Source organism: Parapedomonas caeni (assembly GCF_041060555.1).
Lineage (GTDB): Bacteria > Pseudomonadota > Alphaproteobacteria > Sphingomonadales > Sphingomonadaceae > CAUJIW01.
Genome location: NZ_JBEUDS010000002.1, coordinates 111,783 through 166,910 on the forward strand (window position 1 = coordinate 111,783; position 55,128 = coordinate 166,910).

Below are 55,128 nucleotides of genomic sequence, written 5' to 3' on the forward strand. Positions count from 1 at the left end.
CTTACCGCCGGCTATGACGCGACGTCCAGCTTCGGCTTCGTGGAGGGCTACTACAACGATCCACGCCGCTTCTCGCTGACGCTCAGCTTCAAGCACTGAGCGCGATCGCGGACAACAGGGGCGGGCGCGCCGGGGCCATCCCTGGGCGCCCGTTGCCGTGTCGTGGCCCGTCAGTTCAGCGTGTGCGGCGCGTAGGGGCTGTCGAGCGAGAAGGCGGGGATATCGATGTCGAAGCTGCGACCGGCATCATCGACCATGCCATAGCTGCCGCGCATGATGCCGGAGGGCGTCGAGAGCGGGCAGCCGGAGGTATATTCATAGGCCTCCGACGGTTCGAGGATCGGCTGCTCGCCGACCACGCCGTCGCCCTTCACTTCCTGGATGCGGCCATGGGCGTCGGCGATGATCCAGTGCCGCGTCATCAGCTGCACACTGGTCCGGCCGTGGTTCTCCACCCGCACGTGATAGGCCCACACATAATGGTTGTCGTCAGGGTTCGACTTGTCGTCGATGAACGCCGGCAGCACCCGCACGGTAATGTCACGGGTGGTGGCCGCGTAGGGGAATTCGATGTCCTGACGCGGCACGGTTCAGAGCCCCGCCGCCTTCAGCGCCTGGTCGAGGTCGGCGATCAGATCGGCGGGGTCTTCCAGTCCCACCGACAGCCGGATCATCCCCGGCGTGATGCCGAGCTCCGCCTGCACCGCCGGCGCCAGCGCCTTGTGGGTGGTGGAGGCCGGGTGGGTGGCCAGCGAGCGGGAGTCGCCAATGTTGTTGGAGATGTCGATCAGCTCCAGCGCGTTGAGCAGCGCGAAGGCCTGGGCCTCGCCGCCGTCGAGCAGGAAGCTCATGATGGTGCCGCCGGCGCTCATCTGCGCCATCGCCAGGGCGTGCTGGGCAAAGTCGGGCCGGCCGGGGTAGAGCAGCGTTGGCACCCGTTCAGCGAGGAAGTCGGCGATCCGTGCGGCGTTGTCGCTCATCCGGCGCACCCGCAGTTCCAGCGTCTCCAGGCCCTTCAGCAGCACCCAGGCGTTGAACGGCGCCATCACGCAGCCGGTGTGCCGGAAGAACGGGAACAGGTACTCGGTGTCGAACTCGCGGGTACAGCAGATGGCGCCACCCAGCACCCGGCCCTGGCCGTCGATGTGCTTGGTCGCGGAATAGGCGATGACATCCGCGCCCAGCTCCAGCGGTCTCTGCAGGATCGGGGTGGCGAACACGTTGTCGACCACCAGCCGTGCCCCGGCGTCATGGGCGAGATCGGCCACCGCCTTGAGGTCGCAGATGTCGAGCGTCGGGTTGGCCGGGGTTTCCAGGAAGAATACCCGGGTATTGGGCCGGCGCGCCCGTGCCCAGGCGTCGTTGTCACGGCCGTCGACCACGGTGGTCTCGATGCCGTAGCGCGGCAGCAGGCTGTCCACCAGCCAGCGGCAGGAGCCGAACATGGCGCGGGCCGCCACCACATGGTCGCCGGCCTTGAGCTGGCAGAGCAGGGCCGCGGTCATGGCAGCCATGCCGGTGCCGGTCGCCCGCGCCATTTCGGCGCCTTCCAGCAGCGCCAGGCGTTCCTCGAACATGGCGACGGTGGGGTTGCCCTGGCGGCTGTAGGTGAAGCCGTCGGCCTCGCCACGGAAGCGGGCGGCCACTTCCTCGGCGCTGTCGTAGCAGAAGCCCGACGTCAGAAAGAGCGCCTCCGACGTTTCGCCGAAGTCCGAGCGCATGGTGCCGCCGCGGATCGCCTGGGTGGCGGGGCGCCACTGACGGGTGCGCGTGCGGTCAAGGCCGGTCCTGGACTTCATCGATCGACTTCCTGGCTGTTGTATTGAGCGCCGGTCATCCGGCGCGTGCCCCGTCCGTTACCGGCTGGTGCGGCGGGCGTCAATTGCGCGGACCGCTGGCGCCCGCTGGCGGTCTCGTCTAGAAAGCAGGGCGATGACGACCGCATTCTCTTCTATCTGGATCGTTGGTGCCTCAACCGGCATCGGCCGCGCCACGGCGCTGGCGTTTGCCCGCGCCGGTGTCACCGTGTTCGCTACCGCGCGCGGTGCCGACAAGCTGGAGGCCCTGGCGGCCGACGCGCCGGCCGGCCGCGTCGTGGTGCTGCCCTGCGACTGCTCGGACCGGGCGGCGATGCTGGAGACCTACCGGCGGATTACCGGGCAGATGGGTGGCCCGCCGGGGGCGGCACTGTTCGCGGCCGCCACGTGGGCGCCGGAAGATGGCGGGCAGGCACGCGTCGATGTCGTGGGACCGGTGTTCGACGTCAACGTCCATGGCTGCCTGAACATGCTGGAGGAGCTGTGGCCGGCGATGCTGGCGGCCGGCCGGGGGCGGGTGGCGATTATCTCGTCGGTGGCGGGCTTCCGGGGGTTGCCGCGCGCGCTCGCCTACGGCGCCTCGAAGGCGGCGCTCACTCATATCGCCGAGGCTCTGAAGTTCGACGGTGACCGCGCGGGTGTCGCCGTTCAGGTCATTCACCCCGGCTTCGTCAAGACACCGTTGACCGACAAGAACGATTTCGACATGCCGTTCCTGATGACGGCCGAGGCCGCTGCGGACCGCATCGTCGCCGGCATGGCGACCAGCGCCTTCGAGATCACGTTCCCGCGTCGCTTCACCTTCATGCTCAAGCTCGCCCGCATCCTGCCGTACCGACTGTACTTCCCGTTCATCCGGCGGATCACCGGGATGTGAGCGTCCTCAGCCGCGTTCCCCCATTGCCTTGTAGGCCGCCAATGCCCGGTCGCGGGCGCGGGCATGGTCGACCATCGGTGCCGGGTAGGTCTCGCCCAGTCGCACGCCGGCGGCCGCCAGCAGGGCCGGCGGCGCCTCCCACGGCGCATGGATGAGGTCGTCCGGCAGGCCGGCCAGTTCTGGCACCCACTGGCGGACATAGGCGCCGGCGGGGTCGAACCGGCGCCCCTGCGACACCGGGTTGAAGATGCGGAAGTAGGGCGAGGCATCGGCGCCGGAGCCCGCCGTCCACTGCCAGCCGGCGGCGTTGTTGGCGAGGTCGGCGTCCACCAGCGTGTCCCAGAACCACGTCTCGCCCGCCCGCCAGTCGATCATCAGATCCTTGATCAGGAACGAGGCGGCGATCATGCGCACCCGGTTGTGCATCCAGCCGGTCCGCCACAGCTGGCGCAGGCCGGCGTCGACGATGGGGTAGCCGGTCTGGCCATGCTGCCAGCGGGTCAGCGCAGCGTCGTCGCGTACCCAGGGGAAGGCGTCGAAGGTCCGCCGCCAGTTGACGTCGGCAAGGTCCGGCGCGTTGAGCAGCAGGTTGAGCGAGAAGTCCCGCCAGCCCAGCTGGCGCAGCCAGGCCTGGCCGGCCGGTCCGGCGGCCTCGGCAATGGCGTGCCAGGCGGTCGCCGGGCTCAGCTCGCCGAAGTGCAGGTGGGCGGACAGGCGCGAGGTTGCCTCCTCGGCGCAGCGGTCACGGGCCTCGCCATAGCCGGCGGCCAGATCGGCGAAGTCGGCCAGACGCTGGCGGGCGCCGGCCTCGCCGGGCTGCCAGACGGGGGCAAAGCCGTGCGCCCAGTCGGGCGCGGTGGGGCACAGGCCCCAGTCGCCCAGCGTGTCGCCGGCGGGGGCGCCCTCGGCCAGGGGGATGCGGTCCGGCGCCGGGCGGGGCGGCAGCGGTGGCATCATCTGCTGCAGCGCCTGCCAGAATGGCGTGAACACCTTGAAGGCGCCGCCGGTCTTGGTGGTCATCCGCGCCGGTGGCGCCAGCGTCAGGCCGTGGTGCAGGGTCAGCGCCAGCCGCCGGGCCAACTCACTCTCCTGACGGCGCGCCCATGGTTCGTAATGATACATCGCATGAACCGATCTGGCGCTCGTGGCGGCGGCGAGGTCGGCGATCAGCGTCACCGCGTCGCCGCGCAGCAGGATCAGCCGACTGCCGCGGGCGCGCAGGTCGGCGTCCAGGCTCGCCAGACTGTGGTGCAGCCACCAGCGGCTGGCGCCGCCCATCGCCCAGCGGCCAGGCGCGGCATCGTCCAGCACGAACACCGGCAGCACCGGGCCGTCGTCCAGCGCGGCGGCCAGCGCCGGCTGATCGGCGAGGCGGAGATCCTGGCGGAACCAGACGATTGCAGGAGCGGGGGCCATGACTCAACTCCATGACTGGCGTTGACGCCGAGCGGCGACTGGGGAACAGATGGCGCATCCATGGCGGACAGGGAAGAGGGTGATGGCGCGTTGCGTTGATGTTTATGGCCAGTTCCAGCCGGGGCTGACCGCGCGGGTGTCGGTGGAGGACCGCGGCTTCCTGTTCGCCGATGGCGTCTATGAGGTATTCGCCATCTTCAACGGCCAGATTTTCGATCTCGCGCCCCATCTGCGGCGGCTTGATCGCAGCCTGGGCGCGCTGGGCATCGACCGGCCGATGAGCGAGGGCGCGCTGAAGGCGCGCCTTGCCGAGGTGGTGCGGCGTAACCGGGTGCGTGAGGGCACGCTGTATCTGCAGATCACCCGAGGGGTGGCGCCGCGCGACCATGCCTTCCCCGCCGCCGCGCGGCCCAGCGTCGTTGCCTGGGCCAAGCGGTTTGATTTCACCCAGCGGCTGGCGCAGGCGCGCACAGGTGTCACGGTGGTGAGCACGCCGGACCTGCGCTGGGGCCGGCCGGACATCAAGTCGGTGGCGCTGCTGCCCAACGTACTGGCCAAGCAGCAGGCGCGCGAGGCCGGTGCCTTCGAGGCCTGGCTGGTGCGCGCCGACGGCGTGGTGAGCGAGGGGTCGTCGACCAATGCCTGGATCGTCGACGCCGGCGGCGCCATCGTCACCCACCCGGAGGGGCGGGAGATTCTTTCGGGGGTCATGCGTGGCACGCTGCTGCGGCTGGCGCGCGCGCATCAGATGCGGGTGGAAGAGCGGCCGTTCACGCTGGCGGAGGCGCGGAGCGCACGCGAGGCGTTCACGACATCGACCACCGCACCCTGCATCCCGGTGGTGTCAATCGATGGCGCGCCGGTGGGGGACGGACGGCCTGGTCCGGTTACCGGCCAGCTGGTTGCTCTCCTGTGGGAGGAGATTGCCCGCCAGACCGGCTACCTGCCGGGTTGACGGGCGGCCGGCATATCACTCCGCATAGGGCGGCGGCGTCGGCATATCGCGGAACTCCTTGCGGACCATGCGCTTGCGCATGTCCGGCCGGATCTCCCGCAAGCCCTTGGCGAATATCTGTCGGTCCGCCGGGCTCAGCTTCTTGAAGGTGTCCAGCATGGCCTGCTGACGGCGGGTCTGCATGGCGGTGGACAGCTGGCGTTCGCGCATGAACGCGGCGTCGAGCGCCTTGGCGTCCAGCCTGGGTGCGCTGATGAGGTCGAGAATCTGCTCGCGCACCGTATCCAGCGCCCGGCGTTCCTTCTCGTCCGGCATGCCCTTGCGGAAGGAATCGGCGAGGATCTTGCGTCCCGCCGGGCTCAGCCGGCTGATGATCATCCGGTCCATCGCCGGGTCCGGCCCGCCAAGGCCACCCGGGCCGCCGGGTCCGCCCGGGCCGCGATCGCCCATCGGCGGCGGGCCATCCTGGGTTTCGGCCCCCGCCGGACCGGCGACCACCGAGGCCAGGGTGAGGGCCAGAACGCTCGTGCGAGCAAAGGTCTGCAGTAACGTCTTCACATCCATCCTTCCGACCATCCTTCGGACTGTTCGGTCGAGAACACCATCGACAGGGCCGCCTCATCGGTCAGCGTCACCGGCGTCGCCTGGCGCGGCGGCGCGATCAGCAGCACGGCGGCAATGCTGGCGGCCACGGCGAGCATGGCGCCGCCGGTCAGCCAGTAACGCTGGCGGAACGTCGTCGCCCACGAGGTCGACGAGGCTGCCGGGGCGTTGACGGGTACCGCCGGCAGCGCCTCGACCCGGGCCAGCAATGCCTCGATCCGGGTCGGGTCGGCCTTCATCACCGGCCAGTCGGACAGGGCGGCGTCCAGCCAGGCCTCGTCGGCGCGGCGGACCGCCAGGGCGGTATCGTCTCCCAGTGCGCGGGCCGCCGCGGCCTCCTCGGCGGGCCAACGGGTGAGGTCGGCGCCGAAGGTCGCCAGGCATTCGTCGATGCGTGTCCGATCCGTCATACTGACATCTCTCCCCGTAACGGCTCCAGTGCCTGCCGAAGGCCGGCCCGTCCGCGCGACAGCAGTGATTCTACCGCCTTCACATTCAATTCCAACATCTCCGCCACTTCCAGCATGCTGTGCCCTTCGCCGTAAAACAGCGCAAGCACGGCCCGCTGCCGCGGCGGCAACTGGTCCATGGCCGCCGCCACGGTGGCACCGCGACTGGCGGCCATGGCGGCATCCTCGGGGGTTGGGCCGTCGTCGGCCATTTCCCCCACCACGTCGAGCGCCTCCACCGGCTTCAGCGCCCGGCGCCGGTCCAGGCAGTGATTGACCACCACGCGCCCGATCCAGGCCTTGAAGGTGCCGCGACTGGCGTCGTAGCGGTCGGAGGCCCGCCACAGCTTGAGGAAGGTCTCCTGCACGGCGTCTTCCGCTTCCTCGCGCGTACCCAGCACGCGGCCGGCAATCCGCAGCGCCATGGGGTAATGGCGCTCGACCAGCAGCCGATAGGCCGCCTGATCGCCGGCCTTCACCTGCTCGACTAGCGTCGCGTCGCTCAACCAGCTCTCATCCATGCCCGGCATAGGCTCCTATCATGCCTTACGCGGCCGGGAACGCCAGTCCTTCGCCGGCCGACCACGGATGAGATGAACGCCCTGCCGATGTGACGCCGGTGACATGATCGAGAGCCGGCACAACGCAAGAGGGGAGAGGCGAGCGGCCTCTCCCCTCCGGGATGCGGGTGGTCGGAAGACCCGGTGCCTCAGGCGACCGTCCAGGTCTGGCCCTGGCGCAGCAGCGCGTCGAAGTCCGGCTTGGCCGGTTTCTTGGCCAGCACGGCGACGGTCTGGGCCTCCACCGCGTCGTCGTAGGTCGGCGCGGGGTCGCAGTAGATGACGCCCAGCGCCACCGGGAAGCCGGGGAAGGGCATTTCGATCAGCATGTAGGCGACCGACTTGTTGGTCTCGTCGTGGACCAGGATGTCGCCCTCGGTGATGCCGTTCTCGCCGATGGTCACCACCTCCAGCCGCTGGGTGTCGCGGTTGAGGATCAGGCCCTTGTTCTTCTCCTTGCCCCAGATCATCGGCTTGCCGTGTTCCAGCAGCAGCTGGGCATCCGCCGCGTTGGCCTTGGCGGTGAACGGCTCGTAGACGGCGTCGTTGTAGACGATGCAGTTCTGGTAGATTTCGACGAACGAGGCGCCCTTGTGCTCATAGGCGCGGCGGAACACCACCGGCATGTGCGCCTGCGCGGTGTCGATGGTGCGGGCCACGAACCGCCCGCCGGACCCCAGCGCGAACGAGCCCGGCTTCACCGGCCGGTCGACCGAGCCGAACGGCGTCGACGGCGACCGGGTGCCGACCCGGCTGGTGGGCGAGTACTGGCCCTTGGTGAGGCCGTAGATCTCGTTGTTGAACAGCAGGATGTTGAGATCCACGTTGCGACGGATGGCGTGCATGGTGTGGTTGCCGCCGATCGACAGCGCGTCGCCGTCGCCGGTGATCACCCACACGTCGAGCGCCGGATTGGCGAGCTTGAGGCCCGTGGCGAACGCTGGCGCGCGGCCGTGGATCGTGTGGAAGCCGTAGGTCGCCATATAGTAGGGGAAGCGGCTGGAGCAGCCGATGCCGGAGACGAACACGGTGTTGGCCGGGTCGGCGCCCAGCTCGGGCAGCGTGCGCTGCATGCACTTCAGGATCGCGTAGTCGCCGCAGCCCGGGCACCAGCGCACCTCCTGGTCGGAGGCGAAGTCGGCCGGGGTGAGCTTCTTCAGTTCAGTGACGTCGTTCATTGTCTCTCTCCCGCTCAGGCGTTCAGCAGGGCGTCGATCGCCGCTTCGATCTCGCTGATCTTGAACGGCTGGCCGGTGACCTTGTTGAGCGGCCGGGCGTCGACCAGATACTGATCGCGCAGCACGGTCTTGAGCTGGCCGGTGTTCATCTCCGGCACCAGGATTTTCTTGTAGCCCTTCAGCAGCTCGCCAAGGTTCTTCGGGAACGGCCAGATGTAGCGCAGGTGGATGTGGCTGACCTTGAGGCCGCGAGCGCGGGCGCGCCGCACGGCCTGGATGATCGGGCCATAGGTCGAGCCCCAGCCGACCACCGCCAGATCGCCGGTCTCCTCGCCCAGGGTGACATCCTGGTCGGGGATGTGGTTGGCGATCCCCAGTACCTTGTTGGCGCGGGTGTCGGTCATCTTCTGGTGGTTGGCGGACTCGTAGGAGATGTCGCCGGTATCATAGCCCTTCTCGATGCCGCCGATGCGGTGCATCAGCCCGGATGTGCCGGGTTTGATCCAGATGCGCTTGAGCGTCTCGGGGTCACGGGCGTAGGGATTGAGCTTCTCGCCTTCCGCCGGCGGGGTCTCGCGGAAGCTGACCGGGAACGGTGCGTAGTCCTTGATCGACGGTACCTTCCACGGCTCGGCGGCGTTGGCGATGTAGCCGTCGGTGAGCAGCATGACCGGTGTCATGAACTGCACAGCCAGCCGGCACGCTTCAATGGCGACCTCGAAGCAGTCGGACGCCGAACGGGAGGCGATAACCGGCATTGGCGCGTCGCCGTTACGGCCATAGACTGCCTGGTAGAGGTCGGATTGCTCCGTCTTCGTCGGCAGGCCAGTGGAGGGGCCACCGCGCTGCGAGTTGACGACGACAAGCGGCAGCTCGGTCATGATGGCCAGACCCAGCGCCTCGCCCTTGAGTGCGATGCCGGGGCCGGACGACGAGGTAACGCCCAGATGGCCGCCGTAGGAAGCGCCGATGGCCGAGCAGATGGCGGCGATTTCGTCTTCCGCCTGGAAGGTGGTGACGTTGAACTCGCGGTACTTGGCCAGCGAGTGCAGCAGCGGCGAGGCCGGCGTGATCGGGTAGGAGCCGAAGAACATCGGCAGGTTGGCCAGTTGCGCGCCGGCGACCAGGCCGAGCGCCAGCGACTCGGCGCCGGTGACGGTGCGGTAGAGGCCGGGTGCCGACTTCACCGGATCGACGTGGAACCTGTGCAGGCTGTGGCCGATTTCGGCGGTCTCGCCGAAGGCATGACCAGCATCGAGCGCCGCGATGTTGGCGTCCGCCAGCACCGGGTTCTTGGTGAACTTGGCCTTCAACCAGTCAACCAGCGGGGTGCGGTCGCGGTCGAACATCCACAGCGCCAGACCCAGCGTCCACATGTTCTTGCAGCGGATCGCCTCCTTGTTGCCAAGCCCGAACGGCTTGACCGCGTCGACGGTGAGCTGGGTGATGTTGAACGACAGCAGCTGGTAGCTCGCCAGGCTGCTGTCTTCCAGCGGGTTGGCAGCGTAGCCGGCCTTGGCGAGGTTGCGGGCGTTGAACTCGCCGCTGTCGGCGATGATCATGCCGCCCTTGCGCAGCGCGCCGAGGTTAACCTTGAGCGCCGCCGGGTTCATCGCCACCAGCACGTCGATCTCGTCGCCCGAGGTCTCGATGTCGCCCGAGCCGAAGTTGATCTGGAAGGACGACACACCGAACAGGGTGCCGGTGGGCGCCCGGATTTCGGCCGGGAAGTCCGGGAAGGTCGCGAGATCGTTGCCGGTCAGCGCGGTGGACAGGGTGAACTGCCCGCCGGTCAGCTGCATGCCGTCGCCGGAGTCGCCTGCGAAACGAACGACGATCGAGTCCGGGTGCTCAACCGTGTCGCGGTCGGTGATGTCTTTCAGTGCCGTTGCCATGCGCGCCTCTTCATACACCCTGTTCGGGTTTGTGCGTCATTTCGTACGATCTCTCCAGTACGCCTTCCCTATGGTCTGACGGGCCGTCCCGCAAACAAGAATTGCTGTGCCCCCCGACAAGGCCAAATTGTCGAAAGGGCCGGGGCGCCGCCGGCGTTACTCTCCTGCCTGCCGGGTTCGCCAGCAGTCCGCAATGGCTCTAATCGTCGCGGCATGGCGGGCCGCCACCGCGCCGACATCGTCGCTGTAGCCGCCGCCCATCACCGTACATAGCGGCACCTCTGCGGCCAGCACCGTCTCGGCCACCAGCCGGTCGCGCGCCGCGATGCCCGCATCGCTCAGGGCCAGCCGACCCAGGCGGTCCGCCGCGTGAACATCGACTCCGGCGTTGTAGAACACCAGATCCGGCCGATGACGTGACAGCAGCGTCGGAAGGGCCTCGGCAAGGCGATCGAGATAGGCCTGATCGCCGGTGCCGGGTGGCAGGCCGATGTCGAGGTCGCTGACCGCCTTGCGCACCGGGAAGTTGGCCTCGCAATGCATGGAGAAAGTGAAGACACGCGGCTCGGCGGCAAACATTGCGGCGGTGCCGTCGCCCTGGTGGACGTCGAGGTCCACCACCAGCACGCGGGCGACCGCGCCGTCGTCCAGCAGTGTTCGGGCGGCGATGCCGACATCGTTGAACACGCAGAAGCCGGCGCCGAAACCGGGGTGGGCGTGGTGGCTGCCGCCGGCGGTGTTGGAGGCCACACCCAGGGCGAGTGCCAGCCGCGCGGCCGCCAGCGTGCCGCCCGAGGCATGGCGGGCACGGGTCAGCACCCGCTGGGTGACGGGAAAGCCGATGCGCCGCTCCATGTCAGCGGGCACGGCGAGCCTGAACACCTGATCGACATAGGCGGCTTCGTGGGCGCGCGCCACCGTGTCGCGGTCCAGCGCGGGAGCGTCGTGCCAGACGAACAGGCCAGCAGTGTCGTCGGCGCTCAACGCCGCCACCACCGCCTCGTATTTCGACATCGGGAAGCGATGGCCGGCGGGCAGCGGCGCCACATAGTCGGGATGATGGACGACGGGGTAGGCGGTCATGCCTACCATATCGGGCGCGACCAGGCCTGCGTCCAGTGGCCGGTTCGGGTGATGTGACAGTGGCGATCGGGACTTCCTCGAAATCACCGCTTGCCGCCCTTGTCGTGGCTCCGCATGATGCCTGGAACAGGCCAGGGTGCCTGGCATGACGGGGGAGGACAGAATGATCGTTTTGCCGGATACGCGCATGCTGCTCGATCAGCTCAAGGCGATGGCGGGGCCGAAGATCCGCGACCTGCCGGCTGATATGGCGCGCCAGATGTACCGCGCCATGGGCCAGCTCACCGAGCGGCCGGCGCCGACGCTGGCGTCGATCAGCGATGTCAAGGTGCCCACCGAGGCCGGCCCGGTGCCGGCCCGTCTCTACGTGCCGCTGGGTGCCGACAGGCCATCGCCGCTGCTGATCTTTTTCCATGGCGGCGGCTGGGTGATCGGTGACCTGGAGAGCCACCACAGCCTGTGCGCCGAGATCGCCCAGCAGATGGGGTTGCGGCTGCTGTCGGTCGACTATCGCCTGGCGCCGGAGCACAGCTTTCCGGCCGCCCACGACGACTGCCTGGCGGTGGCCCGCTGGGTCGCCACCAGCCCCAAGGTGCTGGGGGCGGCCGTCGAGGGCCTGGTGCTGGCCGGTGACAGCGCCGGCGGCAACCTGGCCGCGGCGGTCTCGCTGCTGTTGCGTGGCGACGCCAGCGCGCGGGTACGGGCCCAGTTCCTGATCTACCCGGCGGTGGACATGGTGGAGGAGTGGGGCTCGATGGCCGCCTTCGCCGAGGGCTTCCTGCTGGAGAAGGGCGACATGGACTATTTCGCCGCCTCCTACCTGCCCAAGGGCGAGGCGCGCGCCGATGTGCGGGTGTCGCCGCTGCGGGCGGACGATTTCGCCGGTCTGCCGCCCACCGTGCTGTTCGTCGCCGGGCTCGATCCGCTGCGCGACCAGGGCCGGGCCTATGGCGAGAAGCTCAAGGCCGCCGGCGTGCCGCTGCGCTACCACGAGGCGGACGGGCAGATTCACGGCTGCTTCAACATGCGCCTGGCCATTGCCTCGGCACAGACCCAGTTGACAGCCTGCCTGGGGGACCTCAAAGCCCTGCTGCATGGCTGATTTCGCGCATCTTCCCTACCGGCCCTGCGTCGGCGTCATGTTGCTGGACGCCGACGACCGGGTGTTCGTCGCCCAGCGGATCGATACCCAGGTCGAGGCCTGGCAGATGCCCCAGGGCGGCATCGACGACGGCGAGGACCCGCTGGCGACGGCGTTTCGCGAGCTGGAGGAGGAGATCGGCACCGCCCACGCCGAACTGATCGCCGAGTCGCGCGACTGGCTGACCTACGACTTGCCGCCCGAGCTGGTGGGCAAGGTGTGGAAGGGCCGGTATCGCGGCCAGAAGCAGAAGTGGTTCGCCATGCGCTTCCTCGGCACGGACGCCGACATCAACCTCGACACCGCCCATCCCGAGTTCAACGCCTGGCGGTGGGAACGGCTGGAGCGGCTGCCGGAGATCATCGTGCCGTTCAAGCGCCGGCTCTATGAAGAGATCGTCGCCGAGTTCGCGCCGGTGCTGGCGGCGCGGGGCTGACGGACGCGCCGGTTTAGAGCGGCCGGATGTCGCTGTCGGCGTTGATCTCGATGAGCTCGAACACGTTGCCGAAGAAATCCCGCCCGTAGGTCGCGATGAAGCCGGTCTTGCGGCCCTCGGCGTCGACGTCGCCGCCCTGGGGCGGGGTGTGGAAGCGGATGCCGGCCTCGACCAGCCGGGCGTATACCGCCTGGATGTCGGCGACCTGCAGGCAGATGTGGGTATAGCCGTAGAGGTTGACCGGCCGGTCCGGCGCCTGGGCCGGCGAGCGCGGCGTGAGATACTCGAACACCTCGATGTAGGTATTGCCCAGCCGGGCGAGGAACACCCGTGCCGCGCTGTCCGGCAGGCCGACGATGGCGTTGATCATCGCGTTGCCTTCGCCCCAGTCCAGCGTCGACACCTCGGTGGCTCCCAGCAGGTCGATGTAGAAGCGGCGGGCGATGGCGAGATCGGGCACCGACACCGCGACGTGATGCATCCCCTGAAACAGTGCCGCCGATTGCGCCATGGCCGTGCTCTCCCCCCCTCATGATGCGGCCTTGAGGCCGACTGCTTGACGGCCACTCTAGGTCGTGGGGGCAGGGGTGGCAGCCTCAAAAGTGACAGGCTGCGGCACGCACGGTGGCGGCGACGATTCGGCTGGGTGAGGGATGAGTGGGGGATGGTGCTGCTGAGTGGGATTGAACCACCGACCTCTCCCTTACCAAGGGAGTGCTCTACCACTGAGCTACAGCAGCCCGCATCGGGGCGCGGCGTCTGAACGCCGCGAGGTGCGCGGTCTATTGCCGGGCGCGCCGTCTCTTGTCAAGAAAGGCCGTCAGGAAAACGGACACGATCAGCATGAACAAGCCCCAGACCCCCGACGATCCGCGCCGCAGCCGGTTGGCCGAGGCCCTGCGCGCCAACCTGCGCCGCCGCAAGGAGCAGGGGCGTGGCCGAGATGCCGGCGCCCCTGCTGATGAGGCGGGCGATCAGGACGCCGGCGCCGCCAGTGCCCGCTCGATCGCCGAGGTGACCTCCGGCGATTCGGGGGTCACCCGCGAGTTGAAGTAGCCGAGCAGCCGGCCGTCGCGGCCGATCAGATATTTGTGGAAGTTCCAGCCCGGCTCCGAGCCCTTGCCGAGCGTGGTGAAGGCCCATTTGAACAGCGGGGTGGCGTTCTTGCCCTTCACATGGGCTTTCTCGGCCAGCGGGAAGCTGATGCCGAAGCGGGTTTCGCAGAACTCCGCCACTTCCTTGTTGGAGCCGAACTCCTGGCCCATGAAGTCGCCCGAAGGCACGCCGAGCACGGTAAAGCCTTTCGCCGCATAGGTGTCCTGCAGCTTTTCCAGCCCTTCATACTGCGGCGTCAGCCCGCACTTGGAGGCGGTGTTGACCAGCAGGATCACCTTGCCCTTGAACTGCGACAGCGGCATTGGCGCGCCGTCGATGGCGGTCAGGGTGAAGTCGTAGGCGGTCTTGCCGTCGGCGGCGTCGATCGGCGCTGCATGGACCTGATGGTTGAGGGCGAAGCCGCCGGTCAGGGCGGCGGTCGCCAGGGTCGCGATCTTCTTCAGCATGTGGTTCCCTTCCCCTTGTGATCGTCAGTGCGCACTGTCAAATGGCCAGGTCGTCAAATAGAACGGGTCGCCTCGGCCAGCCAGGCTCGGGTGTCCTCGGGTACCAGTGGCGCCAGGGCCTCGGCGACCCGGGCATGGTAGGCGTTGAGCCAGGCGCGCTCGCCCGTATCCAGCAAGGTGGGCTCGACCAGGTCCAAGTCAATGGGCGCCAGTGTCAGGGTCTCGAAGCCCAGCATGTCGCGCTCGTCGCCGTCCTGCCGGTCCTCGCGCACCAGCACCAGGTTCTCGATGCGGATGCCGTAGGCGCCGGTCTTGTAGTAGCCGGGCTCGTTGGAGCAGATCATCCCGGGCTCCAGCGCCACGTCGCTGCTGGCCTTGGCGATGCGCTGCGGCCCTTCATGCACCGACAGGTAGCTGCCGACGCCGTGGCCGGTGCCATGGTCGTAGTCCAGCCCGGCCGACCACAGCGGCAGGCGGGCCAGCGCGTCGAGCTGGTGACCGCTGGTGCCGCGCGGGAAGCGGGCCCGCGCCAGCGCGATGTGGCCCTTGAGCACGCGGGTGAAACGGTCGCGTTCCTCCGGCCCCGCCGCGCCGACGGCGACGGTGCGGGTGACGTCGGTGGTGCCGTCGACATACTGGCCGCCGGAGTCGATCAGGAACAGCTCGCCGGTCTTGAGCGGCCGGTTGGTCGCCGGCGTCGAGCGGTAGTGGACGATGGCGCCATTGGCCCCGGCGCCGGTGATTGCCGGAAAGCTGACGTCGCGGAACAGATTGGCCTGGCGGCGCAGGTCGAGCAGGCGGGCATCGGCGCCCAGCTCGTCGATGCCGCCCTTGGGCGCCTCGACGTCGATCCAGTGCAGGAAGCGGGTCAGCGCGGCGCCGTCGCGCAGATGCGCCGCCCGCGTGCCGGCGACCTCCGCCGGGTTCTTGCGCGCCTTGGGCAGCACGCAGGGGTCGCGCCCGGCGACCACGGTGGCGCCGGCCTTCTCCAGCGTCTCGCTGACGGCGAACACCGTCGAGTCGGCATCCACCAGCACCCGGCGACCCTCGGCGCCCAGGGCCGCCAGCCGGTCGGCGAAGGCGCTGCGCGGGGCGATGGTGACGTCGGGGCCAAGCAGGGCGGCCAGCGCGGGCGTCACTTTCTCGGGTTCGGTGAACAGTTCCGCCTGACCGTTGGCATGCAGCAGCGCGAAGGCGCGCGCGACCGGCGTGCAGTCGACGTCGCTGCCACGGATGTTGAGCAGCCAGGCCACCGAGTCGAGGGCGGCGATCACCGCCACGTCGGCGCCGGCAGCCTTCAGGGCGGCGCCGGCTTCCGCCCGCTTGTCGGCCGACGGCTTGCCGGCATAGTCGGCGTCATGGGCGATGATCGGCGCCAGCGGCGGCGCCGGCTGGTCGGCCCAGATGGCGTCCACCGGGTTGGCGGTCACCGCCACCAGTTCGGCGCCGACGCCGGCCAGCGCCTTGCGCGCGGCCTCCACCCAGGCGCGGGTGTGCAGCCAGGGATCGAAGCCGATCCGGCCGCCGGCCGCCGCGTTCTCGCCCAGCCACCGGGCGGTGGAGGTGTCGGGGATGCTCTCGTAGGCGTAGAGGCTGGCCTCCACCTGGTCGCGTACCTGCAGGGTGTAGCGGCCGTCGGTGAAGATGGCGGCCTTGTCCGCCAGCACGACGGCGGCGCCGGCCGAGCCGGTGAAGCCGGTCAGCCAGGCCAGGCGCTTGGCATAGTCGCCGACATATTCGCTCATATGCTCGTCGGTCAGTGGAATGACAAAGCCGGTCAGGTTCCGCGCGGCAATCTCGCGGCGCAGCCTGGACAGGCGTTCAGCGGCAGTGGACATCGATGTCGTTCCTCGGAATGCTGTGGTGAGCGGTTGCTCATGGTCAGATGACCCATGGCGCATAGGTAGACCCGAAGCGGACGCGCGCCAAGCGGGGCGCGCCCGGGCGGGACAGGGCCGGGATGACCGGCTAAGAAGAGAGGCGGGACAGGATGAGGATGGTCAGGTTGGCGTTGGTGGTTGCGTTCCTGGGCGGATGCACCCAGATGGAGGCAACCTCGTCCCGTTCGATGGAAAGCCCGACCATGGCCAACGTTACCTCGACCCTGCCGTCCCCGCCGGTCGCCGCGCGCCGGCCGCACAGCACCACCCGCCATGGCATCACCATCGAGGATCCTTATTTCTGGCTGAAGGACCAGGGTTATCCCAAGGTCGAGGACGCCGACGTGCTCGACTATCTGAAGGCCGAGAACGCCTATTTCGAGGCGGCGATGGCGCCGCACCAGCCGTTGATCGAGACGATCTTCCAGGAGCTGAAGGGGCGCATCAAGGAAGACGATGAGAGCGTGCCGGCCAAGGACGGCGACTGGCTCTACTGGTGGAAATTCGCCCCCGGCGCCCAGTATCGTGCCTGGTATCGCAAGCCGGTGGCCGGCGGGCCGGACCAGCTGATGCTTGACGAGCCGGCGCTGGCGGCGGGGCTGGAGTATTTCAAGCTCGGCGCTATCGAGGTGAGCCCGGACGGCGGGCTGCTGGCCTACGCCGCCGACACCAACGGGTCGGAGCGCTTCACCATCCGCGTGCGCGATCTCGCCAGTGGCGCCGAGCGGCCGGACGTCATTCCCGAGGCGTCGCCGGCGGTGGTGTGGAGCGCTGACGGTCAGGGCTTCTTCTACACGCTGGTGAACGAGAACTGGCGGCCCTACGTGGTGAAATATCACCGGCTGGGGGCCGACCCGGCGACCGACGCGGTAATCTACGAGGAGCCCGACAGCGGCTTCTTCGTCGGCGTCGGCATGACCCAGAGCGAGCGCTTCGTCGTCATCTCGTCGGCCGACCACGTGACCTCGGAGGTTCGCCTCATCCCCGCCGACCAGCCGCTCAGCCCGCCGCTGCTGGTGTCGCCGCGCCAGACCGGGCGGGAATACGCCGTCGAGGAGCGCGACGGCACGCTGTTCATTCGCGCCAACGACACCCACAAGAACTTCCGGGTGGCGACCGCCGCGCTGGCGGCGCCGGGGGTGTGGAGCGACCTCATCGCCGGCTCGGACCACCATTACATCACCGATATCACCGCCTTCCGCGACGTGCTGGTGGTGTCGGAGCGCATCGACGGGCTGGAGCAGATCCGCCTGCGCCGCTATGACGGCGCCGAGCACTACATCGCCTTCCCCGAGGCCAGCTACACCGCCGCGCTGGGCGACAATCGCGAGTTCGACGTCGCGACCCTGCGGCTGTCCTACCAGTCGATGGTGACGCCGGGCACGGTCTATGACTACGACATCGCCGGCCGCCAGCTGGTGGTGCGCAAGGTGCAGCAGATCCCCAGCGGCTACGACGCCAGCCAGTACGAGACGGTGCGGCTGATGGCGCCGGCGCGCGATGGCGTGCAGGTGCCGGTGTCGGTGGTCTACAAGAAAGGCTTCCGCAGGGACGGCAGTCAGCCGCTGCACCTCTACGGTTATGGCGCTTATGGGTTGGCGATCCCGCCTGGTTTCTCGACCGCGCGGCTGTCGCTGCTGGATCGCGGCTTCGCCTTCGCCATCGCCCACATCCGCGGCGGCGACGATCTTGGCTACCAGTGGTATCTCGACGGCAAGCTGGACAAGCGCTGGAATACCTTCAACGATTTCGTCGATGTGGCCCGCCATCTGGTGGCGGAGCGCTACGCCGCGCCGGGCGGCATCTCCATCTCCGGCGGCTCGGCCGGCGGCGAGCTGATGGGCGTGGTCGCCAACACCAACCCTGAACTGTGGCGGGCCGTCGTCGGCCATGTGCCGTTCGTCGACGTGCTCAACACCATGCAGGACGAGAGCCTGCCGCTCACGCCGATGGAGTGGCCGGAGTGGGGCAACCCGATCACCGACCCGGCGGCCTTCACCCTGATTCGCAGCTACTCGCCCTACGACAATGTGGCGGCCAGGGCCTATCCGCCGATGCTGATCACCGGCGGTCTCAACGATCCGCGCGTCACCTACTGGGAGCCGGCCAAATGGGCGGCGAAGCTGCGCGCCACCAAGACCGACGACAACCTGCTGCTGCTGAAAACCAACATGGGCGCCGGTCACGGCGGCAAGTCGGGCCGCTACGAGAGCCTGCGCGAGGTGGCGGAGGAATATGTCTTCGTACTCAAGGCGTTCGGCCTCGCGGACTGAGTCCGCAACTTGCGGATTCGCGGACTGAGTCCGCGGGTCAGGTGTCCGCCAGGGCGTCGATGGCGTGCGCCAGGTCGATGTCGCGCAAGGTCAGGCCGCCCGCCTCGTGGGTGGTGAGCAGGATGTCGACCCGGTTGTAGACGTTGGTCCATTCCGGGTGATGGTCACGCCGTTCGGCGGCCAGCGCGACGCGGGTCATGAAGCCGAACGCGGCCGTGAAGTCGGCGAAGCGGAAGCTGCGGATGAGCGCGTCGCGCGCCGGTTCGTGGCGCCAGCCCGGCAGGCTCGCCAGCAGCGCGGCGCGTTCCTCCGGCGTCAGCGGGGTGATGGTCGGGCGGACGCCCATCGGGTTTTCTCCCTCGGTTCGTGGTCGGGCGGTGCTTGAGTGACGTGCCACCCATGCCTATCTCCATTATCCATGACCGACGCACCGATGACAGCCCCCACCTTGCCGCCCGGCCTGCTCGATATCGAACGGCTGGCCCAGGCCGCCGTCGAGCGGCTGCCCGACCAGTTCCGCGTCTGGCTCGCCGACGTGCTGCTGCGGGTCGAGGACTTTCCCGACGAGGAGGTCATGGCGGACATGGCGCTGGAAACGCCGTTCGATATCCTCGGCCTCTATCAGGGGCGGGCGATCGACGGTCACGCACTGGCGCCCAGCGGTGCGCTGCCCGACATCATCTTCCTCTATCGCCGGCCGATGCTCGACTATTGGGCGGAAACAGGCGAGGCGCTGGAAGATATCGTCATTCATGTGCTGATTCATGAGGTTGGCCACCATTTCGGGCTCTCCGACGCCGACATGGAGCGCATCGAGGCCAGCGTGCTTGATGAGCCCGGCAACGGCTGAGCGCAGCCTGTCTGTTGCATGGGCCGAGAATCGGCTAAAAGGGCGGCATGACGGATTCGCTTTCCAAGTCGCCGCCCCGCGCGGCCCGATCATTGCTGATCGTCGCCGGGATGACGGGCCTGTGGTGCCTTGCCGTGCTCGGCATGATGGCGTTCACCCTCTAGTGTGATGCGTGGCCGCGCGGCGTCTCCGGCGGCGGTCCTCCCGACCATTGCAGCCCGGCACGGCCCCGGCCGCCGGGAGGGTGCGGCCTGATGGCCCCACCTGATTGGCTGCTGGCATTAACCATCGCCGCTCTGTTGGCGGGTCTCGCGGTGCTGTGCTGGCAGGGCGTCCGGCTATGGCGCCAGCGCCAGCGGATGCTGCAGGCCTGGCGGCACCTGCTCGACGTGGTGGCGCGGCGTCATGCCGCCATCGCCGACGTCACCGCCGCCGATCCGGCACTGCTCGGGCCGCTGCGCGGTGCTCTGGGGGAGCTGGCGGCGGCGCTGGTGACGGCGCGCGGACTCGCCGGCACCCCGGCCCAGCGCGGCCGGGCCGAGCAGGCGCTCACCGTGGCGATCGACCGTTGGCGGGCCGCGGCAAGGGCGCACCCGGACGTGGCCCTGGATGGCGAGACGGCGCGGCTGTCGAGCACGCTGGGCGGCACGGCGACAGTGCTGGAGACGGCGGCGCGGGAGTACGATCTGGCGGCGGCCCGGCTCAACCGGCTGCGGGCGGCGTGGCCGGTACGCATGATTGCCCCCATCTTGGGAGTTGGCGTGGCCGAGGCTTTTTGGTTTGATGCCGCCCCATGATGTCCGCACCGAATCTCAAAGCCCTGCTTCTCGCGTTTCTCGTTGCCGTTCTGGGTGCCATGCCGGCACCGGCGGCGCCGCTGACCCCCGTCACCTTCCGCACCGACTGGAAAGCCCAGGCCGAGCACGGCGGCTTCTATCAGGCGGTGGCGCTGGGGCTGTACGAGAAGCGCGGGTTGAAGGTGACCATCCGCGCCGGCGGACCACAGAGCGACAATTCCCGCCTGCTGGCGGCGGGGGCTGTGGATATCGCCATGCTGTCCAACAGCTTCCAGGTGCTCAACCTCGCCGCCAAGGGCGCCGACGTGAAGGCGGTGATGGCAGCGTTCCAGAAAGACCCGCAGGTGCTGATGGTCCACCCCGGCACCGGCGTGAAGTCGCTGGCGGACCTCAAGGGACGGCCGATCTACGTCGCCGATGCCGCCATCGGCTCCTACTGGCTGTGGCTGAAGGCGCGCTACCGCTTCGCCGACGCCCAGATGCGCAAGTACAACTATTCGCTGCTGCCGTGGCTGAAGGACAAGCGAGCCGCCCAGGAGGGCTACCTTACCTCCGAGCCGTTCACCGCCGCCAAGGCCGGCGTGAAGCCCGAGGTGTTCCTGCTCGCCGATGGCGGCTTCAACGGCTACGGCGCCATCGTTGCCGCCACCGGCAAGACCATTCGCGAGCGGCCCGAGGTGGTGCGCGCCTTCGTGGCCGCTACCCGCGAGGGCTGGACCAGCTACCTCACCGGTGACCCCGCACCGGCCAACCGGCTGATCAGGCGGGACAATCCGGAAATGACCGATGCGCTGATCGCCTTTTCCCGCCAGCAGATGATGGCCAACGGCATCGCACTGTCCGGCGATGCCAAGAGCATGGGCATCGGCGCCATGACCGATGCGCGCTGGGCCGGCTTCCACCGGGAGATGGCGGGCCTCGGCCTGTTCCCCAAGTCGCTCGACCCCCGGCGCGCCTACACCCTGGCCTTCCTCAAGTGAGGCGGCGCCGGTGAGCCTGCTCCGGCTGGAGGGTGTCGGCCGGCGCTTCGGCGATGGCGTGACGGCGCTGGCCGGCGTCGACCTCGACGTGCCGGCCGGCGCGTTCGTCACCCTGCTGGGCGCTTCGGGCTCGGGCAAGACCACGCTGCTGCGGCTGATCGCCGGGCTCGACCAGCCCAGCGACGGGCGGATCGTCTGGGCCGGCGACGCGGCGCCGACGCTGGGCTATGTGTTCCAGGCGCCGACCCTGCTGCCCTGGGCGACGGTGGCGGAGAACGTGGCGCTGCCGCTGACGCTGGCCGGCCGACGCGACCCGGAGGCGGTGACCGCGGCGCTGGCCGCCGTCGGGCTGGAGGGGCGTGCCGAGGCGCGGCCGCGTGAGCTGTCGGGCGGGATGCAGATGCGGGTGTCGATCGCCCGCGCGCTGGTGGCCCGGCCGACGCTGCTGCTGCTGGACGAGCCGTTCGCGGCGCTCGACGAGATCACCCGCGACCGGCTGGGCGTGCTGCTGCAGCGGTTGTGGCGCGAGCAGGGGTTGACCATCGTCTTCGTCACCCATTCGATCCCCGAGGCAGCCTATCACGCCAGCCGGGCGGTGGTGCTCGACCGGGCGCCGGGCCGGGTGGCGGCGACCTTCGACTTTGCCGCCGACCGCCCGCGCGAGCGGACCTCGCCGGGCTATTTCGCCGCCTGTGCCGATCTGGCGGCGGCGCTGGCCCGGACCATGGCGGGAGCGCATGAGGATGCTTGAGCGGCTGGCGCCCGTTGCCGTCACCGTGGCGCTGATCGCGCTGTGGGAGGGGCTGGTGCGCGCGCTGGCGGTGGACCCGTTCGTGCTGCCGGCCCCCAGCGCCATCGGCGCGGCGCTGGTGGCCAGCGCGCCGTCGCTGCTGGCGGCCCTGCTGCACACGCTCACCATCACCTGGATCGCGCTGGCGCTGGCGCTGCCGTCGGGTGTCGGCCTGGCCTTCCTGATCCACCGCTCGGCGCTGGCGGAGGCCGGCATCCTGCCGATCGCGGTGGTGTTGCAGGCGACTCCGGTGGTCGCCATCGCGCCGATCATCATCATCTGGACCGGCGTCGACCAGCCGGACCGGGCGCTGGTGGTCATCGCCTGGATCGTCGCCTTCTTCCCGGTGCTGTCGACCCTGCTGTCGGCGCTCAAGGCGATCGACCCGGCGCTGCACGACCTGTTCAGCCTCTATGGCGCCAGCGGCCGGGCGCGCTTCGTGCGGCTGGAGCTGCCGGCCAGCCTGCCGGCGCTGGTGTCGGCGCTGAAGGTGGCCAGCGGGCTGGCGCTGATTGGCGCGGTGGTGGGGGAATATGCCGCCGGCTCCGGCGCCGCGCAGGGGTTGGCCTGGCGGCTGATCGAGGCCGGCAACCGGCTGGAAATCCCCACCATGTTCGCCTGCCTGGCGCTGCTGTCGGCGCTCGGGCTGGCGCAGTACGCGCTGCTGGGCGGGCTGGAGCGCTGGGTGCTGACCCGGCGCGGACTGGCCGCTAGCCGGCGCCCGGCGGGAAGGTAGTCAAAAACCTATTGACATCAGCAAACCGTTCAGGTTATTTCCTGCTTCGTAATGAGGAGGAAATGGCGATGGCGATGACGTTCGAACGACTGGTGGATGACCTGCTGGCGCGGGAAGGCGGCTTCGTCGATCACCCGGACGACCGCGGCGGCCCGACCTGCTTCGGCATCACCGAGGCCGTCGCCCGCGCCCATGGCTATCAGGGGCCGATGCACGACCTGCCGCGCGCCACCGCCATCGCCATCTACCGCGAGGACTACTGGCGCCGGCCGGCGCTCGACGCGCTGGCACTGGTATCGCCGGCGCTGGCGGCGGCACTGTTCGATGCCGGCGTCAACATGGGCACGGTGGCGGCGGTGCGGCTGCTGCAACGGGCGCTGAACGCCCTCAACCGCCAGCAGCGCGACTACCCCGACGTGCTGCTCGACGGCGTGATCGGCCGGCGCACGCTGGAGGCGGTAGGCACCTTCCTGCGCCGCCGGGGCGCGGCGGGCGAGGCGGTGCTGCTCAAGGCGCTGACCTGCCTGCGGGGCGCCCGTTACATCGAGCTGGCCGAGGCGCGCGCCGCCAACGAGAGCTTTCTGTACGGCTGGCTGGATGCCCGGGTGGCATCGGCCGGCGTGTCGGCCTGAGCGGGGGGAGGGACGTCATGGCGCTGCTCGATGCCCTGCTGGGCCCGCTGACGACGGTGATCGACAAGCTGATTCCCGATCCGCGCGCCAGGGCGGAGGCCAGGCTCAAGCTGCTGGAGCTGCAACAGGCCGGCGAGCTCGACCTGCTGCGCACCCAGCTGTCGGCGATCGTCGCCGAGGCACAGTCGGCCGACCCGTGGACCAGCCGGGCCCGCCCGAGCTTCCTCTATGTCATGTACGCGCTGCTGCTGTTGTCGGTGCCGATGGGGCTGGTGGCGGCCTGGGACGACACGGTGGCGCAGCGGATCATCGCCGGCATGACCGGTTACCTCCACGCCATCCCCGAGCCGCTCTACGTGCTGTTCGGCACCGGCTACCTCGGCTACACCGCCGCCCGCCAGTGGGGCAAGACGCGCGGCACCGACCTGTAGCGGCGCCGCGGAAGGGCCGGCCGCGCGATCACCGGCCGACCCTTCTGGCTGGATGCCGTGTCTGCCGGCCTGGCCGCCGTCCGACCGGCCTCAGGCCACGGACGATCGCCGCCGCCGCGCCAGCGGCAGCATCAGGCAGCCGGTGGCAAGCAGGGCCAAGGCCGCCGGTTCCGGCACCGGCGGCACCGGGTGTTTGCCGGCAAAGATGGTCGGCTGGGGATCGTCGATGAAGCTGAACCACCAGTAGATGTTGCCGCCGGAGAAGCTGCCGAGGGTCTCGAAGTCGATCGACCAGTTGCCGCCGGCCGGAATCGTCAGCGTGTCGAACAGCGGCAGCTGGGTCGTCCAGTCGATGTCATGCAGGAAGTCGGTGTATTCCGTCATCGATGCCAGCAGGCGCAGGCCGATGATGGTGAGTTCCTTGTCGCCGGTGTTGTAGAGCGTGAAGGCGTGCGTGTGGTTGCCCGTGCCGCCGTCACCTTCCTGGCCGCCGCCAGGATTGCCGCCGCCACCACCACCACCGGCCTTGGGGCCGCCGACATCGACGCCGGGATTGCCGCCGCCGCCGCCGGCAAGCGGTACGCCATCCTTGGTCCAGTACCACGGGCCCAGGAACAGCTGGTTCTTCTTGGTCAGCCACAAGGTGATGTCGACCTGCAAGGTGCCCAGGGTCGGCACGGTGCCGCCGGAGAAGTCGACCGAGGCCTGGTGGTTCTGGCCATCGTTGGCGGGGTTGGTGGTGCGGTCACCCAGCGCCACGTTGGCCGTTCCCATGGCGCTGGAGCTGACGGTGGCGCCATTGACGCCGACACCGGGGTCGGTCTGGAAGACCTCGATATGGAAGTCGTTGGCGTCCTGGCCGGTGGTGTTGGTGAATACCATCGAACCCTTGACGCCGGTTCCCGTCGGGCTGCCCACGGTGGTGGGCGAGGCCTGGGAGAGACTGGCGGCGAAACTGAGTGCGACAATGACGCAACTGGTTACTGCGAGGCGGGTCTTGCGCATGTCATGTCCCCTTCCATGCAGTTCGGCTTCTTGATTAATACGCTGGCGCGATGACGTCCTTGAGACACATCAACGCCGGTCTGCCGCGACGACAGGCAGTGGCGGGGACGCCAATGCGACAGATGGGTTGCGGTGGCCGGATCGCACGCTATAACCGCCGGTGATCGGATATTCAGTGAGGATGGGCTGTCATGGCTGAGTTCGCGTTGCCGGCAAACTCCAAGGTAGGCAAGGGCCGTGTGTTCAAGGCACCGGCTGGCGCCAAGCAGGTGCGCACGTTCCAGATCTACCGCTGGAACCCGGATGATGGCGCCAATCCGCGCATGGACAGCTACGAGGTCGACCTCGCCGAATGCGGGCCGATGGTGCTGGACGCGCTGATCAAGATCAAGAACGAGATCGACCCCACGGTCACCTTCCGCCGCTCCTGCCGCGAGGGTGTGTGCGGATCGTGCTCGATGAACATCAACGGCCAGAACGGGCTGGCCTGCACCACCGCCATTGCCGACTGCAAGGGCGACGTGAAGATCACGCCGCTGCCGCACATGGAAGTGATCAAGGACCTGGTGCCGGACTTCAAGCACTTCTACGCCCAGTACGCCTCGATCAAGCCCTGGCTGCAGACCACGACGCCGTCGCCCTCGGGCGCCGAGCGGTTGCAGTCGAAGGAAGAGCGGGTCAAGCTCGATGGCCTCTACGAGTGCATTCTGTGCGCCTGCTGCTCGACCAGCTGCCCGAGCTACTGGTGGAACGGCGAGAAGTATCTCGGCCCGGCGATCCTGCTGCAGGCCTATCGCTGGCTGGCCGACAGCCGCGACGAGATGACCGGCGAGCGTCTTGATGACCTTGAGGATCCGTTCCGGCTCTATCGCTGCCACACCATCATGAACTGCGCCAACGCCTGCCCCAAGGGGCTGAACCCGGCCAAGGCGATCGCCGAGATCAAGAAGATGATGCTGGAACGCGCCGCCTGATCCAGGCGTCCCCGGCTGAACGACACCAAAGGCCCTCCGGCAACCGCCGGAGGGCCTTTTGTCTGGCGGGGTAAGGAAACGATTACCGGGCTGGCGCGGGTGCCCATTCAAGATCGATCTCGACATCGTCGGTGTCGTCGCCGGTGACATCGAGGATGACGCGATTGCGGCCGCCGTTCTTGGCCTCGTAGAGCGCACGGTCAGCGCGGGCCAGCACCTTCTCCAGCGTGTCGCCGGCGGTAACGACGGCGACGCCGGCCGACAGCGTGGTATGCACCCGCGCGTCGCCGGCTTTCAGCACCACCTCCGCCGCCAGGCCCCGGATGCGTTCCGCCACCTGATAGGCCTCGCGCCGGTTGGCGGTCGGCAACATGGCGCAGAACTCCTCGCCACCCATGCGGCCGACGATGTCGCCGCCGCGCACCGCCCGTTGCAGCACCTCGGCGAAACAGCGCAGCAGTTCGTCGCCGACATGGTGGCCGAAGCGGTCGTTGACCAGCTTGAAGAAGTCGAGGTCCATCAGCAGCACGGCAACCGGTCGCCGCGTCCGCGTGGCATCGGCGATCAGGCCGCGTGCCTTGTCGTTGAAGGCGCGGCGGTTGAGCAGGCCGGTCAGCTCGTCAATGGTGGCGAGATGGGTGAGCCGGCGTTGCAGCTTCTCGGCCACCAGCAGCACGAAACTGGTGTTGACCACGAACACGTCCATCAGCATCAGCATCAGCGCGAAGGCGATGAACGGCGAGTGCGGGTCGAGATACTGGGTGTCGGGTTTGTAGACCAGAGCGCCGGCAATCCGCGTCAGGAACAGCACCACATGCTGGCCGAAGCCGAATAGCAGGAACCGGATGGCGATCTGCACGTCGGTGCGGCGGGCCCGTGCGATGATGTAGACGGCATAGCCGGTGGTCAGCAGCGTGAACAGCGAGACATTGACGATGCGTGCCCACAGCAGCGGTTCGACATAGAGCCAGTAGAGTTCACCGAGCATGACAGCCACCAGCAGCGGCACAAACACCCGCGGGCGCGCCGGCTTGCCGAAATACTGGCAGATGCCGATGACGTAGAGGCCGGTGCCGGTGACGCTGGCAAGGTTGGCCACGATGATGGTCAGCCAGTCCGGCCCCTTGCCCTGCCATCCGAACAGCAATCCGGCGGTTGCCAGCAGGATGTTGGCCCACATCCAGGTCGTGAGCGTGGTTTCTTCGGGATGGACGCGGCGCATGGCGCCCATCACCACCGCCGCGAACATCAGCGCGCCGATGATGGCGATGTGCAAGGTTGAGACGTCGAGTCCCATGCGTCCGCAACAGCCTTCTAACTTATTGTTTTTGTTGGTGGGATATCAGGAGTCCGGCGCAGGCGCTGGTCATGGTGTCCCTCTCGGGATCAGATTTGGCCGACAAATGCTAATATTCTGTTGACCAAATCTCCGGCGGCGATCGTTTGCGTGCCTTGCGAGGGCGTTGAGTGCAACTCAAAGGCTATTCCCTTGGCGGGCGCGAGAGGCTAGAGGCTGAGCCATGGCGATTGTCAAAGTCGAGAGCGGCCCCTGGGCCGGATGGATGCACTGGACGCGCGAACCGGAAGGCCGGTTCGTCGAACAGGCGCTGGGTGTCATGTATTTCCGCGACGAGCCGGACGGCCGGGTGCGCTGCCGGATCGAGACCGGCAAGCAGCACACCAACCTCGGCGACGACCTGCATGGCGCCTTCATCATGGCGGTGGCCGACATGGTCTATTTCGCCCTCGGCTGGCGCTCGCTGGAGGCGGTGCCGGCAGTGACACTGACCGCCAATTTCGAGTTCATCTCCCCCGGCCGGCCCGGCCAGGTGCTGGAGGCGGTCGGCGAGGTGCTGCGCGAAACCCGTCGCCTGCTGTTCGTGCGCGCGGTGCTGCAGCAGGACGGGCGCATCGTCGCCAATACCTCCGCCACCTTGCGCAAGATTCCCGCCGCCGCCGGCAAGGATTCCGACTGATCGTGCAACACGGCGCTTTGCAGCAGGCGCCCCGACCCTGTAAGGGGCGGTGCTGATGACCGTGTTGAGTGCCTATAACGACCTCGTTGCCCATGGCGAACTGAAGGCCGACCCCGAGCAGCAGGAAGCCGCCCGGCGGCTCAGCCGTCTGGCGGCGGAACTGGCGGCCTGGGAGCAGAAACCCGCCAGCGGCGGCTGGCTCGGCCGGCTGTTCGGCCGCGAGACCGCCGCGCCGGTGCCGCGCGGCGTCTATGTGTGGGGCGCGGTCGGGCGCGGCAAGTCGATGATCATGGACCTGTTCTTCGCCAACGCGCCGGTGGCGGCGAAGCGGCGGGTGCACTTCCATGAGTTCATGCTGGAGGTGCACGAGGCGATCCACCGCTTCCGCCAGACGGGCGAGGCGGAACGGCGCCAGCGCTACGGCCGGGCGGTGGGTGACGATCCGATGCCGCCGGTGGCCGGCGACATCGCCGCCGCGGCCCGCCTGCTGTGCTTCGACGAGATGCAGGTCACCGACGTCGCCGACGCCATGATCCTCGGCCGGCTGTTCACCGAGCTGTTCGCCCGTGGCGTGGTGGTGGTCACCACCTCCAACCGGCCGCCGCGCGATCTCTACAAGGACGGCCTCAACCGTCAGCTGTTCCTGCCGTTCATCGATCTGCTCACCGCGACGCTGGACGTGATGACCCTGAACGGCCCCACCGACTACCGGCTGGAGCGGCTTGGCGGCATGCCGGTCTATTATGTGCCCAACGGCCCGGAGGCGACCGCCCGGCTGTCGGAAGCGTTCTTCCGCCTGACCGACTATCCGGTCGAGGACCGGGCGCATGTGCCCACCGAGACGCTGGATGTCCACGGCCGGTCGCTGTTCGTGCCCAAGTCGCTCAAGGGTGTGGCGGTGTTCTCGTTCAAGCGGCTGTGCGCCAATCCGCTGGGGGCGGCCGACTATATCGCCATCGCCCAGCATTACCACACCGTCATCATTGTCGGCATTCCCCGGCTGGGACCGGAAAAGCGCAACGAAGCCAAGAGGTTCGTCACGCTTGTCGACGCCTTGTACGAGTATAAGGTGAAGCTGCTGGCCGCCGCCGACGCGGCGCCGCAGGATCTCTACCCCGCCGGCGATGGCGCCTTCGAGTTCGAGCGCACCGTGTCGCGGCTGATGGAGATGCAATCGGCCGATTATCTGGCGCGCGGCCACGGCCTGGAGGCCTGAGCGGCGTCCCGCGGGCGGCGCGGCCTGAGCGCCTGGCCGCGGCTGCCCGCCGTTCCCCTTTGTCTCCATCTGGTGGACGGTTTGTTCTCCCAACCGATTGCTGCAAGTGCGTTTAGATAATGTACACGCCTGTCCATCATTGATACTGGACAGGTCAGTCCAGTAACGGGTCCGTCGTCGCGGACCGGGGCGTGTCGGGCGTTGGAGAGACGGGATGAAACAGAGGGTCAGGCGGTGGGCGTTGACGGCGCTGGTGGCGGCGGTCGCCATCTGGGGCGTGATCGAGGCGGTGCAGTGGTTCTCTGTCGGGCGCTACCTGGAATCGACCGACAACGCCTATGTCGAGGCGGAGATTGCCTACATCGCCCCCAAGGTCGAGGGCTATGTGCGGGCGGTGCCGGTACGCGACAACCAGCCGGTCCGGCGTGGCGATGTGCTGCTGGAGATCGAGGATATCGACTACCGCACCAAGGCGACCGAGGCGGAGGCCGTGGTCGCCCAGCGCGATGCCATGGCCCAGGCCCTGGGGGCCTCGATCGAGGGGCAGAAGGAAAGCATCCGTGAAGCGGCGGCGGCGCTCGCCTCGGCGCGGGCCGAGCTGGAGGCGGCGGCGAAGGATCGTGATCGCTATGCGGACCTGGTGAAATCCAGGTGGGTATCGGCGCAGAAATTCGAGCAGGCCAAGTCGAGCGCCGAGCAGGCACGCGCCAAGGTGGCCGAGAAGGAGGCGGCGCTGGCCGCCGCCCGGCGCCAGCTCGACGCGCTGCTGGCGCAGCGGGACGCTGTGATCGCCTCCCGTCGCCAGTCGGCGGCGCAGATGGCCCAGAGCAAGGTCGATCTCGGCAACACCGTCGTGCGCGCGCCCGGCGATGGCGTGGTCGGCAACCGCACGGCGCGGGTCGGCCAGTATGTCAAGCCGGGCTCGGTGGTGATGGCGCTGGTGCCGCTGTCGGGGGTCTATGTCGTCGCCAACTACAAGGAAACCCAGGTCGAGCGGATGAAGGTGGGCCAGCCGGTGACGCTGGCGGTCGACTCCTTCCCCGGTGTCGAGGTGCATGGCCACATCGACAGCCTGGCGCCGGCCAGCGGCTCGCGCTTCTCGCTGCTGCCGCCGGAGAACGCCACCGGCAACTTCACCAAGATCGTCCAGCGACTGCCGGTCAAGGTGGTGCTCGACCAGCCGCTGCCCAAGGGGGTCCGCCTGGTGCCGGGCATGTCGGTGGAAGCGACCGTCGACACCCGCGGCTCCGCCCATGGCTGAGGCGGCGGCCCCGCCGGCGGGTGTCAGCGCGCCTTCGGTCAAGGAACTGAAGCTCGACGCGCGCGGCCTGCCGGAACCCGGCGTCCTGCTGGGCTATTTCATGATGGTGTTCGGCATGTTCATGGCGGTGCTGGACATCCAGATCGTCGCCGCGTCGATCAACCAGATCCAGGCCGGGCTGGGCGCCAGTCCGGAGGAAGCCAGCTGGGTGCAGACGTCCTATCTGGTCGCCGAAGTGGTGATGATTCCGCTGTCGGGCTTCCTGTCCCGCGCGCTGTCCACCCGCTGGCTGTTCGTGCTGTCGTCAGCCGGCTTCACGCTGGCCAGCGTCCTGTGCGCCACCGCGACGACGCTGGAGGAAATGGTTGTCTATCGCGCCTTGCAGGGCTTCATCGGCGGGGCGATGATCCCCATCGCCTTCGGCACCACCCTGCACCTGTTCGGACGCAACCGCCAGGGCGGCATGATGGTGTTCGTGTCGATGGTCGTGACGCTGGCGCCGACCATCGGCCCGACGCTGGGCGGCTGGATCAGTGACACATTGAGCTGGCACTGGCTGTTCCTGGTCAATGTCATTCCCGGCATTCTCATCAGCATCGGTGTGTGGGCGCTGGTGGATGTCGACGAGCCGGACCTGTCGTTGCTCAGGCGCCTCGACGTCATCGGCCTGGTGGCGATGGCGGCGTTCCTCGCCAGCCTTGAGTATGTGCTGGAGGAGGGCGCCCGCGACCAGTGGTTCGAGGATGATCTGATCGCCGGTCTGTCGCTGCTGTCGGCGATTGCCGGCCTGATATTCTTTTATCGCGCCTTCACCGCGCGCGAGCCGATCGTCAACCTGCGCGCCTTCGCCGATGGCAATTTCGTCGCCGGCACCCTGATTGGCGCGATGATGGGCGTCGGCCTTTACGGGCTGGTCTATCTCTATCCGCTGTATCTGTCGCGCATCGCCGGTCTGTCGTCGGAGCAGATCGGCACCGTGCTGTCGGTGAGCGGGCTGGCGATGGTGCTGGCGGCGCCGCTGGCCAATCTCATCCGGGCGCACGTTGACGTGCGCGTGCTGGCCTGCATGGGCATGTCGATGATGGCGCTGTCGGCCTATCTCGGTGTCGGCATGACCGCCGAATGGCGCTTTAACGAGCTGTTCCTGCCCCAGGTGCTGCGCGGCGCCGGGCTGATGTTCTGCATGTCGTCGATCTCCATCGTCGCTTTCGCCACCTTGCCGATGAACCTTGTCAAGGATGCCTCGGGCCTGTTCACGCTGTGCCGCAACCTTGGCGGCGCCATGGGTCTGGCGATGATCAACACCATCCTGCAATGGCGCACCAGCCTGCACTGGTCACGCATGGTCGAGGCCGTCAATGCCGGCCGGGTGGAGACGGAAACCTGGCTGGCGCAGGCGCAGGCGCGGCTGGCCGAACTGGGCGTGCCCGACGCCACCGCCACGGCGAACCGGCAGCTGGGCGATCTGGTGATGCGCGAGGCGCTGGTGATGAGCTACGCCGACTGCCTGTGGGTGATGATGGTGATTTTCAGCATAGGCGCGATCATGCCGCTGCTGATGCGCAAGGCGGGCTCCGCCTCTCCGGTGGGAGATGCCCATTGACCCAGAAAGCGCGCAACGGACCCGGCCGTCCCGTTGACCTCGCCAAGCGCGAGGCGATTCTCGTCGCCGCCCGCCGGCTGATGCTGCAATATGGCGCCGGGGTGACACTGGACGCCGTGGCGCAGGAAGCCGGCGTATCGCGTCAGACCATCTACAACGCCTGGCCGAACAAGGAGCAGCTGCTGGCCGCGGTGATGAACAGGGCGGTTGACGAGATCATGCGGCCGCTGGCCGAGGCCAGTGCCGCCGACAGCGTGGAACTGACGCTGACCAGGGTGGCGGAGAAATATTTCCAGACCATCATCACCGCCGATGGCCTGAAGCTGCTGCGCCTGATGCTGACCGGCCGCAGCGGCGAGGCCAGCAGTTTCTACGCCAACGGCCCCGGCCGCAGCCAGGTGCGGCTGGCCGACTATCTCGCCATGCAGGCGGCACGCGGCCTGCTCGCCATCCACGATCCCGGCATGGCCGCCGAACATTTCTTCGGGATGCTGAAGGGCAACCATCATCTGCGGTCGCTGATCAGCGGTCAGGCCGAACTGGATGCGGCAGGGCAACAACGGTGGATCACGGCCACGGTGGCGGCCTTCCTGCGCGCCTATGATCCGGGCGCGGCCAGCGCGCCCGATCAGGCCACGGCACCCTGACGCGACGAATGGGTGAACCTCCGGCCCGAATCGGCTAAGAGCGGTTCCGGAAGAGGAATGTGCGGCGTGGGCGCCATCACCACCGAACAGGCTTACCGGAACTACGTCCAGCGCGCGGCGACAGCCGAACGGCGGGGCCAGGTGGGCGAGGCCATTCAGGCGCTGGAGGTGGCGGTCGCGCTGGATGCCGACCGCCCCGAGGCCTGGCGCCGGCTGTCGCGCCTGCTCGCCCGCGACCCCCACCGTCACGATGAGGCGGAGGCGGCCCGCCGCCATGCCGAGCACCTCGACGCGGATACGGCGGCGGATTCGCTGTTCGTCGCCGCCGACACCGCGATTACGGGTATGCCACCCCAGGCGGGCGGTGCGACGCTCCTGGCCTACGAGCAGGCGGACGCCACCCGGCTGGAGCAGTCGGGTCGCCATGCCGAGGCGGTCGCGGTGTGGCGCCACATCACCGAAAGCCATCCCGATGACGCGGCCGCCTGGACTCATCTGGGCCGGGTACTGGCCGATCATCTGGAGGATCACGCGGCGGCGGAACAGGCGTTGCGGCGAGCGGTGGCGCTTGACGATCATGATGAAGTGGCGCTGGCCTATCTTGGCCGGGTGCTGCTGGATCAGGACGGCGATCTCGACGAGGCGCTGACGTGGCTCGATCGGGCGCTGGCGCTCGATCACGATTACGCGGCGGCCTGGGCGTGGAAGGCGCGCCTGCTGCATGTACGCGGCGAGCGGCTCGACGAGGCGGAGGCGGCCTACCGACGGGCAGTGACACTGTCACCGGAATATCCATGGGCATGGAGCCAGCTTGGCCAGCTCTACCATGACCTGCTGGCTCGCCCGGCCGACGCCGAGGACGCCTACCGCCGCGCGGTCGCCCAGAACCCTGATTATGCCTGGGCCTGGGGCCAGCTCGGCCAGCTGCTCGGCGATGAGCTGGACCGTCCGCGCGAAGCGGAGGCGGCGCTGCGCCGCGCGCTGGAGATCGACGCCGAGGATCCGTGGGACTGGGCGCAGCTGGGCGATCTGCTGGCCCGGCAGGAGGGTCGGGCGGCCGAGGCCGAGGCCGCCTTCCGCAGGTCGCTTGCCATTGATCCGGCGTACGCCTGGGCCCATGCGCATCTGGCCCGCCTGCTCTCGGATGATCCCGACAGGCTGGACGAGGCGGAAGCCGCGTACATGGCGGCGCTGGCCAGCCAGCCCGATTATGTCTGGGTGCAGGGCCAGCTGGCGCAACTGCGGCACCTGCAGCTCAACAGAATCCCCGAGGCCGAGGCCGGCTATCGTCTGGTGCTGGAGGCGGAGCCGGAGAATGCGTGGGCGTGGGCGCAACTTGGCCACCTGCTGCTGTTCCTGCTCGGGCGGGTCGAGGACGCGATCATCGCCTTCGAGACCGCGGTCGGGCTTGATCCGGAGTATGAGTGGGCGTGGGCCAATCTCGGGCAGGCGCTGCACGAATATCGTCAGGACACCGTGGCGGCCGAACAAGCCTATCGTCGGGCCCTGGCGCTGTCGACCGACCAGCCCTGGAACTGGGCGCAGCTCGGCGCGCTGCTGTCGTTGCAGGGCGGCCCGGCGCAGGTGGTGGAGGCCGAGGCGTGCCTGCGCGAGGCGGTGCGTCTCGACCCCGGGCATCGCTGGGCGTGGAGCGAACTGGGACGGCTGCTGAGCGGGGTCGAGGGTCGTGCAGGGGACGCCGAGACCGCGTTTCGTCAGGCGCTGGCGCTGGAGCCGTCGCACGCCTGGAGCCGGGCGCATCTCGGCATCCTGCTGGGGCGCGAGCCGGCCCGGCGGGAAGAGGCCGAGGCGGTCTTGCGCGAGGCGATGGCGCTTGATCCCGATGCCGGGTGGATGTGGCGGGAACTGGCGACGCTGTGCCTGCATGACGTCACCCGCGCCGACGAGGCGGTCAGTGCCCTGCGCCAGGCGCTCGCCATCGACCCCGATGACCATGCGATCTGGCATCAGCTGGGCGAAGTCCTCGAACAGCGGCTGGACGACCCGCAAGGCGCGCTGGCGGCCTATGAACAGGCGCAGGCGCTCGACCCTGGCTGCCCGACCATCGCCGGGGACATCGGACGGGTTCGGGCGCGACGCGGGCTGGGGCGGCTGTTGCCGCGGTTCCGCCGCCGGCGTGACTGACCGGCGCCGCCCCCTCAGGGGACGAACGCCCAGTACAGGCCGCCGAACAGCATCAGACTGATCGCCGTCAGCCGCAGGCTGGTGGCCTTGCGCAGGCGCAGGGCGAAGAACAGCGCGTAACCGACCATCGACAGGATCAGGATGAGGATGGCGATAACGTCGATCAGCCGCTTCCAGACGCCGCCGGTGTTCTTGCCCTTGTGCAAGTCATGCAGCACGGTGACGACGGTGGCGCGCTGACGGCTGATTTCCGCCTCGCCGGTGGCGAGATCGATGAACACATCGGTGCTGCCGCTGGCGCCCTCGAAACGCAGCATGGCGTCCGTGTCGATCACCTCGCCACTCCTGTAGGCGCCGCGCACGGCGGTGGCATCGCTGACTGCGGCGGCCAGCGCCGTAGCGGGGTCTGTCGCCGCCAGCGCCCGTGTCAGCGTCGCGGCGTCCAGTGTCAGCGTGGATTCCCGCGCCGCCGGCTTGTCGCCTTGCAACCAGTCGGGATGGTTGAGCAGCAGGCCGGTGGCGGCAAAGAAGATCAGCGCGATGAAGGCGAAGGCCGACAGATAGCCGTGCCAGACCCGGCATTCATGGTAGAACTGGTTCTTCAGCTGGTTCACGGCCTTGCGTCGCGCGGCCTCGTCGGTCGCGCGGCGGACGGCCAGCAGAGCGCGGATCATTTGCGTTTGCCGTAATTGAGCTGCACCCGGCCGATCTCGTCGCGTGGCGGCAGTGCCTGGGCACCGACGGCCTTGCCGAGGTCGAGCGGCGCGCTTTGATAGGCATGACCGCCATGTTCCCGCGCGGCCTCGATATGCACGGTGTAACGTCCCTGGGGCACCGGCTTGCCGGCGTCGTCCCTGCCGTCCCAGACCACGGAATAACGTCCTGACGCCCGACTCGGCTTGGCGACCGTCGCCACGATCTCGGGCGTCTTGCGGCCGAAACGGCGCCACCAGACGTAATTTTCCTCGATCCATCGCGGGCTGTCGCCGAGCAGCATCAGGGTGCGGACCAGCTGCCGGTTCTCGTCGGTGATCCACACCGCCATGTAGGGCGCCCGGTAGGGATTGGCGGCGATGGCCGGAATTTCATAGTCGATGGTGACGGCGAAGCCGGCCGGCCATGGCGCGCCGGCGATAATGTCGGCGTCGTTCGCGGTCACCGGCGTGGCCTGGGCGTAGTGCGCCCAGTTGGCCGAGGTGACGCGGCGGCCGTCGCTGTCGACGAACAGCGCGGCGATGGTGTCGAGCGAGTCGGCGTAGGCCAGCGCGTCGGCCGGGGTCATGGTCGAGAAAATGGTGGCGAGCGCGTCCGCTTCCGTCGCGGTCGGCGCGATCACGGTGGCGCTGACCAGCGTTTCCACCGGCCAGCCGGTGCGGGGATCGAGCGTGTGGGCGTAGGCCGCGCCGGCCACCACGACGTCGCGGGCCAGCCGGCCGGAGGTGGCGATGGCGCGATCGGCGAGCGCGACGGTTGCCATTGGCGCGGCGTTGTCGGCGGGGCAGGCGGGGTCGGCGACGCCGACCCGCCACGGCATGCCGCCCGGCCCCTGGCCCCAGCAGCGGATGTCACCGCCGATGTCGATCATCAGGCCGGCCAGCGTCGGCGCGGCGCGGCGGGCGGCGGCGAGCGCCGAGTCGATGATGTGGCCCTTGGCCAGCGCGTCGACGTCGAAACGCACCTCGGCGGGCCGTATGATCAGCCCGGTGGCGGAATCGAGCAGCGGCGCTGCGTCATCCAGCGCGGCCGCGCGGGCGGCGAGGTCGGCGCGATCCGGCAGCACGCCGGTGACGGCGGCGGCGCGCCAGTCGGCGATCAGCCCGCCCACACGGGCGCTGAACCGGCCGTCACTGTCCCAGTGCCAGCGTTCGCAGGCGGCGATGACGGCGAACAGGTCGGCGGACGCGCAGTGGCTGGCGCTGGCGTTGAGGCGGGCCAGTTCGCTGTCGCCCCGCCAGCCGCTCAGCACGGCATCAAGGCGGGCGATGTCGGCGAGGATCGCGGCCATGGCGATGCGGGCGGTCGCCTGATCGTCGCTGAGCGCCACCACGTCGAGCGAAGTGCCCAGCACATGGTCGGCATGGAAGCCGAACGGGCGGGCCTGTGTGGCCGGCGCGGCCACGGCGGCCATCGCCACGGCCGCCGCGCCGAGCAGCAGGCGAGGCAGGGAGGGGGCAGTGAACGGACGCATGACGACTCTCACAAGGCGGATTTCACAGCGGTCGATGTGGGCCCGTCCGGGCGAGCCGGCGGCGCAGGACGGGCCCACACCGGACTCGACGGACCGAATGGCGGTGACCATATCGACGGCCCGCCTCTGTTGCAACTAATAATGTGTATTAATACCAGGATGAGGGCGGGTCGCTCAGGCCAGGGTGGAGGTGATGACACGCGGCACCGGCGCCGATTTTACCGCCGGTTGGGGCTCAGTCGCCGCGATACAGCTCGCACAGCAGATCGATGATCCGGGTGATCGACGGATTGGCAAGGCGGTAGAAGATCGTCTGGCCGGCGCGGCGGGTGGTGACGATGCCCTCGGCGCGGAGCTTGGCCAGATGCTGGGACAGCGCCGACTGGTTGAGGCCGACATAGTCGGCGAGATCGCCCACCGACATCTCGCCCTCGCTCAGCCGGCACAGCACGATCAGCCGCTGTTCGTTGGCCAGCAGCTTGAGGTGCTGCGCCGCGAGCGCGGCGCTGGCTTCGAGATCAGCCTTGGTGGCGGTGTGTTTCAAACGACTCTCATCCGCATCTATCGCGATACTGTCGCTGTCTATACGCGTTTCGGCCGACGTCAAGCTGTCAGCATGGCAAACCTCACGCCGGCGCGCTGTCGGGTTCATCTTTCTGTTCATCATGCCGTTCGTCGTCCCGCAACACGATGTAGATGGCCGGAATGACCAGCACGGTGAGCAGCGTCGAGGACACCAGGCCGAACAGCAGCGAAATCGCCAGACCCTGGAAAATCGGGTCGAACAGAATCACCGCCGCGCCAATCATGGCCGCCAGCGCCGTGAGCAGGATCGGCTTGAAACGGATCGCGCCGGCCTCCAGCAGCACCTCGCGCAGCGGCCGGTCCGGCGCGCGGCCGTGGCGGATGAAATCCACCAGCAGGATCGAGTTGCGCACGATGATGCCGGCCAGCGCGATGAAGCCGATCATCGAGGTGGCGGAGAATGGCGCGCCGAACAGCGCGTGTCCCAGCACGATGCCGATCAGCGTCAGCGGGATGGGCGTGAGAATGACCAGCGGCAGCTTGAAACTGCCGAACTGGGCGACCACCAGGATGTAGATGCCAAGAATGGCGACCGCGAACGCCGCACCCATGTCGCGGAAGGTGACGTAAGTGATCTCCCATTCGCCGTCCCACAGCAGGGTGGGACGCGACGCGTCCGCCGGCTGGCCATGAAAGGCGATTTCGGGCTTCGGCAGGTTTTTCCAGTCGTGCTCTTCGATGGCGTCGTTCACGGCGAACATGCCGTAGATCGGGGCTTCGTAGGCACCGGCAAGCTCCGCCTGCACCATTTCGGCATAATGGCCGTTGCGACGGAAAATCGTGTGGGAGCCCGGCTCGCGGCTGACGCTCACCACCTCGCCCAGCTCGACCAGACGCGGGCCGGCGGCGGTCTGGGTGACGGCGACCGGTGTCGTCGCCAGCCGTTCGCTCCACGCGCGATCCGATTGCGGCAGGCGGATGGCGATTTCCACCGGGTCACGGCCCTCGCCGCGATGGGAATAGCCGACCACGTTGCCACCCAGCACGGCGCCGATGGAGTCGAACACCTGCGACTCGTCCAGCCCGAAATATTCCAGCTTGTCGCGCTCGGCGGTCAGCCGCAGCCGCGGGCGGGGCTGGCCGTGGCTGTCGTCGACGTCGACGATATAGGGGATCTTGCCGAAAATCTCGCGCACCTCGCCGGCCACCGCGCGCCGGGTGTCGGCATCGGGGCCGTAGATTTCGGCGAGCAGGGTTGCGAGCACCGGCGGTCCCGGCGGCACTTCCACCACTTTCAGCGACGCACCGGCCTCCAGCGGCAACGACTTCAGCCGCTCCCGGATGTCGAGCGCGATGTCGTGGCTGTTGCGCGAGCGGTCGCCCTTGGGGGAGAGCGTCACCATCAGGTCGCCGAGTTCCGGCGCGGCCCGCATGTAGTAATGACGCACCAGGCCGTTGAAGTTGAAGGGCGCGGCGGTGCCCGAATAGACGTCGATCGACAGCACCTCCGGCACCGCCTTGATGCGCTCGGCCGCCGCCACCAGCGTCCGCTCGGTGGCCTCCAGGCTGGCGCCTTCCGGCAGGTCCAGCACCACCTGCAGTTCCGACTTGTTGTCGAACGGCAGCAGCTTCACCGTCACCGTCTTGGTGGCGAACAGGGTGCAGGCGAGCACGGTGGCGATGCCGACACCGGCGAGAAAACGCCCGGCGCTGCGACGGGTGCGGATCACCGGCTCGGCGACGCGGCGATAGAGCGCGCCGAGCTTGCCGCCGCTGTGGTCGTCGTGGTGGGCGTCGGCGTCGAGGAAGCGCCGCGCCATGCGCACCATCAGCCACGGCGCGATGATGACGGCGACGAAGAACGAGAACAGCATCGCCGCCGAGGCGTTGGCCGGGATGGGCGCCATGTACGGCCCCATCAGGCCGGAAACGAACATCATCGGCAGCAGCGCCGAGACAACGGTCAGGGTAGCGACGATGGTCGGGTTGCCGACCTCGGCGACGGCGGCGATGGCGGCGTCCACCTTCGAGCGGCCGTCGCGCATCGCCCAGTGACGGGCGATGTTCTCGATCATGACGATGGCGTCGTCGACGAGGATGCCGATGGAGAAGATCAGCGCGAACAGGCTGACGCGGTTGATGGTGTAGCCCATCAGGTTGGAGGCGAACAGCGTCAGCAGGATGGTCGTCGGGATGACGATCAGCGTCACCGCCGCCTCGCGCTTGCCAATGGCCACCGCGATCAGGATGACGATGGACAGTGTCGCCAGGCCGAGATGGAACAGCAGTTCGTTGGCCTTCTCGTTGGCGGTCTCGCCATAGTCGCGGGTGACGGCGACGTCGAGGTCGTCGGGCAGCAGCGTACCGCGCAGCACCTCGACCTGATGCAGGACGTTCTCGGCCACCACCACGGCGTTGGCGCCTTCGCGCTTGGCGATGGCGATGCTCACCGCCGGCGTGTCGCGCCAGCCGTCGCCGTCGCGGGCGATGCGGCGGGCCCGTGCCTGGTCCTCGCGCGGTGCCTGGATGACCCTTGCGACATCGCGGACATAGACCGGCCGGCCATCGATGGCGGTGACGGTGAGCAGGCCGACGTCCTGCGCGCCATCAAGCGTGCGCCCGGCCACCACCGACAGGCTGCGGTCGCGTTCGCGCAGGAAGCCGCCAGGGAAGGTGCGATTGGCCTGGCGGACGGTTTCGATCAGCGCGCCCAGCGGCACGCCGTGCAGCGCCAGCTTCTCGGGGTCCGGCTCGACGCGGATTTCCTGCGGCCGGCCGCCGACCAGGAAGGTGAGGCCGACATCATCGACCTTCATCAGTTCGGTCCGCAGCTTGTGGGCGACGTCATGGAGTGCCTGATCGTTCCAGCGCGCGGCCGCCGCCGGGCTGGGCGACAGCGTCAGCACGACGATCGGCACGTCGCGGATGCCGCGGGCCACCACCAGCGGCGTGGGGATGCCGACCGGAATGCTCTTGATGTTGGCGTTGATCTTCTCGTGCACGCGCAGCACCGCGTCGTCGGCGTCGGTGCCGACAAGGAAGCGGGCGGTCACCACCACCTGATCGTCGACGGTCTGGCTGTAGACATGCTCGACGTCGTCGATGCTCTTGACGATGGTTTCCAGTGGCTTGGTGATCAGTTCGACGGCGTCGGGCGCCTTGAGACCGGCAGCGTCGATGGTGATGTCCACCATCGGCACCGTGATCTGCGGCTCCTCCTCGCGCGGAATCGAGATCAGCGCCACCAGGCCGACGGCAAAGGCGGCCAGCAGGAACAGGGGCGTCAGCGGCGAGTTGATCGACGCCTTGGTGAGAAAACCGGAAATGCCGAGTTTCATGGGCGCACCAGCACGTCGCCGGCGCGCACGCCGGACAGCAGTTCAATGCCATCGGTGATGCCGGGCGCGGTCATCGCCGCGCCGCGCTGCACCGGCACGTCGAGCGTCTTGCCGCTCTTGACCAGCAGTTTGACGTAATCGACGCCGAAGCGGGTCACCACATAGCCGCGCGGCACCACGATCGCCTTGCGCTGGCCCAGCGGCACCGCCACGCGCACGCGCGCGCCCATCCGGTCGTTCCTCAGCCCCGGCACCGCCACATCCGCCATCACCCGGCCGCTGGCGACCGAGGGGTAAACCTGCTCGATGGTGCCGGTACGCACGGCGCCGGCGGCAGCGCCGTTGAGAATGCCGACCTCAAGCCCCACCTTCAGCGCGCCGGCCTGACGTTCCGGCATGTCGATGCGCAGCACGGTACGGTCCACCGCGATGGCGGCGATCGACTGGCCGGCCGTCACCACCGAGCCCAGCGGCACCGGCGCGGCCGTCACCAGCCCGGCCTCGGGGGCGAACACCTTGCCCTGATCACCCAGTTCGGCGGCGGCCGCCTTCTGGGCGCGCGCCGCCTCCAGCGCGCCGGCGGCGGCCTTGGCGGCCGCTTCCGCCTGGTCCAGCCGGGCCTTGGCGTACCAGCCTTTCTCGTAGAGCGGCTTGACGCGGTCATACTCGGCGCGGGCGTTGGCATACTGGGCCTCCGCCGCCGCCACCTGGGCGTCGTAGGCGCGGGTCTCGAAGGTCAGGCGGTCGTCGACCACCACCGCCAGCAGCTGGCCCCGGCGCACCCGCTGGCCCTCGTCCACCAGCCGCCTGACCAGGGTGCCGCCAATGCGGGCGCGGGCCTCCGCCATGTCCTTGGTGGCGATGGTGGCCGCCACCACCTTGGTGTCCGGCACCAGGCGCTCGCGCACCGTGAGACGCGACGCGGCGGGCGCCGCCGCCACCAGCACGAGGCCGAGGCCGATAGCCGCCAGATGGCGGGAAAGCAGGCGGGCAGGGGTGGTCATGCTCATCCGGTTCCGGTCCTTGCTGTCGATCCGGGGTGTCGGGGTCGTGCGCCCCGTCCCGCCCGTTGTGCTGCGATCATATCCCCACATGACGTATAGCCCTTATCCTGGCCTCGTTCAGGCCTTGCCTTGATCTGTTTCCTGTCGGCGGCAGTGATGTTGTGCCAGAGTCTCGACGATCGCGCGCGCCGCGGCGCTGTCGATCGCGTAGTAGATGGTCTGGGCGTCGCGCCGGGCGCAGACGATATGCTCCCGCCGCAGCAGCGCCAGATGTTGTGACACCAGGGACTCGCTGGCGCCCAGATCATCGGCCAGCGCGCCCACCGACCGTTCGCCGTCGATGAGACGGCAGACGATCATCAGGCGGTTGGGGTTGGCCAGCGCCTTGAGCAGGGTGCTCGCCTTTTCCGCCTCGCACCGGTCGGTCATGGTTTCAATATTCATACTTGCGCATTTTATAAATTAAAAATATATAGTCAAGGGAGGACAGGCGAAAACGCCATGGCGGACTGGGGAATCGGGAAGGATCGGCAATGAGTGCAAGCAATCCTCATGTGGTGGTTCTGGGCGCGGGGCTGGGGGGTGTCATTGCCGCCTACGAAATCCGCCATGAGCTGGGCAATCGCATCGACCTGACGGTGGTGTCGCGCGGCGATACCTTCCATTTCGTACCGTCGAACCCGTGGGTGGCGGTGCGCTGGCGCGAGCCTGATGACATCGAGGTTTCGCTGAGCGAGGTGTTTGCCCGCAAGAAGACGCCGTTCATTCCGGTGGGCGCCAGCCGGGTGATGCCGGCGGAGAACCGGCTGGAACTGGAGGACGGCCGCGTCCTCGACTATGATTATCTGGTCATCGCCACCGGGCCGGAACTGGCGTTCGACGAGATCGAGGGCCTGGGGCCGCACACCGGCTTCACCCAGTCGGTCTGTCACGTCGACCACGCGACCAGCGCGGCGGATGCCTTCGACCGGCTGGCGGCCGATCCTGGCCCGGTGATCGTTGGCGCGGTGCAGGGCGCCTCCTGCTTCGGCCCGGCCTACGAATTCGCCATGATCCTCGACACCGAACTGCGCAAGCGGCGGGTGCGTGACCGGGTGCCGATGACCTTTGTCACCTCCGAGCCCTACATCGGCCATCTCGGTCTCGATGGCGTTGGCGACACCAAGGGGCTGCTGGAAAGCGAAATGCGCAACCGGCACATCAAGTGGGTGACCAACGCCCGCGTCGCCAGGGTGACGCCGGGCATGATGCACGTGGAGGAAGTCGCCGACGACGGCGCGGTGAAGGCGGCCCACGAATTGCCGTTCGCCTTCTCGATGATGCTGCCGGCGTTCCGTGGTGTCGGCGCCGTGCGCGGCGTCGAGGGGCTGGTCAATCCGCGCGGCTTCGTGCTGGTGGACGAGTTCCAGCGCAACCCGACGTTCCCCAACGTGTTCAGCCTCGGCGTCTGCGTCGCCATTCCGCCGATCGGCAAGACGCCGGTGCCGGTGGGCGTGCCCAAGACCGGCTTCATGATCGAGACCATGGTGACGGCGGTGGCCAAGAATCTCAAAGCGGTGATCGATGGCCAGATGCCCAGCCAGCGCGCGTCGTGGAATGCCGTGTGTCTGGCTGATTTCGGCGACGGCGGTGTCGCCTTCGTCGCCCAGCCGCAGATTCCGCCGCGCAACGTCAACTGGTCATCCGACGGCAAGTGGGTGCACCTGGCCAAAATCGGCTTCGAGAAATATTTCCTGCGCAAGGTCAGGCGCGGCGAGAGCGAGCCCTTCTATGAGAAGCTGGCGCTGGAGCTGCTGGGCATCAACAAGCTGAAGTCCTGAGAACCGAACGGAGCACGGGAGGTTGTCCATGCGTCAGGTGCTGTGTCCCGTCTGTGCCACGCCCAACCGGGTGCCGGAAGACCGGCCCCCGGCGCAGGCCAGGTGCGGCCGCTGCGGCGAGGCCCTGTTCCAGGGCCAGCCGGTCGAGGTCGACGGGGCCGGGCTGACGCGCTATCTCGAAAAGACGCGCGGCGGCGTGCTGCTGGATGTGTGGGCGCCGTGGTGCGGCCCGTGCCGGATGATGGCGCCGCATTTCCAGGCCGCCGCCGCCCGGCTGGAACCCGACGTGCAGCTCATCAAGCTCAATTCGGAAGCGCACCCGCAGGCCTCGGCGCGGCTGGGCATCCAGGGCATCCCGACCCTGATCCTGTTCCGCGACGGCCGGCCGGTGGCGCGGTCGAGCGGCGCCATGAGCGTGGAGCAGATTGTCGCGTGGACGCGCGACGGGCTGGCGCGCGGCTGAGGCCGCCTCGTCCGCCGATAGATAGAAGGAGAAAGAGCGATGACCGTTGATCGTGCCGTGCTTGCCTTCGCGGGTTTTGTCGTCCTACTGGGCGTGGTGCTGTCGCTGACCGTGCATCCCTACTGGATCGGCCTGCCGATCTTCGCCGGCCTCAATATGATCCAGGCCGCGTTCACCGGCTTCTGCCCGGCGGCGATGATCTTCAAGAAGCTCGGTATCCGCCCCGGCGTCGCCTTCAACTGATCGCGCTGTCAGTCGCCGGCAGGGGACGGCGGCGCATCAAGCGACGCCAGCAGCTGGTCGATCAGCGCCGTCACCCGCGGCAGGCGCGGGCGTTCGGATTCCAGCACGGCGCGGAAGGCGCGCTGCTTCAGCGCGGCGATCCTGTCCGCCGGAATGGTGACAGCGCCGCTGACGCTGGACAGCACGATGTCGATCAGTCTCTCCACGGCGTGCAGCCGGCCCCACAGATAATCGTTCTCGCGGTAGGCACGGGAGAGGAAGGCGCCGAAGGTGGCGAACTCGATGCCCTTGAGCGTCGCCGCCGCGCCACCACGGCGCAGGGTGGTTGCATCCGACGGCGACAGCCGGTCCACCTTCACCGCGTCCAGTTCGTCGATGGTCGGGTCAAGCATCGGCAGCGCCACGATGTCGAAGAACGGGAAGCCGACATAGGCCATCAGCAGCGCGCGCGCGACGCTGCCATCCTTGATGCAGCCCAGACTCTGCGCCACCAGCACGTCGACCGTGTCGTCCACTTCCGTCAGGTCCATCGCCTCGCCCAGGCCGGCGATGGCGTCGTCGATGTTGCCGCGCGCGCGCGCGCAGCGGGCCATGCAGTCGGCGTGGAAGAAGTCACGGTTGCGCCGTTTGATGAACGGGGCCAGCGCCGAGTACAGCAGGGCCTTGGCATCATCCAGCTCGGCGTGGTCAAGCAGCCGGGTGGCGCCATAGAGCTGGTTCAGCCGCCGGATGACAAAACGCAGCCGGCGGATACGGAAGCCGAGGTCATAGCTGCGCAGGAACTGCACCCACGGCAGATGTTCCCCCAGCAGCCGGGTATCCTCGATGCGGGGAATCGGGGTGATGCCGCCGCGTGCCGCCCAGTCCATCACCAGTCGTTGCAGATCCTGACGCTCCGACGGGCCGGCGTTGCTCTGGAACAGGCAGAGCTGTTCGGCGAGGTCGCTCAGCACCCGCGTCAGCTTGAGCTCGGCATAGGCCTTGTAGGCGAAGCCGGCGCCGCGCGCCGCCTGCTGCTGGGCGATGTCGCGCCATTGCGCCAGCGCGTCGGGCGACAGTTGCGACATGTCGAGGTGGGCGCCGAGCCCTTCCTCCACCGCCTGCTCGACATCGGGGGCGACGCTGGCGATGACGCCGCGCGACAGCGCCAGTCTTTGTGAAAGGTCCTGCAGCCACTCCAGTTCGTCGCGGATCGGCTGCTGGCGCGGGATGCTCGACAGCGAGCCGATGATGGCGCTGAAAAAGCCCGGCACCTGCTCGTCATCGTGGCCGCGCGGCGGCTTCGGGTTGGGTTCGATGTAGACGATGCGCCGGTCCACCTCGCGGTGGGCGGGGCGGTCGCGCAGCGCGGCGATGGCGGCGCCGAACGGCTTGTTGTTGAGCACGCTGCCGTCGATCAGCGCCGCCACGCGCGGATCGCGGCCGTTGCTCGCCCAGCCGGGGAACAACTGGTCGATGAAGGTCATCCGGTCCAGCCAGTTGTGGCCCTTGGTGGCGACCAGCCGGTCGATCTCGCCGATCTGGGCGGGCGGAAAGGCACCGGGGAAGGAGGCGGTGGCACGGGCGGCGAAGGCGAGGCTGGGCAGGTCGGCCAGCCGGCGCGTGCCGTTAAGCCCGAGACCGGAATCGTGGAAGCTGATCACCAGCCGGTGCTCGCGCTCGTCGATCTCCGGCGGTGAGTGCAGGCGCAGCTTCTCCGAATGGCCGTGGAAATCGGTGACGGTGACCATCAGGTCGAGCGGGTAGCCCGGCGGCAGCAGCGAGTCGGTGCCCGAGCGACTGTCCTCCATCGCCATCAGGCCGTCGTAGAGCAGGGTGGCGAAGCCCTGGCCGGAGAAGGGTGGCTCGAACCAGCGCGAGCGGATGAAGCGGGAGAGCTTGCGCCGCACCTCCGGGCTTGCCTCGCGGCCCACCAGTTCGTCGACCCGGCGCGCCTGCCAGCGGCCGAACAGCCACACCAGCGGGCGCAGGTAAAGCTTGCTCCAGCGGCCCGAGGCACCGCTGGGATCGAGCAGGCGTTCGACATCGGCGTTCTTCAGCCAGAGGTCGGTCAGCGGTTCCAGCGACAGATCCTCGGCGATGGCTTTCGCCAGGAAGATGCCGTTGATGCCGCCGGCCGAGGCGCCGGCGATGATGTCCACCAGCACGCGCAGCTCGATGGTCTCGCCGATCAGGCCCAGCAGATCGAAATAGATCGCCTCGGTGTCGGCCGGGCGGCCGGAGCGTTCGACGTCGGAGAACCCCGATTCCGCTTCGGCGCCTGCCCGGCCCAGCAGGTCGCGTCGGGCCTTGGAAGCGCGCTGGAGTTTCCAGATCTCCTTGGTCAGGCCGTGCATGTACACGGTCAGCGACACCCCGCCATAACAGACGAGGGCGAGCCGGAGTTCCTTTTCCTTCATGATGCGCGACGCCTCCCCCACGGACAGACTAGAGGCGTGGGCGCGGAATGTGGAGCGGTGATTACGGGCCGGGGATCATGAGCCGGAGATCATGAGGCGGTGATTTCCAGCGGCATGCCGGCGAGCGCGGCTTCCGCTTCCTGCTGCTGGGCCGCCCACATGGCGGCGTAGCGCCCGCCGGCGGCCAGCAGTGCCGCGTGGGCGCCGCGCTCGGCCACCCGGCCGTCTTCCAGCACGATGATCTCGTCGGCGCCGACCACGGTGGACAGCCGGTGGGCGATGATCAGGGTGGTGCGATCGGCGGCGGCCGCGTCGAGGGCGGCCTGGATGTCGCGCTCGGTGCGGGTGTCCAGCGCCGAGGTCGCCTCGTCGAGAATCAGGATCGGCGGGTTCTTGAGCAGGGTGCGGGCGATCGCCACCCGCTGCTTCTCGCCGCCCGACAGCTTCAGGCCGCGTTCGCCGACCACGGTATCGTAGCCGTCCGGCAGGCCTGCGATGAAGTTGTGGATCTGGGCGCGCGTCGCCGCCGCCTCGATCTCGGCCTGGCTGGCCTCGGGTCGGCCGTAGGCGATGTTGTAGCGGATGGTGTCGTTGAACAGCACGGTGTCCTGCGGCACGATGCCGATGGCCCGGCGCAGGCTGTCCTGCCGCACGTCGCGGATGTCCTGCCCGTCGATGCACACCCGGCCGGCGCTGATGTCGTAGAAGCGGTAGAGGATGCGCGCCAGCGTCGACTTGCCGGCGCCCGACGGGCCGACGACCGCCAGTGTGTGGCCGGCCGGCACCGTGAAGCTGACGCCGTGGAGGATTTCGCGGCGCGGCTCGTAGGCGAAATGGACGTCCTCGAAGCGCAGCGCGCCGCCGCTGACGGCAAGGTCCGGCGCGCCGGGCTTGTCCTGGATCTCCATCGGCTGGTCGAGCAGGGTGAACAGCTGCTCCATGTCGATCAGGCCCTGCTTGATCTCGCGATACACCCAGCCGAGGATGTCGAGCGGCCGGAACAGCTGCATCAGCATGGTGTTGACCAGCACCAGATCGCCGATGGTCGCCCGCTTGGCGCCGATGTCCACCGCCACCAGCGCCATGCAGCCGAACAGGCACAGCGCCGTCAGCAGGCCCTGGCCGATGTTGAGCAGCGCCAGCGAACCGTCCGACTTGGTGGCGGCGTTCTCGTAACGCTTCAGCGCCTGGTCGTACTGGCGGAACTCATGCTCCTCGTTGTTGAAGTACTTCACCGTCTCGTAGTTGAGCAGGGAGTCGACGGCACGGGCATTGGCGCGGGTGTCGGTCTCCACCATGTCGCGGCGCAGCTTGGCCCGCCATTCGGTGACGACGCCGGTGAACAGGATGTAGGCGGCCACACACGCCAGCGTGATCGCCACCACCTTCCAGCCGAAGGCGGCGCCGAAAATGACGCACACCGCGCCCATCTCCAGAATGGTCGGCGCGATGTTGAACATGATGAAGTAGAGCATCTCGTCGATGCTCTTGGTGCCGCGCTCGATGATCTTCGACAAGCCGCCGGTGCGGCGCTCCAGATGGAAACGCAGCGACAGCGCGTGGACATGGCGGAACACGCTGAGCGCCAGCCGCCGCAACGCCCGCTGGCCGACCCGGACATAGACGGCGTCGCGGCTGTACTGGAACACGCTGGAGCCGAAGCGCACCGCCGCGTAGCCGCCCAGCAGGCCGACCGCCAGCGCCACCGCCGGGCCCTGCGGCCGCACCAGCGCGTCGGTGGCCCATTTCATGAAGAACGGCACCACCAGCACGCTGGCCTTGGCGGCCAGCATCAGCACCATCGCCAGCACGATTCGCAGCTTCAGGTCGACGTCGGCGGCCGGCCAGACGTAGGGGAGGAACCTTCGGAAAGTGGCCCACACAGGGGCTTTGCGCACGGCAGCCATGGGATTCCAAGTCGTTAGCCAGTTGGAGTGAGAAAATAGCGCAACTTTGGTCGAGCGCTATCATTTTTGCGTTGCAACATTTTGTGCCGCACTGCACAATGATTGGCGTAACGAACAATACGGATGGCTGTTCGGTTTGTCATCCCTCGAGCACCAGGAGACACTGATGCGCATGACCAAGATCCTCTTTGCCGCCGCTGCTTTCAGCATGGTTGCCCCCGCAGCGTTCGCCTCCAGCGCCGTGGCCCCGATCAGCAGTTTCACCGATGCCAAGACCGGCTTCCGCGTGGTCACCCGTTCGATGTCGGGCGGTGACCTGCTGCTGATCGGCAAGCATCCGGAAACCGGCGAGAATTTCCGCCTGAAGGTCCGTACCAGTGGCGCCGTGAAGGGCGAGCTGAACGGCCAGCCGGTCGAATTCTCGGTGCCGGAAGAGAAGCTGAAGGCTGCCACCAGCCTCTAACGCTCTGACGCTCCGTTGCTATTGAGATCGCCGCGTCCGGGCTGCCCGGGCGCGGCGTTTTCATGTGCCTGAGCCGCCCGCCGGGGTGGCGCCCGGCCGCGCCGGTCAGTCGAACAGGCTGGAGACCGAGCTTTCCTCGGCGATGCGGTGCATCGCCTCGGCGATCAGCGGCGCGATCGACAGCCGGCGGATCTTCTTCGACACCCGCACCGCCTCGGTGGCGAGAATCGAATCGGTGATCACCAGTTCCTCCAGTTCGGAGGCGCCGACGCGGGCGACCGCGCCACCCGACAGCACGCCGTGGCTGACATAGGCGGCCACCGCCTTGGCGCCGGCGGCCTTCAGCGCGGCGGCGGCGTTGCACAAGGTGCCGGCGGAATCGACGATATCGTCGACCAGGATGCAGTAACGCCCGGTGACGTCACCGATGATGTTCATCACTTCCGACTCGCCCGGCCGCTCGCGGCGCTTGTCGACGATGGCCAGCGGGGCGTTGTTCAGCCGCTTGGCCAGCGCGCGGGCGCGCACCACGCCGCCGACGTCCGGCGACACCACCATCAGCGGTTCCTTCGACAGCCGTTCGGCGATGTCGGCGCTCATCACCGGGGCGGCGTAGAGGTTGTCGGTGGGGATGTCGAAAAAGCCCTGAATCTGGCCGGCGTGCAGGTCCATGGTCAGCACCCGGTGGGCGCCGGCGGTGGTGATCAGGTTGGCCACCAGCTTGGCGGAAATCGGCGTGCGCGGCCCCGGTTTGCGGTCCTGGCGGGCATAGCCGAAATAGGGGATCACGGCGGTGATGCGGCGCGCGCTGGCGCGGCGCAGCGCATCGGTGGTGATCAGCAGTTCCATCAGGTTGTCGTTGGCCGGCGCCGAGGTCGACTGCATGACGAACACGTCCTCGCCGCGCACGTTCTCGTGGATCTCGACGAACACTTCCTCGTCGGAGAAGCGGCGGATGCTGGCCCTGGTCAGCGGCATGTTGAGATAGGCGGCGATCGCCTCGGCAAGGGGGGGATTGGAGTTGCCGGTGACGAGTTTCATGGGCTGCCTCTCGGGGGTCGGGGGAATCGCGGCTGAGTCGGGCACGCTCTTAGCGCCGGGGGGCGGATCGCGCAATGCGCCCTTGGCCGGGAACATGGTTGACGGACCAACCGGCCACCATGGCCGAGGAGTGTCTCGGGGCGATGACAGACATACGCCTGTCTGCTGACAGGCAGGCTACAGGGCAATCAGCGATACCTGCCGGCCATAGTCGGGCTCGTCGCGGTGGGTGGTGCGGCGGTAGCTGAAGAAGCGCGCCGGCTGGCTGTAGGTGTCCTCGCCCAGCGCCGCGACTCGGGTGACGCCGGCTTCCGCCAGCCGCAGCGCGACAAAGCCTTCGAGGTCGAACTGGTGATGGCCGGACCGCTGGCCGGCGGCGAAGAAGTGCTCGGCCGCCTCGTGGTGCTCCTCGAAGCGGCGGCGGAAGCCGTCGTCCACTTCGTAGGACTTGCGGGCAATGCATGGCCCGATGGCCGCCGCGATGTGGTCGCGCCGGGCGCCGAGCCCGGCCATCGCCGCCACCGTCGCCTCGATGACGCCGAACAGCGCGCCCTTCCAGCCGGCGTGGGCGGCACCGATGACCCCGGCCTGGCGGTCAGCCAGCAGCACCGGCGCGCAGTCGGCGGTGAGCACGCCCAGCGCCAGGCCGGGCCGGTCGGTGACCACGCCATCGGCGGCCGGCCGGGCATCGTCGGGCCAGGCGGCGGTCGCCACCACGGCGGTCGGGCTGTGCACCTGATGCAGCGTCACCAGCGCGGCGCCGGGCGCGACGGCCTCGACTGCCCGGTGGCGGTTGTCGAGCACCGCCGCTCGGTCGTCGGCCGAGCCCAAGCCGACATTGAGGCTGGCGAAGATGCCGGCCGAGACGCCGCCGGTACGGCCGAGAAAGCCGTGGGCGACGCCGTCCAGCGTCGGCGCGCGGACCAGGGTGATGGCGCCGGACAGGCCGGCGGCGGGATCGGAGGGGATGTCGCGGGTCATGGCGGGCTTATCCAGCCTCAGTCCCACAGCTGCAAGTGCATGATGTCCTCGTCGTCGGCATGGTCGCCGACCATGAACTTGTAGTGGCCGACGATGGTGAAGCCGTGCCGGCGATAGAAGGCCTGGGCGCGCGGGTTGTCGGCATAGACGCTCAAGTAGACGTCGCGGGCGCCGCGGGCGTGGCACTGGTCGAGCGCCCAGGCCATCAGCGTCGCGGCGACGCCCTGGCCCTTGTAGGCCGGCAGCACGTAGAGCTGCTTCAGCTCCAGCGCCGTGGCGGGCGGGTTGGCCACCGGCAGGCTCATCGGCCCGATCTTGGCATAGCCCACCAGCGCACCGTCCACTTCCGCCACCCGGTAGGCGCGTGCCGGGTCGGCCAGCTCCGCCGCCACCGCCGGCAGGCCGTGCACCCGGTCGAGGAAGGCGTTGAGGTTGGCCGCGCTGTAAAGATGGCCGAAGGTGTCGATGAAGGTTTCCCGCCCGAAGGCGGCCAGCGCCCCGGCGTCCTCGATCAATGGTGCGCGGTAGTGAACGTCGGTCATGTGTCGAACCCCAGCGGTGTCGGCCATTGCGGTGCCACAAGCGCCAGCACCTTGAACAGGGTGCCCATTTCCTCCGGGTCGGCGAGCCGGCGCGCGGCCATCACCAGCGCCTCGGCGCGCGGCGGATTGGCCTTCGCCAGCTGGGCGGTGCGCACGTCAAGCCCGAGCTGGCGCAGGAAACGCCCCTGGGTGACCGGCCCCAGTGTGCGCGCCCCGGCCGCCTGTGCGGCCTCGACCAGCGCCTGGAAGTCGACATGGGCGGTGATGTCCGCCTCGCCCGGGGCGACCAGCGGATCGGCGAACTGGTGGCGCGCCAGCGCCTGCAGCGTGTCGCCGCGTGCGCGGGTCGCGTGACCGTAGTCGATGAGCAGCGCCGCGCCGCCGACCCGGGCCAGCGCGCCAGCGATGTCGGCGGCCACGGCCTGTCCGGCCGGGCACAGCTCCAGCACCTCGCCAGTCGCCGCGTCCGCCAGCAACGGCGCCAGTGGCGCCAGGTCGTCGGCGCTGGCGGGATGACCGGGGACGAACGCGAGCGTGCCGTCCGCGCGCGCGTCCACCGCCTGCCAGGCCCAGCCGGCGTCGGTCAGCACCAGCCGCTCGATGGGCAGGGCGTCAATGAACTCGTTGGCGACGATGAGCAGCGGCGCGTCGGCGGGCAGCGACGCCCAGTCGGCGTGCCAGCGGGCGTGCGGCAGCCGGGCCGCCTGTTCGGCCCGCAGCACCGGGCTCATCTCGACGAAATGGATGTCGGCGGCGGCATGGAAGCCCGGCACCCGCGCCGTCGCTCGCCAGGCGTCGGCCATCAGGGTGCCGCGCCCCGGGCCGAGTTCGACCAGATGGACGCGGGCCGGCCGGCCGGCCCGCAGCCACAGGTCGGCCGCCCACAGGCCGATCAGCTCGCCGAACACCTGGGAGATTTCCGGCGCGGTGGTGAAGTCGCCGGCCTGACCGAACGGTACCTTGCGCATGTAGTAGCCGTGGTCGGGGTGGCCCAGGCACAGCGCCATGTAGCGCCCCAGCGGCATCGGGCCGCGCGCGGCGATCTCGTCGCGGATCAGCCGCTGGAGGGGCGTCATGGCCATCGGTTCAGGCGGGGCGCTGGCGGCGTCCGGCGGTGGCGACGAAATAGGCGCCGGCCAGCACCATCGGCAGGCTGAGCCACTGGCCCATGTGCAGGCCGCTGCTCTGGGCAAAGCCGACCAGCTGCGCGTCGGGCTCGCGGACGAACTCGACGGCGAAGCGGAACACGCCATAGCCCAGCAGGAAGACACCGCCGAGCAGGCCGGGCTTCAGGCGCGCGTCGGTCCTGAAGAACAGCAGCAGCAGGATGGCGAGCAGCACCGGCCCTTCCAGCACTGCTTCATAAAGCTGGCTCGGGTGGCGCGGCAGCGGCCCGCCGGTCGGAAACACCACGCCCCAGGGCAGGTCGGTGACCCGGCCCCACAGCTCGCCGTTGATGAAGTTGGACAGCCGGCCGGTGAACAGGCCGATCGGCACCACGCAGCAGATGTAGTCACCCACCCGCATCCAGTCGAGCTTGTTGAGCCGGCAGAACAGCAGGATGGCAATGAACACGCCGATCACCCCGCCATGGAAGGACATGCCGCCCTCCCACAGCTGGAATGCCCCCAGCGGGTGGGCCAGATAGTAGCCGGGATTGTAGAACACAACATAGGCCAGCCGGCCGCCGAGGATGATGCCCAGCGTCGCCCAGGTGACGAAATCGTCGACATGGCGCCGCGCCATTGGCGCGCCGGGGCGGGCGACGAGCCGCAGCGCCAGCCACCAGCCGAGCAGGATGCCGGCGATGTAAGCCAGCGCATACCAGCGGATGGCCAGCGGGCCGATCTGCAGGGCAATGGGGTCGATGTCGGGGAAAGGCATGGCGGTGCGATGGACCGAGGTTGTAAAAGTGTCGAAGCGTTGCCCCCTTGTCGGGAAGGGCGTTGCCGAGGTCAAGCCTCTGCCTCATAGTACGGACTAGAAGAACGCAAAACTGGGGAGCTTCGGATGGTTGAAGGCACGGCGGGGGACCGCGCGGAAGAGTCGTCGCTGGAGGCGTTTCGTGCCGAGACGCGTGCGTGGCTGGAGGCCAACTGCCCGCCCGAGATGCGCCAGCCGGCGGCGGGTGACGACGACATGTGCTGGGGCGGCCGGCGCTGGGTGTTCAGGAGCGAGGCGCAGAAGGTGTGGCTGGAGCGCATGGCGGCGCGCGGCTGGACGGTGCCGGAATGGCCGCGCGAGTACGGCGGCGGCGGGCTGTCCAAGGCGGAAGCGAAAATCCTGCAAGCCGAGATGGCGCGGCTGGGCTGCCGCTCGCCGCTGAGTTCGTTCGGCATCTGGATGCTGGGGCCGGCACTGCTGAAGTACGGCAACGAGGCCCAGAAGCGCGAGCATCTGCCGAGAATAGCCCGCGGCGAGATCCGCTGGTGCCAGGGCTATTCCGAACCGGGCGCCGGCTCCGACCTCGCCGGCCTCAAGACCCGCGCGGAGGACATGGGGGACCATTATCTGGTCAATGGCCAGAAAATCTGGACCTCCTACGCCGACCAGGCGGACTGGATCTTCTGTCTGGTGCGCACCGACGCCCAGGCGCCCAAGCACCTTGGCATCAGTTTCCTGCTGTTCGACATGGCGAGTCCTGGCGTTTCGACCAGCCCGATCAAGCTGATCTCCGGCTATTCGCCGTTCTGCCAGACCTTCTTCGACAATGTGAAGGTGCCCAAGGAGAACCTGGTGGGCACCCTCAACAAGGGCTGGGACATCGCCAAATATCTGCTGACGCACGAGCGCGAGATGATCGGCGGCATGGGCTTTTCCGGCGATGGCCGGGAGGCGCTGTCGCAGATCGCCGCACGCGAGATCGGGCTGGAGAATGGCGCCCTGGCGGACAGCGGCCTGCGCACCGACATCGTGCGTCACGAGATCGATGCCTGGGCGTTCGCGCTGACCATGGAGCGGGTGCTCGACGAGGCGAAGGCCGGTCAGGGCACCGGCGCCCTGTCGTCGATGCTCAAATATTATGGCACCGAGCTCAACAAGCGGCGCAACGAACTGCTGATGTCGGTGCTGGGCAGCGACAGCCTGATCTGGGAGGGCGACAATCCGCGCACTGGCGGCAAGGCCGGCGAGCGGCCCAAGGCCTGGCTGCGCAGCCGCGCCAACTCGATCGAGGGCGGCACGTCGGAGGTGCAGCTCAACATCATCGCCAAACGCGTGCTGCAATTGCCCGGCGCCTGAGTCGCGCGTCGGCCATTCTCGCGCGTGACCGTATTTTCTGACGCCTGTTGTTGACGTTATTCTGTTTCTGGGGAGCAGCCGAATGGCGCTGGTACTGACCGAAGATCAGCAGATGTTGAAGGATTCCGTGGCGGCCTTTCTCGCCGACAAGGCGCCGGTGGCGCAACTGCGGGCGCTGCGCGACAGTGCCGATGCCACCGGCTTTTCGCGCGATCTGTGGCGGGAGATGGCCGCGATGGGGCTGGCGGGCGTGCTGGTGCCGGAGGCCGAGGGCGGTAGCGGCTTTGGCTATGTCGGCGCCGGCCTGGCGCAGGAGCAGATCGGCCGCAACCTGTCGGCCTCGCCGATGCTGTCGACCGCCATCCTCGGCGTCACGGCGCTGCTGCGCGGCGGATCGAATGCCCAGCGTCAGGCATTGCTGCCCAAGATCGCCGCCGGCGACATGCTGCTGGCGCTGGCCGCCGACGAGCTGGCCCGTCACAACCCCACCCGGGTGAGCACGCTGGCGACACCGTCGGGCAATGGCTTCCTGCTCAACGGCGCAAAGGCGTTCGTGCTTGATGGCCATGTCGCGGACAAGCTGATCGTCTCGGCGCGCACCAGCGGTGCGGAAGGCGCGCGCGAGGGCATCACGCTGTTCCTGGTCGATCGCGCCGCCGCCGGGGTCGAGGTCAGTCGCACCGTCATGGTCGACAGCCGTAACGCGGCGCACGTCAGCCTCGACGATGTCCAGGTCGCCGGCGAGGACGTGCTGGGTCCGGTGGATGGCGGCCATGCCATTCTGGAACGGGTGCTGGATGCCGGTC

54 protein-coding genes and 1 tRNA gene (2 of these 55 running past the window's edge) are annotated in these 55,128 nt (G+C 68.5%); 26 read left to right on the forward strand and 29 right to left on the reverse strand.

All coding sequences use genetic code 11. From position 1 onward, the window contains the following. A protein-coding gene (locus ABU113_RS02190; protein WP_454557837.1) for a TonB-dependent receptor crosses the window boundary here: on the forward strand, positions 1 to 99 show its 3' portion. It extends 2,157 nt beyond the left edge of the window; only the last 99 of its 2,256 coding nucleotides appear in the window; its start codon lies beyond the left edge, outside the window; it ends in the stop codon at positions 97 to 99. A gap of 71 nt (positions 100 to 170) precedes the next feature. On the opposite strand, the gene apaG is transcribed toward ABU113_RS02190, so the two are convergent. Both apaG and metZ read right to left on the reverse strand, forming a co-directional pair. Next, the gene (gene apaG / locus ABU113_RS02195) at positions 171 to 587 is read right to left on the reverse strand and encodes a Co2+/Mg2+ efflux protein ApaG (protein ID WP_454557838.1); all 417 of its coding nucleotides are present in this window, start codon (positions 585 to 587) and stop codon (positions 171 to 173) included. A 3-nt stretch (positions 588 to 590) separates the two neighbouring features. Next, positions 591 to 1,799 carry an O-succinylhomoserine sulfhydrylase gene (metZ, locus tag ABU113_RS02200; RefSeq protein WP_454557839.1) on the reverse strand — a complete coding sequence of 403 codons (1,209 nt, stop codon included), beginning with the start codon at positions 1,797 to 1,799 and terminating at the stop codon, positions 591 to 593. 133 nt (positions 1,800 to 1,932) lie between these two features. Here metZ and ABU113_RS02205 point away from each other — a divergent pair, with 133 nt between their 5' ends. Continuing rightward, the gene (locus tag ABU113_RS02205) at positions 1,933 to 2,694 is read left to right on the forward strand and encodes an SDR family NAD(P)-dependent oxidoreductase (protein ID WP_454557840.1); all 762 of its coding nucleotides are present in this window, start codon (positions 1,933 to 1,935) and stop codon (positions 2,692 to 2,694) included. Positions 2,695 to 2,700: 6 nt separating this feature from the next. Here ABU113_RS02205 and ABU113_RS02210 read toward each other — a convergent pair whose 3' ends face one another. Further along, a complete protein-coding gene (locus ABU113_RS02210; protein WP_454557841.1) occupies positions 2,701 to 4,110 on the reverse strand; it encodes a cryptochrome/photolyase family protein in 1,410 nt (469 codons plus the stop codon). An 82-nt stretch (positions 4,111 to 4,192) separates the two neighbouring features. On the opposite strand from ABU113_RS02210, the gene ABU113_RS02215 reads away from it, so the two are divergent. After that, positions 4,193 to 5,065, forward strand: coding sequence for a D-amino-acid transaminase (locus ABU113_RS02215; protein WP_454557842.1), 873 nt, complete (start codon positions 4,193 to 4,195; stop codon positions 5,063 to 5,065). Positions 5,066 to 5,080: 15 nt separating this feature from the next. Here ABU113_RS02215 and ABU113_RS02220 read toward each other — a convergent pair whose 3' ends face one another. The 6 genes from ABU113_RS02220 to ABU113_RS02245 form a co-directional block, all read right to left on the reverse strand. Next, positions 5,081 to 5,623 (reverse strand): periplasmic heavy metal sensor, encoded by a 543-nt coding sequence (locus ABU113_RS02220; RefSeq protein ID WP_454557843.1) that lies wholly within the window; start codon positions 5,621 to 5,623, stop codon positions 5,081 to 5,083. Next, positions 5,620 to 6,078 carry a hypothetical protein gene (locus ABU113_RS02225; RefSeq protein ID WP_454557844.1) on the reverse strand — a complete coding sequence of 153 codons (459 nt, stop codon included), beginning with the start codon at positions 6,076 to 6,078 and terminating at the stop codon, positions 5,620 to 5,622. Before ABU113_RS02225 ends, ABU113_RS02220 begins: the two co-directional genes overlap by 4 nt. Next, positions 6,075 to 6,638, reverse strand: coding sequence for an RNA polymerase sigma factor (locus ABU113_RS02230; RefSeq protein WP_454557845.1), 564 nt, complete (start codon positions 6,636 to 6,638; stop codon positions 6,075 to 6,077). Before ABU113_RS02230 ends, ABU113_RS02225 begins: the two co-directional genes overlap by 4 nt. A 188-nt stretch (positions 6,639 to 6,826) precedes the next feature. Next, complete coding sequence (locus tag ABU113_RS02235) at positions 6,827 to 7,855, reverse strand: 2-oxoacid:ferredoxin oxidoreductase subunit beta (RefSeq protein WP_454557846.1); 1,029 nt, start codon at positions 7,853 to 7,855, stop codon at positions 6,827 to 6,829. Positions 7,856 to 7,869: 14 nt separating this feature from the next. Then, positions 7,870 to 9,750 (reverse strand): 2-oxoacid:acceptor oxidoreductase subunit alpha, encoded by a 1,881-nt coding sequence (locus tag ABU113_RS02240; RefSeq protein ID WP_454557847.1) that lies wholly within the window; start codon positions 9,748 to 9,750, stop codon positions 7,870 to 7,872. 156 nt (positions 9,751 to 9,906) lie between these two features. Beyond that, positions 9,907 to 10,833, reverse strand: coding sequence for a histone deacetylase family protein (locus ABU113_RS02245; RefSeq protein WP_454557848.1), 927 nt, complete (start codon positions 10,831 to 10,833; stop codon positions 9,907 to 9,909). 163 nt (positions 10,834 to 10,996) lie between these two features. Between ABU113_RS02245 and ABU113_RS02250 the strand changes: the two genes are divergently transcribed. After that, on the forward strand, positions 10,997 to 11,935 hold the full coding sequence (locus ABU113_RS02250) for an alpha/beta hydrolase (protein WP_454557849.1): 939 nt from the start codon (positions 10,997 to 10,999) through the stop codon (positions 11,933 to 11,935). Next, a complete protein-coding gene (locus ABU113_RS02255) occupies positions 11,928 to 12,410 on the forward strand; it encodes an RNA pyrophosphohydrolase (protein WP_454557850.1) in 483 nt (160 codons plus the stop codon). The genes ABU113_RS02250 and ABU113_RS02255 overlap by 8 nt, the downstream gene beginning before the upstream one ends. Positions 12,411 to 12,423: 13 nt before the next feature. Here the strand turns inward: ABU113_RS02255 and ABU113_RS02260 are convergent, their stop codons facing one another. From ABU113_RS02260 to ABU113_RS02275, 4 genes are all read right to left on the reverse strand, one after another. Next, positions 12,424 to 12,921 carry a VOC family protein gene (locus tag ABU113_RS02260; RefSeq protein ID WP_454557851.1) on the reverse strand — a complete coding sequence of 166 codons (498 nt, stop codon included), beginning with the start codon at positions 12,919 to 12,921 and terminating at the stop codon, positions 12,424 to 12,426. Between the two features lie 154 nt (positions 12,922 to 13,075). Beyond that, positions 13,076 to 13,150: transfer RNA gene (locus ABU113_RS02265), tRNA-Thr, on the reverse strand. A gap of 234 nt (positions 13,151 to 13,384) precedes the next feature. Next, positions 13,385 to 13,972, reverse strand: a complete 588-nt coding sequence (locus tag ABU113_RS02270) for a glutathione peroxidase (RefSeq protein ID WP_454557852.1) — start codon at positions 13,970 to 13,972, stop codon at positions 13,385 to 13,387. A gap of 53 nt (positions 13,973 to 14,025) precedes the next feature. Then, positions 14,026 to 15,810, reverse strand: coding sequence for an aminopeptidase P family protein (locus ABU113_RS02275; protein ID WP_454557853.1), 1,785 nt, complete (start codon positions 15,808 to 15,810; stop codon positions 14,026 to 14,028). A gap of 245 nt (positions 15,811 to 16,055) precedes the next feature. Between ABU113_RS02275 and ABU113_RS02280 the strand changes: the two genes are divergently transcribed. Next, positions 16,056 to 18,125 carry a S9 family peptidase gene (locus ABU113_RS02280; RefSeq protein ID WP_454558019.1) on the forward strand — a complete coding sequence of 690 codons (2,070 nt, stop codon included), beginning with the start codon at positions 16,056 to 16,058 and terminating at the stop codon, positions 18,123 to 18,125. Positions 18,126 to 18,162: 37 nt separating this feature from the next. Here the strand turns inward: ABU113_RS02280 and ABU113_RS02285 are convergent, their stop codons facing one another. Then, a complete protein-coding gene (locus ABU113_RS02285) occupies positions 18,163 to 18,471 on the reverse strand; it encodes a 4a-hydroxytetrahydrobiopterin dehydratase (RefSeq protein WP_454557854.1) in 309 nt (102 codons plus the stop codon). A 72-nt stretch (positions 18,472 to 18,543) separates the two neighbouring features. Here ABU113_RS02285 and ABU113_RS02290 point away from each other — a divergent pair, with 72 nt between their 5' ends. The 7 genes from ABU113_RS02290 to ABU113_RS02320 all read left to right on the forward strand — a co-directional run bounded on the left by ABU113_RS02290 (position 18,544) and on the right by ABU113_RS02320 (position 23,341). Continuing rightward, on the forward strand, positions 18,544 to 18,975 hold the full coding sequence (locus tag ABU113_RS02290) for a metallopeptidase family protein (protein ID WP_454557855.1): 432 nt from the start codon (positions 18,544 to 18,546) through the stop codon (positions 18,973 to 18,975). A gap of 254 nt (positions 18,976 to 19,229) precedes the next feature. Continuing rightward, entirely contained in the window at positions 19,230 to 19,772 is a 543-nt protein-coding gene (locus tag ABU113_RS02295; protein ID WP_454557856.1) for a LemA family protein, read from the forward strand. Continuing rightward, a complete protein-coding gene (locus ABU113_RS02300) occupies positions 19,769 to 20,752 on the forward strand; it encodes an ABC transporter substrate-binding protein (RefSeq protein ID WP_454557857.1) in 984 nt (327 codons plus the stop codon). Before ABU113_RS02295 ends, ABU113_RS02300 begins: the two co-directional genes overlap by 4 nt. A 10-nt stretch (positions 20,753 to 20,762) precedes the next feature. After that, positions 20,763 to 21,503 (forward strand): ABC transporter ATP-binding protein, encoded by a 741-nt coding sequence (locus ABU113_RS02305; protein ID WP_454557858.1) that lies wholly within the window; start codon positions 20,763 to 20,765, stop codon positions 21,501 to 21,503. Further along, positions 21,490 to 22,278, forward strand: coding sequence for an ABC transporter permease (locus tag ABU113_RS02310; RefSeq protein WP_454557859.1), 789 nt, complete (start codon positions 21,490 to 21,492; stop codon positions 22,276 to 22,278). The genes ABU113_RS02305 and ABU113_RS02310 overlap by 14 nt, the downstream gene beginning before the upstream one ends. Positions 22,279 to 22,352: 74 nt before the next feature. Then, complete coding sequence (locus tag ABU113_RS02315; RefSeq protein ID WP_454558020.1) at positions 22,353 to 22,910, forward strand: glycoside hydrolase family 108 protein; 558 nt, start codon at positions 22,353 to 22,355, stop codon at positions 22,908 to 22,910. 17 nt (positions 22,911 to 22,927) lie between these two features. Continuing rightward, entirely contained in the window at positions 22,928 to 23,341 is a 414-nt protein-coding gene (locus ABU113_RS02320) for a holin family protein (protein WP_454557860.1), read from the forward strand. Between the two features lie 90 nt (positions 23,342 to 23,431). On the opposite strand, the gene ABU113_RS02325 is transcribed toward ABU113_RS02320, so the two are convergent. After that, entirely contained in the window at positions 23,432 to 24,346 is a 915-nt protein-coding gene (locus ABU113_RS02325; RefSeq protein WP_454557861.1) for a PEP-CTERM sorting domain-containing protein, read from the reverse strand. Between the two features lie 191 nt (positions 24,347 to 24,537). Between ABU113_RS02325 and ABU113_RS02330 the strand changes: the two genes are divergently transcribed. Next, a complete protein-coding gene (locus ABU113_RS02330; RefSeq protein WP_454557862.1) occupies positions 24,538 to 25,320 on the forward strand; it encodes a succinate dehydrogenase iron-sulfur subunit in 783 nt (260 codons plus the stop codon). A gap of 82 nt (positions 25,321 to 25,402) precedes the next feature. On the opposite strand, the gene ABU113_RS02335 is transcribed toward ABU113_RS02330, so the two are convergent. After that, positions 25,403 to 26,617, reverse strand: coding sequence for a GGDEF domain-containing protein (locus ABU113_RS02335; protein ID WP_454557863.1), 1,215 nt, complete (start codon positions 26,615 to 26,617; stop codon positions 25,403 to 25,405). Positions 26,618 to 26,840: 223 nt separating this feature from the next. Between ABU113_RS02335 and ABU113_RS02340 the strand changes: the two genes are divergently transcribed. From ABU113_RS02340 to ABU113_RS02365, 6 genes are all read left to right on the forward strand, one after another. Next, the gene (locus tag ABU113_RS02340; RefSeq protein ID WP_454557864.1) at positions 26,841 to 27,296 is read left to right on the forward strand and encodes a PaaI family thioesterase; all 456 of its coding nucleotides are present in this window, start codon (positions 26,841 to 26,843) and stop codon (positions 27,294 to 27,296) included. Between the two features lie 52 nt (positions 27,297 to 27,348). Continuing rightward, a complete protein-coding gene (gene zapE, locus ABU113_RS02345; RefSeq protein ID WP_454558021.1) occupies positions 27,349 to 28,512 on the forward strand; it encodes a cell division protein ZapE in 1,164 nt (387 codons plus the stop codon). A gap of 214 nt (positions 28,513 to 28,726) precedes the next feature. Next, positions 28,727 to 29,773: an HlyD family secretion protein gene (locus ABU113_RS02350; RefSeq protein WP_454557865.1), complete on the forward strand. Its 1,047-nt coding sequence runs from the start codon at positions 28,727 to 28,729 to the stop codon at positions 29,771 to 29,773. Continuing rightward, entirely contained in the window at positions 29,766 to 31,376 is a 1,611-nt protein-coding gene (locus ABU113_RS02355; protein WP_454557866.1) for a DHA2 family efflux MFS transporter permease subunit, read from the forward strand. The genes ABU113_RS02350 and ABU113_RS02355 overlap by 8 nt, the downstream gene beginning before the upstream one ends. Beyond that, positions 31,373 to 32,023: a TetR/AcrR family transcriptional regulator gene (locus ABU113_RS02360; protein ID WP_454557867.1), complete on the forward strand. Its 651-nt coding sequence runs from the start codon at positions 31,373 to 31,375 to the stop codon at positions 32,021 to 32,023. Before ABU113_RS02355 ends, ABU113_RS02360 begins: the two co-directional genes overlap by 4 nt. Before the next feature lie 66 nt (positions 32,024 to 32,089). Beyond that, the gene (locus ABU113_RS02365; RefSeq protein WP_454557868.1) at positions 32,090 to 34,168 is read left to right on the forward strand and encodes a tetratricopeptide repeat protein; all 2,079 of its coding nucleotides are present in this window, start codon (positions 32,090 to 32,092) and stop codon (positions 34,166 to 34,168) included. A gap of 14 nt (positions 34,169 to 34,182) precedes the next feature. Here the strand turns inward: ABU113_RS02365 and ABU113_RS02370 are convergent, their stop codons facing one another. The 6 genes from ABU113_RS02370 to ABU113_RS02395 all read right to left on the reverse strand — a co-directional run bounded on the left by ABU113_RS02370 (position 34,183) and on the right by ABU113_RS02395 (position 41,667). Beyond that, complete coding sequence (locus ABU113_RS02370; protein WP_454557869.1) at positions 34,183 to 34,842, reverse strand: PepSY-associated TM helix domain-containing protein; 660 nt, start codon at positions 34,840 to 34,842, stop codon at positions 34,183 to 34,185. After that, positions 34,839 to 36,356, reverse strand: coding sequence for a DUF2271 domain-containing protein (locus tag ABU113_RS02375; RefSeq protein WP_454557870.1), 1,518 nt, complete (start codon positions 36,354 to 36,356; stop codon positions 34,839 to 34,841). The genes ABU113_RS02370 and ABU113_RS02375 overlap by 4 nt, the downstream gene beginning before the upstream one ends. Positions 36,357 to 36,591: 235 nt before the next feature. After that, positions 36,592 to 36,900 (reverse strand): ArsR/SmtB family transcription factor, encoded by a 309-nt coding sequence (locus ABU113_RS02380; protein ID WP_454557871.1) that lies wholly within the window; start codon positions 36,898 to 36,900, stop codon positions 36,592 to 36,594. 82 nt (positions 36,901 to 36,982) lie between these two features. Next, entirely contained in the window at positions 36,983 to 40,219 is a 3,237-nt protein-coding gene (locus ABU113_RS02385; protein ID WP_454557872.1) for an efflux RND transporter permease subunit, read from the reverse strand. Continuing rightward, the gene (locus tag ABU113_RS02390) at positions 40,216 to 41,229 is read right to left on the reverse strand and encodes an efflux RND transporter periplasmic adaptor subunit (protein WP_454557873.1); all 1,014 of its coding nucleotides are present in this window, start codon (positions 41,227 to 41,229) and stop codon (positions 40,216 to 40,218) included. The genes ABU113_RS02385 and ABU113_RS02390 overlap by 4 nt, the downstream gene beginning before the upstream one ends. Before the next feature lie 111 nt (positions 41,230 to 41,340). Next, on the reverse strand, positions 41,341 to 41,667 hold the full coding sequence (locus ABU113_RS02395) for an ArsR/SmtB family transcription factor (RefSeq protein WP_454557874.1): 327 nt from the start codon (positions 41,665 to 41,667) through the stop codon (positions 41,341 to 41,343). A gap of 89 nt (positions 41,668 to 41,756) precedes the next feature. Between ABU113_RS02395 and ABU113_RS02400 the strand changes: the two genes are divergently transcribed. The 3 genes from ABU113_RS02400 to ABU113_RS02410 are packed head-to-tail and all read left to right on the forward strand — an operon-like array spanning position 41,757 to position 43,749. Next, positions 41,757 to 43,043: an NAD(P)/FAD-dependent oxidoreductase gene (locus ABU113_RS02400; protein ID WP_454557875.1), complete on the forward strand. Its 1,287-nt coding sequence runs from the start codon at positions 41,757 to 41,759 to the stop codon at positions 43,041 to 43,043. 28 nt (positions 43,044 to 43,071) lie between these two features. After that, positions 43,072 to 43,506, forward strand: a complete 435-nt coding sequence (gene trxC / locus ABU113_RS02405; protein ID WP_454557876.1) for a thioredoxin TrxC — start codon at positions 43,072 to 43,074, stop codon at positions 43,504 to 43,506. A 39-nt stretch (positions 43,507 to 43,545) separates the two neighbouring features. After that, the gene (locus ABU113_RS02410) at positions 43,546 to 43,749 is read left to right on the forward strand and encodes a YgaP family membrane protein (RefSeq protein WP_454557877.1); all 204 of its coding nucleotides are present in this window, start codon (positions 43,546 to 43,548) and stop codon (positions 43,747 to 43,749) included. 8 nt (positions 43,750 to 43,757) lie between these two features. Here the strand turns inward: ABU113_RS02410 and ABU113_RS02415 are convergent, their stop codons facing one another. Together ABU113_RS02415 and ABU113_RS02420 are read right to left on the reverse strand one after the other, a co-directional pair. After that, entirely contained in the window at positions 43,758 to 46,148 is a 2,391-nt protein-coding gene (locus ABU113_RS02415) for a patatin-like protein (protein ID WP_454557878.1), read from the reverse strand. 89 nt (positions 46,149 to 46,237) lie between these two features. Next, positions 46,238 to 48,055, reverse strand: a complete 1,818-nt coding sequence (locus tag ABU113_RS02420; protein WP_454557879.1) for an ABCB family ABC transporter ATP-binding protein/permease — start codon at positions 48,053 to 48,055, stop codon at positions 46,238 to 46,240. Between the two features lie 166 nt (positions 48,056 to 48,221). Here ABU113_RS02420 and ABU113_RS02425 point away from each other — a divergent pair, with 166 nt between their 5' ends. Beyond that, a complete protein-coding gene (locus tag ABU113_RS02425; RefSeq protein WP_454557880.1) occupies positions 48,222 to 48,518 on the forward strand; it encodes a hypothetical protein in 297 nt (98 codons plus the stop codon). Positions 48,519 to 48,623: 105 nt separating this feature from the next. Here ABU113_RS02425 and ABU113_RS02430 read toward each other — a convergent pair whose 3' ends face one another. From ABU113_RS02430 to lgt, 5 genes are all read right to left on the reverse strand, one after another. Continuing rightward, entirely contained in the window at positions 48,624 to 49,559 is a 936-nt protein-coding gene (locus ABU113_RS02430) for a ribose-phosphate pyrophosphokinase (protein ID WP_454557881.1), read from the reverse strand. Between the two features lie 177 nt (positions 49,560 to 49,736). Continuing rightward, complete coding sequence (gene pgeF / locus ABU113_RS02435; RefSeq protein ID WP_454557882.1) at positions 49,737 to 50,540, reverse strand: peptidoglycan editing factor PgeF; 804 nt, start codon at positions 50,538 to 50,540, stop codon at positions 49,737 to 49,739. 17 nt (positions 50,541 to 50,557) lie between these two features. After that, complete coding sequence (locus tag ABU113_RS02440; protein ID WP_454557883.1) at positions 50,558 to 51,082, reverse strand: N-acetyltransferase family protein; 525 nt, start codon at positions 51,080 to 51,082, stop codon at positions 50,558 to 50,560. Next, complete coding sequence (locus tag ABU113_RS02445; RefSeq protein WP_454557884.1) at positions 51,079 to 52,158, reverse strand: class I SAM-dependent methyltransferase; 1,080 nt, start codon at positions 52,156 to 52,158, stop codon at positions 51,079 to 51,081. The genes ABU113_RS02440 and ABU113_RS02445 overlap by 4 nt, the downstream gene beginning before the upstream one ends. A 10-nt stretch (positions 52,159 to 52,168) precedes the next feature. Next, complete coding sequence (gene lgt, locus ABU113_RS02450; protein ID WP_454557885.1) at positions 52,169 to 52,966, reverse strand: prolipoprotein diacylglyceryl transferase; 798 nt, start codon at positions 52,964 to 52,966, stop codon at positions 52,169 to 52,171. Positions 52,967 to 53,092: 126 nt separating this feature from the next. On the opposite strand from lgt, the gene ABU113_RS02455 reads away from it, so the two are divergent. Continuing rightward, positions 53,093 to 54,322: an acyl-CoA dehydrogenase family protein gene (locus ABU113_RS02455; protein WP_454557886.1), complete on the forward strand. Its 1,230-nt coding sequence runs from the start codon at positions 53,093 to 53,095 to the stop codon at positions 54,320 to 54,322. An 82-nt stretch (positions 54,323 to 54,404) separates the two neighbouring features. Then, positions 54,405 to 55,128, forward strand: the 5' portion of a protein-coding gene (locus tag ABU113_RS02460; protein WP_454557887.1) for an acyl-CoA dehydrogenase family protein. The gene runs 416 nt beyond the window's last position; only the first 724 of its 1,140 coding nucleotides appear in the window; it begins with the start codon at positions 54,405 to 54,407; its stop codon lies off the right edge, out of view.

Coding starts and splice junctions, on each gene's coding strand:
- ABU113_RS02395 (WP_454557874.1), bottom strand. CDS start 41,667: ATGAATATTGAAACCATGACCGACCGGTGCGAGGCGGAAAAGGCGAGC.
- ABU113_RS02290 (WP_454557855.1), top strand. CDS start 18,544: ATGACCGACGCACCGATGACAGCCCCCACCTTGCCGCCCGGCCTGCTC.
- ABU113_RS02230 (WP_454557845.1), bottom strand. CDS start 6,638: ATGGATGAGAGCTGGTTGAGCGACGCGACGCTAGTCGAGCAGGTGAAG.
- ABU113_RS02300 (WP_454557857.1), top strand. CDS start 19,769: ATGATGTCCGCACCGAATCTCAAAGCCCTGCTTCTCGCGTTTCTCGTT.
- ABU113_RS02410 (WP_454557877.1), top strand. CDS start 43,546: ATGACCGTTGATCGTGCCGTGCTTGCCTTCGCGGGTTTTGTCGTCCTA.
- metZ (WP_454557839.1), bottom strand. CDS start 1,799: ATGAAGTCCAGGACCGGCCTTGACCGCACGCGCACCCGTCAGTGGCGC.
- ABU113_RS02245 (WP_454557848.1), bottom strand. CDS start 10,833: ATGACCGCCTACCCCGTCGTCCATCATCCCGACTATGTGGCGCCGCTG.
- ABU113_RS02445 (WP_454557884.1), bottom strand. CDS start 52,158: ATGACGCCCCTCCAGCGGCTGATCCGCGACGAGATCGCCGCGCGCGGC.
- ABU113_RS02315 (WP_454558020.1), top strand. CDS start 22,353: ATGACGTTCGAACGACTGGTGGATGACCTGCTGGCGCGGGAAGGCGGC.
- ABU113_RS02260 (WP_454557851.1), bottom strand. CDS start 12,921: ATGGCGCAATCGGCGGCACTGTTTCAGGGGATGCATCACGTCGCGGTG.
- ABU113_RS02420 (WP_454557879.1), bottom strand. CDS start 48,055: ATGGCTGCCGTGCGCAAAGCCCCTGTGTGGGCCACTTTCCGAAGGTTC.
- ABU113_RS02240 (WP_454557847.1), bottom strand. CDS start 9,750: ATGGCAACGGCACTGAAAGACATCACCGACCGCGACACGGTTGAGCAC.
- ABU113_RS02280 (WP_454558019.1), top strand. CDS start 16,056: ATGGCCAACGTTACCTCGACCCTGCCGTCCCCGCCGGTCGCCGCGCGC.
- ABU113_RS02390 (WP_454557873.1), bottom strand. CDS start 41,229: ATGAGCATGACCACCCCTGCCCGCCTGCTTTCCCGCCATCTGGCGGCT.
- ABU113_RS02415 (WP_454557878.1), bottom strand. CDS start 46,148: ATGAAGGAAAAGGAACTCCGGCTCGCCCTCGTCTGTTATGGCGGGGTG.
- ABU113_RS02275 (WP_454557853.1), bottom strand. CDS start 15,810: ATGTCCACTGCCGCTGAACGCCTGTCCAGGCTGCGCCGCGAGATTGCC.
- ABU113_RS02375 (WP_454557870.1), bottom strand. CDS start 36,356: ATGCGTCCGTTCACTGCCCCCTCCCTGCCTCGCCTGCTGCTCGGCGCG.
- ABU113_RS02440 (WP_454557883.1), bottom strand. CDS start 51,082: ATGACCGACGTTCACTACCGCGCACCATTGATCGAGGACGCCGGGGCG.
- ABU113_RS02210 (WP_454557841.1), bottom strand. CDS start 4,110: ATGGCCCCCGCTCCTGCAATCGTCTGGTTCCGCCAGGATCTCCGCCTC.
- ABU113_RS02215 (WP_454557842.1), top strand. CDS start 4,193: ATGGCGCGTTGCGTTGATGTTTATGGCCAGTTCCAGCCGGGGCTGACC.
- ABU113_RS02325 (WP_454557861.1), bottom strand. CDS start 24,346: ATGCGCAAGACCCGCCTCGCAGTAACCAGTTGCGTCATTGTCGCACTC.
- ABU113_RS02355 (WP_454557866.1), top strand. CDS start 29,766: ATGGCTGAGGCGGCGGCCCCGCCGGCGGGTGTCAGCGCGCCTTCGGTC.
- ABU113_RS02205 (WP_454557840.1), top strand. CDS start 1,933: ATGACGACCGCATTCTCTTCTATCTGGATCGTTGGTGCCTCAACCGGC.
- ABU113_RS02295 (WP_454557856.1), top strand. CDS start 19,230: ATGGCCCCACCTGATTGGCTGCTGGCATTAACCATCGCCGCTCTGTTG.
- ABU113_RS02250 (WP_454557849.1), top strand. CDS start 10,997: ATGATCGTTTTGCCGGATACGCGCATGCTGCTCGATCAGCTCAAGGCG.
- ABU113_RS02310 (WP_454557859.1), top strand. CDS start 21,490: ATGAGGATGCTTGAGCGGCTGGCGCCCGTTGCCGTCACCGTGGCGCTG.
- lgt (WP_454557885.1), bottom strand. CDS start 52,966: ATGCCTTTCCCCGACATCGACCCCATTGCCCTGCAGATCGGCCCGCTG.
- ABU113_RS02340 (WP_454557864.1), top strand. CDS start 26,841: ATGGCGATTGTCAAAGTCGAGAGCGGCCCCTGGGCCGGATGGATGCAC.
- trxC (WP_454557876.1), top strand. CDS start 43,072: ATGCGTCAGGTGCTGTGTCCCGTCTGTGCCACGCCCAACCGGGTGCCG.
- ABU113_RS02350 (WP_454557865.1), top strand. CDS start 28,727: ATGAAACAGAGGGTCAGGCGGTGGGCGTTGACGGCGCTGGTGGCGGCG.
- ABU113_RS02330 (WP_454557862.1), top strand. CDS start 24,538: ATGGCTGAGTTCGCGTTGCCGGCAAACTCCAAGGTAGGCAAGGGCCGT.
- ABU113_RS02255 (WP_454557850.1), top strand. CDS start 11,928: ATGGCTGATTTCGCGCATCTTCCCTACCGGCCCTGCGTCGGCGTCATG.
- ABU113_RS02235 (WP_454557846.1), bottom strand. CDS start 7,855: ATGAACGACGTCACTGAACTGAAGAAGCTCACCCCGGCCGACTTCGCC.
- ABU113_RS02425 (WP_454557880.1), top strand. CDS start 48,222: ATGCGCATGACCAAGATCCTCTTTGCCGCCGCTGCTTTCAGCATGGTT.
- ABU113_RS02285 (WP_454557854.1), bottom strand. CDS start 18,471: ATGGGCGTCCGCCCGACCATCACCCCGCTGACGCCGGAGGAACGCGCC.
- ABU113_RS02455 (WP_454557886.1), top strand. CDS start 53,093: ATGGTTGAAGGCACGGCGGGGGACCGCGCGGAAGAGTCGTCGCTGGAG.
- ABU113_RS02335 (WP_454557863.1), bottom strand. CDS start 26,617: ATGGGACTCGACGTCTCAACCTTGCACATCGCCATCATCGGCGCGCTG.
- ABU113_RS02400 (WP_454557875.1), top strand. CDS start 41,757: ATGAGTGCAAGCAATCCTCATGTGGTGGTTCTGGGCGCGGGGCTGGGG.
- ABU113_RS02270 (WP_454557852.1), bottom strand. CDS start 13,972: ATGCTGAAGAAGATCGCGACCCTGGCGACCGCCGCCCTGACCGGCGGC.
- ABU113_RS02385 (WP_454557872.1), bottom strand. CDS start 40,219: ATGAAACTCGGCATTTCCGGTTTTCTCACCAAGGCGTCGATCAACTCG.
- ABU113_RS02430 (WP_454557881.1), bottom strand. CDS start 49,559: ATGAAACTCGTCACCGGCAACTCCAATCCCCCCCTTGCCGAGGCGATC.
- ABU113_RS02225 (WP_454557844.1), bottom strand. CDS start 6,078: ATGACGGATCGGACACGCATCGACGAATGCCTGGCGACCTTCGGCGCC.
- ABU113_RS02370 (WP_454557869.1), bottom strand. CDS start 34,842: ATGATCCGCGCTCTGCTGGCCGTCCGCCGCGCGACCGACGAGGCCGCG.
- pgeF (WP_454557882.1), bottom strand. CDS start 50,540: ATGACCCGCGACATCCCCTCCGATCCCGCCGCCGGCCTGTCCGGCGCC.
- ABU113_RS02320 (WP_454557860.1), top strand. CDS start 22,928: ATGGCGCTGCTCGATGCCCTGCTGGGCCCGCTGACGACGGTGATCGAC.